Source organism: Streptomyces sp. NPDC058955 (genome assembly GCF_042741435.1).
Lineage (GTDB): Bacteria > Actinomycetota > Actinomycetes > Streptomycetales > Streptomycetaceae > Streptomyces.
The window spans coordinates 3465-48391 of record NZ_JBHYKM010000042.1 but is presented as its reverse complement, the minus strand read 5'-3'; the positions used below and the strand labels follow the sequence as shown (position 1 = coordinate 48391).

The 44927-nt window shown below is 74.3% G+C and carries 43 protein-coding genes; 28 read left to right on the top strand and 15 right to left on the bottom strand.

Annotated features, from left to right (window positions below; translation table 11 throughout):
- The 4 genes from ACFW1I_RS18355 to ACFW1I_RS18340 all read left to right on the top strand — a co-directional run.
- Positions 1-1235: allantoate amidohydrolase (locus ACFW1I_RS18355; RefSeq protein WP_384670886.1), on the top strand; the 1235-nt coding region annotated here is incomplete at its 5' end.
- The gene (locus ACFW1I_RS18350) at positions 1226-2566 is read left to right on the top strand and encodes a formimidoylglutamate deiminase (RefSeq protein ID WP_384670883.1); all 1341 of its coding nucleotides are present in this window, start codon (positions 1226-1228) and stop codon (positions 2564-2566) included. The genes ACFW1I_RS18355 and ACFW1I_RS18350, both read left to right, overlap by 10 nt.
- Before the next feature lie 52 nt (positions 2567-2618).
- On the top strand, positions 2619-3788 hold the full coding sequence (gene hutI, locus ACFW1I_RS18345) for an imidazolonepropionase (protein ID WP_384670880.1): 1170 nt from the start codon (positions 2619-2621) through the stop codon (positions 3786-3788).
- A gap of 100 nt (positions 3789-3888) precedes the next feature.
- Complete coding sequence (locus tag ACFW1I_RS18340; RefSeq protein WP_384670878.1) at positions 3889-4569, top strand: hypothetical protein; 681 nt, start codon at positions 3889-3891, stop codon at positions 4567-4569.
- Between the two features lie 3 nt (positions 4570-4572).
- Here ACFW1I_RS18340 and ACFW1I_RS18335 read toward each other — a convergent pair whose 3' ends face one another.
- Positions 4573-5208: a phosphotransferase gene (locus ACFW1I_RS18335; RefSeq protein WP_384670875.1), complete on the bottom strand. Its 636-nt coding sequence runs from the start codon at positions 5206-5208 to the stop codon at positions 4573-4575.
- A 110-nt stretch (positions 5209-5318) separates the two neighbouring features.
- On the opposite strand from ACFW1I_RS18335, the gene ACFW1I_RS18330 reads away from it, so the two are divergent.
- From ACFW1I_RS18330 to ACFW1I_RS18305, 6 genes are all read left to right on the top strand, one after another.
- Positions 5319-6410: a GNAT family N-acetyltransferase gene (locus ACFW1I_RS18330; protein ID WP_384670873.1), complete on the top strand. Its 1092-nt coding sequence runs from the start codon at positions 5319-5321 to the stop codon at positions 6408-6410.
- 128 nt (positions 6411-6538) lie between these two features.
- Positions 6539-7807 (top strand): glycosyltransferase, encoded by a 1269-nt coding sequence (locus ACFW1I_RS18325; protein WP_384670871.1) that lies wholly within the window; start codon positions 6539-6541, stop codon positions 7805-7807.
- Positions 7804-8613 (top strand): polysaccharide deacetylase family protein, encoded by an 810-nt coding sequence (locus ACFW1I_RS18320; RefSeq protein ID WP_384670868.1) that lies wholly within the window; start codon positions 7804-7806, stop codon positions 8611-8613. Before ACFW1I_RS18325 ends, ACFW1I_RS18320 begins: the two co-directional genes overlap by 4 nt.
- 114 nt (positions 8614-8727) lie before the next feature.
- Entirely contained in the window at positions 8728-10674 is a 1947-nt protein-coding gene (locus ACFW1I_RS18315) for a hypothetical protein (RefSeq protein WP_384670866.1), read from the top strand.
- The gene (locus ACFW1I_RS18310; RefSeq protein ID WP_384670863.1) at positions 10671-11093 is read left to right on the top strand and encodes a hypothetical protein; all 423 of its coding nucleotides are present in this window, start codon (positions 10671-10673) and stop codon (positions 11091-11093) included. The genes ACFW1I_RS18315 and ACFW1I_RS18310 overlap by 4 nt, the downstream gene beginning before the upstream one ends.
- The gene (locus ACFW1I_RS18305) at positions 11090-12151 is read left to right on the top strand and encodes a glycoside hydrolase family 26 protein (protein ID WP_384670861.1); all 1062 of its coding nucleotides are present in this window, start codon (positions 11090-11092) and stop codon (positions 12149-12151) included. The genes ACFW1I_RS18310 and ACFW1I_RS18305 overlap by 4 nt, the downstream gene beginning before the upstream one ends.
- Before the next feature lie 6 nt (positions 12152-12157).
- Here ACFW1I_RS18305 and ACFW1I_RS18300 read toward each other — a convergent pair whose 3' ends face one another.
- The 3 genes from ACFW1I_RS18300 to ACFW1I_RS18290 form a co-directional block, all read right to left on the bottom strand.
- On the bottom strand, positions 12158-14251 hold the full coding sequence (locus ACFW1I_RS18300) for a lipopolysaccharide biosynthesis protein (protein WP_384670859.1): 2094 nt from the start codon (positions 14249-14251) through the stop codon (positions 12158-12160).
- Entirely contained in the window at positions 14248-15447 is a 1200-nt protein-coding gene (locus ACFW1I_RS18295; RefSeq protein WP_384670857.1) for a DegT/DnrJ/EryC1/StrS family aminotransferase, read from the bottom strand. Before ACFW1I_RS18295 ends, ACFW1I_RS18300 begins: the two co-directional genes overlap by 4 nt.
- Before the next feature lie 190 nt (positions 15448-15637).
- A complete protein-coding gene (locus ACFW1I_RS18290) occupies positions 15638-16531 on the bottom strand; it encodes an RNA polymerase sigma factor SigF (RefSeq protein ID WP_384670854.1) in 894 nt (297 codons plus the stop codon).
- Between the two features lie 208 nt (positions 16532-16739).
- Here ACFW1I_RS18290 and ACFW1I_RS18285 point away from each other — a divergent pair, with 208 nt between their 5' ends.
- From ACFW1I_RS18285 to ACFW1I_RS18260, 6 genes are all read left to right on the top strand, one after another.
- Positions 16740-17108 (top strand): STAS domain-containing protein, encoded by a 369-nt coding sequence (locus ACFW1I_RS18285; protein ID WP_384670851.1) that lies wholly within the window; start codon positions 16740-16742, stop codon positions 17106-17108.
- Positions 17109-17188: 80 nt separating this feature from the next.
- Positions 17189-17608 (top strand): ATP-binding protein, encoded by a 420-nt coding sequence (locus ACFW1I_RS18280; protein ID WP_384670849.1) that lies wholly within the window; start codon positions 17189-17191, stop codon positions 17606-17608.
- A gap of 136 nt (positions 17609-17744) precedes the next feature.
- Entirely contained in the window at positions 17745-18464 is a 720-nt protein-coding gene (locus tag ACFW1I_RS18275; protein ID WP_384670846.1) for a peptidase, read from the top strand.
- On the top strand, positions 18461-19261 hold the full coding sequence (locus ACFW1I_RS18270; RefSeq protein ID WP_384670844.1) for a hypothetical protein: 801 nt from the start codon (positions 18461-18463) through the stop codon (positions 19259-19261). Before ACFW1I_RS18275 ends, ACFW1I_RS18270 begins: the two co-directional genes overlap by 4 nt.
- Positions 19258-20268: a hypothetical protein gene (locus ACFW1I_RS18265; protein ID WP_384670841.1), complete on the top strand. Its 1011-nt coding sequence runs from the start codon at positions 19258-19260 to the stop codon at positions 20266-20268. The genes ACFW1I_RS18270 and ACFW1I_RS18265 overlap by 4 nt, the downstream gene beginning before the upstream one ends.
- Entirely contained in the window at positions 20265-21656 is a 1392-nt protein-coding gene (locus ACFW1I_RS18260) for a hypothetical protein (RefSeq protein ID WP_384670838.1), read from the top strand. Before ACFW1I_RS18265 ends, ACFW1I_RS18260 begins: the two co-directional genes overlap by 4 nt.
- A gap of 76 nt (positions 21657-21732) precedes the next feature.
- Here ACFW1I_RS18260 and ACFW1I_RS18255 read toward each other — a convergent pair whose 3' ends face one another.
- Entirely contained in the window at positions 21733-23238 is a 1506-nt protein-coding gene (locus tag ACFW1I_RS18255) for a peptide MFS transporter (protein ID WP_384670836.1), read from the bottom strand.
- 430 nt (positions 23239-23668) lie between these two features.
- On the opposite strand from ACFW1I_RS18255, the gene ACFW1I_RS18250 reads away from it, so the two are divergent.
- Both ACFW1I_RS18250 and ACFW1I_RS18245 read left to right on the top strand, forming a co-directional pair.
- Positions 23669-24346, top strand: coding sequence for a response regulator transcription factor (locus tag ACFW1I_RS18250; RefSeq protein ID WP_030754842.1), 678 nt, complete (start codon positions 23669-23671; stop codon positions 24344-24346).
- Positions 24347-24490: 144 nt separating this feature from the next.
- Positions 24491-25762, top strand: a complete 1272-nt coding sequence (locus ACFW1I_RS18245; RefSeq protein ID WP_384670833.1) for an ATP-binding protein — start codon at positions 24491-24493, stop codon at positions 25760-25762.
- Positions 25763-25774: 12 nt separating this feature from the next.
- Here the strand turns inward: ACFW1I_RS18245 and ACFW1I_RS18240 are convergent, their stop codons facing one another.
- Positions 25775-26302: a GtrA family protein gene (locus ACFW1I_RS18240; RefSeq protein WP_384670831.1), complete on the bottom strand. Its 528-nt coding sequence runs from the start codon at positions 26300-26302 to the stop codon at positions 25775-25777.
- Positions 26303-26486: 184 nt separating this feature from the next.
- Between ACFW1I_RS18240 and ACFW1I_RS18235 the strand changes: the two genes are divergently transcribed.
- Genes ACFW1I_RS18235 through ACFW1I_RS18225 form a run of 3 tightly spaced genes read left to right on the top strand, consistent with a single transcriptional unit; the run spans position 26487 to position 29348 of the window.
- Positions 26487-27626, top strand: coding sequence for a 5-(carboxyamino)imidazole ribonucleotide synthase (locus tag ACFW1I_RS18235; protein WP_384670829.1), 1140 nt, complete (start codon positions 26487-26489; stop codon positions 27624-27626).
- Positions 27627-27657: 31 nt separating this feature from the next.
- Positions 27658-28155, top strand: coding sequence for a 5-(carboxyamino)imidazole ribonucleotide mutase (purE, locus tag ACFW1I_RS18230; RefSeq protein WP_384670916.1), 498 nt, complete (start codon positions 27658-27660; stop codon positions 28153-28155).
- Positions 28152-29348: a dipeptidase gene (locus ACFW1I_RS18225; protein WP_384670826.1), complete on the top strand. Its 1197-nt coding sequence runs from the start codon at positions 28152-28154 to the stop codon at positions 29346-29348. The genes purE and ACFW1I_RS18225 overlap by 4 nt, the downstream gene beginning before the upstream one ends.
- An 81-nt stretch (positions 29349-29429) precedes the next feature.
- On the opposite strand, the gene ACFW1I_RS18220 is transcribed toward ACFW1I_RS18225, so the two are convergent.
- Genes ACFW1I_RS18220 through ACFW1I_RS18200 form a run of 5 tightly spaced genes read right to left on the bottom strand, consistent with a single transcriptional unit; the run spans position 29430 to position 34013 of the window.
- Positions 29430-30386: a hypothetical protein gene (locus ACFW1I_RS18220; protein ID WP_384670824.1), complete on the bottom strand. Its 957-nt coding sequence runs from the start codon at positions 30384-30386 to the stop codon at positions 29430-29432.
- Positions 30383-31489, bottom strand: a complete 1107-nt coding sequence (locus ACFW1I_RS18215; protein WP_384670821.1) for a protein phosphatase 2C domain-containing protein — start codon at positions 31487-31489, stop codon at positions 30383-30385. Before ACFW1I_RS18215 ends, ACFW1I_RS18220 begins: the two co-directional genes overlap by 4 nt.
- Before the next feature lie 10 nt (positions 31490-31499).
- Complete coding sequence (locus ACFW1I_RS18210; RefSeq protein WP_384670818.1) at positions 31500-32165, bottom strand: VWA domain-containing protein; 666 nt, start codon at positions 32163-32165, stop codon at positions 31500-31502.
- A 22-nt stretch (positions 32166-32187) separates the two neighbouring features.
- Complete coding sequence (locus tag ACFW1I_RS18205) at positions 32188-32667, bottom strand: hypothetical protein (protein ID WP_384670816.1); 480 nt, start codon at positions 32665-32667, stop codon at positions 32188-32190.
- Positions 32664-34013, bottom strand: coding sequence for a methyl-accepting chemotaxis protein (locus ACFW1I_RS18200; RefSeq protein ID WP_384670813.1), 1350 nt, complete (start codon positions 34011-34013; stop codon positions 32664-32666). The genes ACFW1I_RS18205 and ACFW1I_RS18200 overlap by 4 nt, the downstream gene beginning before the upstream one ends.
- 164 nt (positions 34014-34177) lie before the next feature.
- Here ACFW1I_RS18200 and ACFW1I_RS18195 point away from each other — a divergent pair, with 164 nt between their 5' ends.
- Together ACFW1I_RS18195 and ACFW1I_RS18190 are read left to right on the top strand one after the other, a co-directional pair.
- Entirely contained in the window at positions 34178-34843 is a 666-nt protein-coding gene (locus ACFW1I_RS18195) for a tellurium resistance protein (RefSeq protein ID WP_384670812.1), read from the top strand.
- A 151-nt stretch (positions 34844-34994) separates the two neighbouring features.
- A complete protein-coding gene (locus ACFW1I_RS18190; protein ID WP_384670809.1) occupies positions 34995-35915 on the top strand; it encodes a membrane dipeptidase in 921 nt (306 codons plus the stop codon).
- A gap of 69 nt (positions 35916-35984) precedes the next feature.
- Here the strand turns inward: ACFW1I_RS18190 and ACFW1I_RS18185 are convergent, their stop codons facing one another.
- On the bottom strand, positions 35985-37319 hold the full coding sequence (locus ACFW1I_RS18185; protein WP_384670807.1) for a UDP-glucose dehydrogenase family protein: 1335 nt from the start codon (positions 37317-37319) through the stop codon (positions 35985-35987).
- A 126-nt stretch (positions 37320-37445) separates the two neighbouring features.
- Between ACFW1I_RS18185 and ACFW1I_RS18180 the strand changes: the two genes are divergently transcribed.
- From ACFW1I_RS18180 to ACFW1I_RS18170, 3 genes are read left to right on the top strand one after another with little or no spacing between them, the layout of a single operon-like run.
- Positions 37446-38597, top strand: coding sequence for an acyl-CoA dehydrogenase (locus ACFW1I_RS18180; protein WP_384670804.1), 1152 nt, complete (start codon positions 37446-37448; stop codon positions 38595-38597).
- Between the two features lie 28 nt (positions 38598-38625).
- Positions 38626-39411 (top strand): electron transfer flavoprotein subunit beta/FixA family protein, encoded by a 786-nt coding sequence (locus tag ACFW1I_RS18175; protein WP_384670802.1) that lies wholly within the window; start codon positions 38626-38628, stop codon positions 39409-39411.
- A gap of 33 nt (positions 39412-39444) precedes the next feature.
- Complete coding sequence (locus ACFW1I_RS18170; RefSeq protein WP_384670799.1) at positions 39445-40401, top strand: electron transfer flavoprotein subunit alpha/FixB family protein; 957 nt, start codon at positions 39445-39447, stop codon at positions 40399-40401.
- Between the two features lie 62 nt (positions 40402-40463).
- Here the strand turns inward: ACFW1I_RS18170 and ACFW1I_RS18165 are convergent, their stop codons facing one another.
- From ACFW1I_RS18165 to ACFW1I_RS18155, 3 genes are all read right to left on the bottom strand, one after another.
- On the bottom strand, positions 40464-40847 hold the full coding sequence (locus ACFW1I_RS18165; RefSeq protein ID WP_384670796.1) for a Zn-ribbon domain-containing OB-fold protein: 384 nt from the start codon (positions 40845-40847) through the stop codon (positions 40464-40466).
- Positions 40848-40961: 114 nt separating this feature from the next.
- Positions 40962-41690 carry a TetR family transcriptional regulator gene (locus tag ACFW1I_RS18160; RefSeq protein WP_384670793.1) on the bottom strand — a complete coding sequence of 243 codons (729 nt, stop codon included), beginning with the start codon at positions 41688-41690 and terminating at the stop codon, positions 40962-40964.
- 86 nt (positions 41691-41776) lie between these two features.
- Complete coding sequence (locus tag ACFW1I_RS18155; protein ID WP_384670790.1) at positions 41777-42538, bottom strand: SDR family NAD(P)-dependent oxidoreductase; 762 nt, start codon at positions 42536-42538, stop codon at positions 41777-41779.
- A 310-nt stretch (positions 42539-42848) separates the two neighbouring features.
- Between ACFW1I_RS18155 and ACFW1I_RS18150 the strand changes: the two genes are divergently transcribed.
- Both ACFW1I_RS18150 and ACFW1I_RS18145 read left to right on the top strand, forming a co-directional pair.
- A complete protein-coding gene (locus ACFW1I_RS18150) occupies positions 42849-43406 on the top strand; it encodes a heme-binding protein (RefSeq protein ID WP_384670787.1) in 558 nt (185 codons plus the stop codon).
- A gap of 211 nt (positions 43407-43617) precedes the next feature.
- Positions 43618-44927 (top strand): serine/threonine-protein kinase (locus ACFW1I_RS18145; RefSeq protein WP_384670784.1); only part of this gene is annotated, 1310 nt, incomplete at its 3' end.

Below are 44927 nucleotides of genomic sequence, written 5' to 3'. Positions count from 1 at the left end.
GCTGGCGCGGGCGCGCGCGCGGGTCCGCGCCCCTCCCGCGGGGGGGGGGGGGGGGGCGGGGCCCCCCCCGCCGCCCGCCCGCCTCCGGTGGCTACCGCCGCTACGCCTGGACCGGCGCCGACGCCGACTGCCGGCTCTGGTTCCGGATGCAGGCCGAGGCCCGGCGCCTGGACGTCGAGACCGACCGCAACGGCAACCAGTGGGCCTGGCTCGGCGACCCGACGGCCGGCGACGCCGTCGTCACCGGCTCCCACCTGGACTCCGTCCCCGACGGTGGCGCCTTCGACGGCCCGCTCGGCGTCGTCTCCGCCTTCGCCGCCCTCGACGAACTCCGCGCCCGCGGCGTCTCGTTCAGGCGGCCCCTCGCCATCGTCAACTTCGGCGACGAGGAGGGCGCCCGCTTCGGCCTCGCCTGCGTCGGCTCCCGCCTCACCGCCGGCCGGCTGACGAAGGAGCAGGCGTACGAGCTCCGCGACGCCGACGGCATCACCCTGCCGCAGGCCATGGAGGCGGCCGGCCACGACCCCGAGGGGATCGGGCCGGACCCCGAGCGGCTCGCCCGCATCGGCGCCTTCGTCGAGCTGCACGTCGAGCAGGGCCGCGCCCTGGACCTGTCCGGCGACGCCGTCGGCATCGCCTCCGCCATCTGGCCGCACGGCCGCTGGCGGTACGACTTCGCCGGCGAGGCCAACCACGCGGGCACCACCCGGCTGGTGGACCGCCGCGACCCGATGCTGACGTACGCCGAGACCGTCCTCGCGGCCCGCCGCGAGGCCGAACTCGCGGGCGCCGTCGCCACCTTCGGCAAGATCGCGGTCGAGCCGAACGGCGTCAACGCCATCCCGTCGATGGTCCGCGGCTGGCTCGACGCCCGCGCCGCCGACCAGGGCTCCCTGGACGCCGTCACCGCCGGCGTCGAGGCCGCCGCCCGCGCGTACGCCGACCGGCACGGCATCGACCTCGCCGTCGTCCAGGAGTCGTACACCCCGGTCGTGGACTTCTCGCACACCCTGCGCGACGAGCTGAGCCGCGTCCTCGGCGAGAAGACCCCCGTCCTCGGCACCGGCGCCGGACACGACGCGGGCATCCTGTCCGAGTCGATCCCGACCGCCATGCTGTTCGTACGGAACCCCACCGGCGTCTCGCACTCCCCGGCCGAGTTCGCGGCCGAGGACGACTGCGTCGCCGGGGTCCGCGCACTCGCCGACGTACTGGAGGAGCTGGCGTGCCGCTGACGACGTACTGGCTGGAGCACGCCTGGCTCGGCACCTACGCCGAGCCGGGCGTCGCCCTGGACGTGTCCGGCGACGGCCGGATCGCCGCCGTCCGGACCGGGGTGGACACCCCGCCGCCCGGCGCGGTCGTCCTGCGCGGCTTCACGATCCCGGGCCTCGCCAACGCCCACAGCCACGCCTTCCACCGGGCCCTGCGCGGCACCGTCCAGGTCGGCTCCGGCACCTTCTGGACCTGGCGCGAGGTCATGTACGGCGTCGCCCAGCGGCTCACCCCGGACTCGTACTTCGCGCTCGCCCGGGCCGTGTACGCCGAGATGGCACTGGCCGGCATCACCGCCGTCGGCGAGTTCCACTACCTCCACCACGCCCCCGGCGGCACCCCCTACGACGACCCCAACGCCATGGGCGAGGCGCTGATCGCGGCGGCGCGGGAGGCGGGCATCCGCATCACCCTCCTCGACACCGCCTACCTCTCCTCCGGCTTCGGCGCCGCCCCCGAGCACCACCAGCTCCGCTTCTCCGACGGCACGGCCGAGAAGTGGGCCGAGCGGGTCAGCGCGCTGAAGGACCGGGACGGCGTACGCGTCGGGGCGGCGATCCACTCCGTCCGGGCCGTCCCCGCCGACCAGCTCTCCACCGTCGCCCGCTGGGCCGAGGAGCGGCGGGCCCCGCTCCACGTCCACCTCTCCGAGCAGACCGCCGAGAACGAGGCCTGCCACGCCGCCCACGGCGTCACCCCGACCCGGCTCCTCGCCGACCACGGCGTCCTGGGCCCGCGCACCACCGGCGTCCACAACACCCACATGACCGACGCCGACATCGCGCTCGTCGGCGCCACCTCCACCGGCACCTGCATGTGCCCCACCACCGAACGCGACCTCGCCGACGGCATCGGCCCCGCCGTCGCCCTCCAGAAGGCCGGCTCCCCGCTCTCCCTCGGCAGCGACAGCCACGCGGTCGTCGACCTCCTGGAGGAGGCGCGCGCCATGGAGCTGAACGAGCGGCTGCGCACCCACGTCCGGGGCCACTGGACCGCCGCCGCGCTGCTCCGCGCCGCCTCCGCCGACGGCCACGCGGCCCTCGGCTGGGACGACGCCGGCGCCCTGGAGGCCGGCGCCCTCGCCGACTTCACGACGATCGCCCTCGACTCGGTCCGCACCGCCGGCCCGGTCCCGCGCCTGGCCCCCGAGACGGCCGTCTTCGCGGCGACCGCGGCGGACGTCCGGCACGTGGTCGTCGGCGGCAGGACCGTCGTCCGGGACGGCGTCCACGTCTCCGTACCGGACACGGCCGGCGCCCTGGCCGACGCGATCGCCGCCCTGAGGAGCTGACCGCCCGGTCACCGGCCCGCACCCGAACCCCAGCCCCCACCGGAGCGCACCCATGACGACCACCGTCCTCACGAACATCCGCAGCCTGGTCACCAACGACCCGGCCCTCGGCGACGGCCCCCTCGGCCTCGTCGAGGACGCCGCCCTCGTCCTGGACGGCGAGACGGTCGCCTGGGCGGGCCCGGCGGCTCAGGCCCCGGCCGCCGACCACCGCGTCGACGCCGGAGGCCGGGCCGTCCTCCCCGGCTTCGTCGACTCCCACTCCCACCTCGTCTTCGCCGGCGACCGCACCGCCGAGTTCAACGCCCGCATGTCCGGCCGGCCCTACCAGGCCGGCGGCATCCGCACCACGGTCGCCGCCACCCGCGCCGCCACCGACGCCGAACTGTCCGCGAACGTGGCCCGGTTCATGCGCGAGGCGCTCCGCCAGGGCACCACCACCTTCGAGACCAAGTCGGGCTACGGCCTGACCGTCGAGGACGAGGCCCGCGCCCTGCGCATCGCGGCCGAGCACACCGACGAGGTCACCTACCTCGGCGCGCACATCGTCTCCCCGGACCTCGCCGACGACCCGGCGGCCTACGTCGACCTGGTCACCGGCCCGATGCTGGACGCCTGCGCCCCGCACGCCCGCTGGGTGGACGTCTTCTGCGAGAAGGGCGCCTTCGACGGCGACCAGGCCCGCGCGATCCTCACCGCCGGCCGGGCGAAGGGCCTCCTTCCGAGGATCCACGCCAACCAGCTCTCGTACGGCCCCGGCGTGCAGCTCGCGGTGGAGCTGGACGCGGCGAGTGCCGACCACTGCACCCACCTCACGGACGCCGACGTCGAGGCGCTGGCCTCGGGGAACACGGTCGCGACGCTCCTGCCGGGCGCGGAGTTCTCCACCCGCGCCGCGTGGCCGGACGCGCGCCGGCTCCTCGACGCGGGCGTGACGGTGGCCCTCTCCACGGACTGCAACCCGGGCTCCTCCTTCACCTCCTCCGTGCCCTTCTGCGTCGCCCTCGCCGTCCGCGACATGGGCATGACCCCCGACGAGGCCGTCTGGTCCGCGACGGCGGGCGGCGCGGCGGCCCTCCGCCGCACCGACGTCGGCCGCCTGTCGCCCGGCGCCCGCGCGGACCTCGCGGTCCTGGACGCCCCCTCCCACGTCCACCTCGCCTACCGGCCGGGTGTGCCGCTGGTCGCGGAGGTGTGGCGCAGGGGCGTGCGCGTCGTCTGACCCCGTGCCAGAACCACACAGGTGCACTGCGTTTGAGCACGGGAGACGATGAGTACGGCTACTCATGTGGGCGGTCCGGCGCCGCCCGCATGATTCCTGCATGCGAACTCCTCAGCGCCTCTCGAAGACCGTCACCGCCGCCGTCCTCGGCGCCACCCTCGCCCTGGCCGTCGGCGGCACCGGTGCCGCGAGCGCCGCGACGCCCGCCCCCGGAGCCCCGGTCGCGAAGGCCGCCGCGAAGGCCGCCCTGACGCCCGCCACCAGGCCTTCGGCCGCGAAGCTCCTGCCGTGGCGGAGCGCGAGTGCGTCGGAAGCCCGGTTCCAGAAGTGGGCCGGGAACATCCTCGACTCCTGCCTGCCGGCCCGGACGATGAGCACGAGCGGTGTGAGCGCCACGAGCGACGGGATCAACCGGATCGGCGACTCCTTCCCCGAGACGCCCCTCGGCCTGATCGGGGAGTGCGTCGGGGGGACCCACCAGCGGTACATCACCCGCGCCTTCACGACCGGCCCGGCCGACTACGCGGAGCTGCGCGCCCGCCTGATCGCCCTCGGCTACCCGGCGGCGCGCATCTACCAGATGCGGGACCACACCGGCCAGCCCGTGGCCCGGATCGACCTGCGCCTCCCGCGCCCCGACGGCCGTCTGGCCTCCGCAGCCGTCGACGTGACCGCCTACCGGACCTTGGTGACCGCCGAACCGTTCGGGGTCCCCGCGTCGCCGGAGGTGCACGTGACCCTCGTGGAGCGCGAGCCGGAGATCTACTGGCCCACGTCCTGACCGTCACCCGGTCAGCGACCGCACCAGCTCCTCCGCCGCGCCGAGCGCGCCGACCTCCGCCGCCGAAAGGTGCGGGTCGGCGGCCCGGCGCGCCCGCGCGTCCGCCAGGAGCAGCGGGCCGGGCAGGGCCGCGAGCAGGGCGGCGAGGCCCGCCCGGGCGCCGGGGGCGTACGGGGCGGCGGAGACGGCGACCTCGGCGAGGATCAGCGCCGACATCGCGCGGTCGAGCCCCGGCTCCGCGTCCTCCTCCGCCGTGCGCCAGTCGATGACGACCGGCCCCCGGCCCTCGGCCAGCACCACGTTCCCCGGGTGCAGGTCCAGGTGGACCACCCGGCCCGGCAGCGCGTGCAGCCGGTCCAGCAGGCCGGCGAGCAGCGCCCCGGCCGCCGCGGGCTCGTACGCCCCCGTCAGCAGCGCGTCCAGCAGCGAAGGGCCCCGCAGCCGCTCCAGCACCAGATCGGGCCCGGCCGCCTCCCGGACCGCCGGGACCGGATAGCCGGCGGCGGCCAGGCGGGTCATCAGCCGTGCCTCGCGGGCGGTGCCGCCGCCGTCCCGGTAGCGGCGCAGCACCCAGCGCCCGTCGTCGCCGACCGCGTACACGTCGGCCGAACGCCCCTGCCCCACAAGCCTCTTGTTCACCAAAGTCCCCCTCCGTGATCCAAAGGGCGAGTATGCCTGCCGGGGAGGGGTTCGGGCCGGTACCGTCCTGTCCTGGCAGTACTCAGGGGGATGACCGGGGGGTCGGCTAGGTGAGTGCTTGGCGTGTGCGGAGCGTGCGGCCGGGGGAGCTGGGCGAGCGCGAGATCGAGGCGTGGCGGGAGCTGAGGGCCAAGTCGGGCGCCCCCGCCAACCCGTTCATGGAACCGGAGTTCACCCTCGCCGTCGGCGCCGTACGGCCCCGCGCGCGGGTCGCGGTGTGGTGGGAGGACGGCGAACCCGTCGGCTTCTTCCCGTACGAGAAGGGCCCGTTGGGGCGCGGGACGGCCATCGGGTTCGGCGTCTCCGACAGTCAGGGCGGCGTCTTCCGCCCCGGACTCCGGCCCGGCGCCCGGGCGTTGCTCCGGGCCTGCGGGCTCGTCGTCTGGGAGTACGACAACCTGGAGACCGGCCAGCCCGTCTTCGAGGGTGCCGCCGACGAGTCCTTCGCCTCGCCGGTCGTCGACGTCGGCGAGGGGTACGCGGCGTACGAGGCGCTGCTGCGCGTCCAGTCGCCGAAGTTCCTGAAGACCACGCTCGCCAAGGAGCGGAAGCTGGGCCGGCAGGCCGACGGCGAGGTCCGGTTCGTCTTCGACGAGCGCGACCCGGCCGCCCTGCGCACCCTGATGGCCTGGAAGTCCGCCCAGTACCGCAGGACCGGCCGGGGCGACCGCTTCGCCCAGGAGTGGATCAGCACCCTGGTCCGCCGCCTCCACGAACAGCGCACGCCCGGCTGCTCCGGCGTCCTGTCCGTGCTGTACGCCGGCGACCGCCCGATCGCCGCCCACTTCGGCCTGCGGTCGGCGACCGTCCTCTCCTGCTGGTTCCCCGCCTACGACCCCGAGTACGCCAAGTACTCCCCCGGCCTCGTCCTGCACCTCCGGATGGCCGAGGGCGCGGCGGCGGCCGGCATCGGGATGCTCGACCTGGGGCGGGGCGCGGCCGAGTACAAGGACTCCCTGAAGACCGGGGACATCACCGTGTACGAGGGGGCCGTCACCCGGCCCGACCCGCGCACCGCCCTGCACTGGCTGCGCCGCGAGCCCGTCCGCGCGGCCCACGCCTACGTCCGCGACCGCCCGGCCCTGGCCGCCCGGGCCCGCGAGGCCCTGAACACCGTCGCCCGCCTGCGCGGAGACCGCTAGCGCGTGGTGGCTGTGGGCAGGCGTCCCGCACGGCGTCCCGCACGGCGTCCCGCACGGCGGGCCGGGTGGGCGCGACCGCCCGCCGGCCCGCACCCGGACTCGAACCGCACGTCCCTGGGGGACCCCCGTTGAACCAGAAGACCGCAATATCGGTGGCCGAGTTGGACCTCGGCGGGCCCGAGCCGAGGCTCCGTCCCGCGCCCGGCGCGGAGAATCCCGTCCCCGGCGACGTCTACGCCCTCGTCCGCGTGGACGGCCGCCCCGCGGCCACGGTCCTGGGCCGCTACGAGGAGGGCGAGGACCCGGCCGAGGTCCTGGCCGCGCTCGCGGCGAAGCGGCTGCTGGAGAGCGCCACTCTCCATTCCGACGCCGAACGGTCGGCCGCGGCGACGGAACAGAGACCCGCACTCTCCACAGCGCCCGCCTCCGTCGTCGTCGCCACCCGCGAGCGCCCCGCCTCCCTCGCCCGCGCGCTCGACTCGCTGCTCGCCCAGGACCACCCCGACCACGAGCTGATCGTCGTCGACAACGCGCCCCGCACCTCCGCCACCCGCGACCTGGTCACGGAGCGGTACGCGGACCGCGTGCGGTACGTGCGCGAGGACCGGCCCGGGCTCGCCACCGCGCACAACGCCGGGGTCGCCGCCGCCCGCGGCGAGGTCCTGGCCTTCACCGACGACGACGTGATCGCCGACCCGCGCTGGCTGAGCGCGCTCGCCGCGCCCTTCGCCGCCGACCCGGGCCTCGGCTGTGTCACCGGCCTCATCCTGCCCGCCCTGCTCACCACCCCCGCCCAGATCCTGCTGGAGTCCCACGGCGGCTTCGCCAAGGGCTTCGCGCCCCGCCTGTACGACCCGGCCAGGCCGCCCGCCGACGAGCCGCTGTTCCCGTTCACGGCGGGCAGCTTCGGCTCCGGCGCCAACATGGCCTTCCGGGCCTCCGCGCTCCGCCGCGCGGGCGGCTTCGACCCGGCCACCGGCACCGGGACCCCGGCCAGGGGCGGCGACGACCTGTACGCCTTCGTCGCCGTCCTCGCCGCCGGGCACCGGCTGCGCTACACGCCCGAGGCCCTCGTCTGGCACCACCACCGCGAGACCTGGCAGGACCTGAGGAACCAGGCGTACGGCTACGGCGCCGGCCTCACCGCGTACCTCACCGCCACCCTGGTCCGCCGCCCCGCCCTGCTGCCCGCCCTCCTCGCCCGGGTGCCGCGCGGCCTCGCGCACGCCCGGACCATGACCGCCGAGCGCGGCGGCGGCAGCGGCGGGGTCCCCGGCGAGCACGGCACCCACCACCACCCCTGGCCCGCCTCCCTCTCCCGCCTGGAGCGGCGCGGCATGCTCTACGGGCCGCTGGGCTACCTCAAGGCGCGGCTCTCCCGGGGAGGCGCCCGATGAGCGGCGCGCCCCTCGCCACCCGCATCCCCGTCCTCCTCTACCACCCGGTGATGGACGACCCGCCGGCCTGGATCGCCGCATTCACCGTCACCCCGCGCCGGTTCGCCGCGCACCTCGACGCGATCACCGCCAGCGGCCGCACCCCGCTGACCGTCGGCGCGCTCGTCGGGCACCTCGCCGCCGGTACCCCGCTGCCGCCGCGGCCCGTCGTCCTCACCTTCGACGACGGCTTCGCCGACCTCGCCGGCCCGACTGCCGAGGCGCTCGCCCGCCGGGCGCTGCCCGCCACCGCCTACCTCACCACCGGCGCCCTCGCCCCGGGCCGCCCCTGCCTGCTGCCGCCCGCGCCGATGATGACCCTGGCGCAGGCCCCCCGCCTGGAGGAGTACGGGATGGAGGTCGGCGGCCACACCGTCAGCCACCCCCAGCTCGACACCCTCCGGCCGGCCGCGCTCCGGAGCGAACTGCGCGACTCCAAGGCGGAGCTGGAGGACGTCCTCGGCCACGAGGTGCGCCACCTCGCCTATCCGCACGGCTACAACAGCCCCGCCGTCCGCCGGGCCGCGCGGGCCGCCGGATACGCCTCGGCCGTCGCCGTCCGGCACGCGCTCAGCTCCGAGACCGACGAGCTCTTCCGGATCGCCCGGCTCATCGTCCGCCGGGACCACACCGCCGCCGACGTCGAGGCGTGGATGGAGGGCACCGGCGCCCGGTCCGCCCCCTATCCCGACTCGCTCCCCACCGTCGGCTGGCGGGTCTACCGCAGGGCGCGGGCGCTGGTGAAGGGGCCGGAGTTCGCGGGCTGAACGAACCCGACAAGATCGACAAAGCCCGTACACGAGACGGGAGTTGTGTACCAGGACAGAACCGCAGTACGTTCCCTTGCTTCGTCCGAGGGGACAGTGGGGGGAGAACGCGACGTGCGACAGCACCACCAGCAGCCGGCACCGGTCGGCGAGGGGGCCGTGCCGCCCCGGCCCGCCGCCCCCGACCGGGAGACCGGGCCCGGGCCCACGGCCGCCGGGGCCGCCGGGGCCCCCGAGCCGCGCCCCCGCCGCACCCCCGCCTCCGCCCTGACCTGGCTGACCCCGGCCCTCCTGGTCGCCGGCCTCGGCCTGTGGGGGGTGTCGCTTCCCCTGGTCGACTTCCGCTCCATGGACGACTTCGGACTCCTGGACCGGCTGCCCGTCCCCTTCTACGCCTCCCTCGTCGTCCTCACCGCCGGGTTCCTGGTGGCGCTGCGCCGCGCCGGGACCTCGCCGGGCTGGCCGCTCGTCTACTGCGTCGGCCTCCTCGTCGCCCTCAAGGCGGCGCCCGCCGTCCTCTACGACTCGGTGCGCTACCCGTGGGCGTCCAAGCACGACGCCGTCGTCAACACGATCCTCGGCGCCGGCGAACTCCGCCCGGGCGCCGCCCTGTCCGGGAACATGTCGGCCTACGACCAGTGGCCCGGCTTCTTCACCCTCAACGCGGCCCTCGTCCGTGCCTTCGGCGTCGAGTCCACCGCCGTCTACCTCAACTGGGCGCCCATCGTCCTCGGCCTGATCCTGCTCCCGGTGCTGGTGCTGCTCTACCGCACCTTCACCGAGGACTGGCGGCTCGTCTGGACCGCCGTCTGGATCTTCCAGCTCGCCAACTGGGTCGGCCAGGACTACCTCGCCCCGCAGGGCCTCGCCTACGTCCTCCACCTGACCGTGCTCGCCGTCGTCCTGCGCCACTTCGTCCGGCCCGGCAGCGCCGGACGGCTGCGCGACCGGACGGCGCTCGACCCGGCCGCGGCCACCGTGCCGCCGGCCACCGCCACCCGGCAGCGGGCCGTCGGCGTGCTGATCCTGTCCCCGCTGATCCTGGCGGTGAACGCGGTCCACCAGCTCACCCCGGTGATGCTCTGCGTGGTCCTGGCCGCCCTCTGCCTCACCCGCCGCTACCGCAACCTCGGCCTGCTCGCCACCACCGGCCTGATCATGCTCGCCTGGGACCTCACCATGGGCCGCCCGCTCTTCCTGGAGACCCTGGGCACCCTGAAGGAGTCGATCGGCCGGCTCACCCAGAACTCCCGCGCCGGATACGCCGGACAACTCACCGGACCCGGGCCGGAACTCGCCGGCAAGGCCGGCATCGCCATGGCCCTCGCCGTCGTCCTCTGCGCCGGGATCGCCGTCCTCGCCCGCCGCCGGCTCACCCGCGGCGCGCTCCCGCTGCTGCTCGCCTCGGCCGCCCCCGTACCGCTCTTCGCCGTCAACGACTACGGCGGCGAGATGCTCTTCCGCGTCTACCTCTTCGGGCTGCCCGGGGCCGCGTTCTTCGCCGCCGCCGCGCTCGTGCCCGCCGCCGGAGGCGCCCGCCGCAGCCGCGGCGCCCTGGTCCGCCGCCGGGCCGCCGCCGTCGCCCTGCCGGCCGTCCTGCTCGCCCTCACCGCCGGGTTCCTGCCCGCGTACTACGGCAAGGACGCCATGTACTACACCCCGCCCGCCGAGTCCGCGCTCGTCACCCGCGCCATCGACCGGCTGCCCGAGGGCGGGCTGCTCCTCGCCACCTCCGGCTCCTTCCCGCAGGCGCTGCACCGCTACGACGAGGTCGAGCACTGGTTCTTCGCCGAGCAGGAACTCCCCGAGAACGAGCGGATGCTCGCCGACCCGGCCCGCTACCTCGCCGACCGCATCCCGCCCGGCACCACCGCCCACGTCGTCCTCACCCGCACCCAGGACATCTACACCGCCGGCGAGGGGCTGCTGCCGCCCGGCGGCTTCACCGAACTCCGCGACCGCCTCAAGGAGTCCCCGCTGTTCAGGACCGTCGAGGAGCACCCGTACGGGATCGTCCTCGCCTACACCCCGTCGACCACCACCGCAGGCGGTGCCTCATGACCACGCCCTCGCACCGGGCCCGGGCCGCCGTCGCCGCCTCCGGCTGGCTCGCCCTCGCGGCGACCCTGCTCCCCGACGGCTCCGTGCTCCGCTGGCCGCCCGTCCTCCTCTTCGTCTGCCTCGGCCCCGGCCTGGCCCTGCTCCACCCGCAGCCGCGCGGACTGCGGCCCGGCGCCCGCCTGGAGGCGTTCGCGCTCGCCGCCCCGCTCAGCCTCGCCCTCGCCGCGCTCACCGCCACCGTCCTCTTCCTGATCGGAGGTTTCTCCGTGCCCGCCTTCCTCGTCCCGCTCGCCGTCCTCACCACGGTCGCCGCCCTCCTCCCGGGCCTGCCGCTGCCCGCCGCCACCAGAGGCGCCGTCGAACCCGACGGCGCCGAATCCTTCCTGTCCCGTGAACGAGGGCCCGGTGGGGGCCGGTGACCGGCCGGCACGCCCGGGGCACGGCCACCGGACGGCTCGCGGTCGCCCTCGCCGCCGTCGGCGCGCTGACCGCCGGGATAGGGGTGTGGGCCACCGTCGCCGAGGGCGGCGACCGCTGCGCCGCCGACTCCCGGCTCGTCTCCCCCTGCGGGGCCTGGTGGGGCGCGTACCTCCCCTACGACCAGGACGGCTCGCTCACCCGGCCGGTGCACGCCTTCGAGCGCAAGATCGGCCGCAGGCTCGACCTCGTGTACACGTACCACGACATGTCGGGCAACGCGCTCGACGGCACCCTCCTCACCGACGACGAACGCGAACTCGGCCGCGACCGGCTGCTGATGCTCGCGTGGGAGTCCACGGTCTGGAAGGAACCCCACCACGCCGGCTGGACCGAGACCCAGCTCGGCTGGAAGAACATCGCCTCCGGGCAGTACGACGCCGAGATCGTCGACCCGCAGATCCGCCGCGTCAAGGCGTACGGCAAACGGGTCTTCCTCTCCTTCGACCAGGAGGTCGACGCCCGGATCAAGGAGGGCGCCGGCACCCCCGAGGAGTACGTCGCCGCCTACCGGCACCTGCACGACCGCTTCCGGCTGCTGGGCGCCGACAACGTCGTCTGGGTGTGGACCGTCTCCGGCTACCTCGGCATGGCCGAGGAGATGAAGCGGCTCTACCCCGGCGACCGGTACGTCGACTGGATCGGCATGGACCAGTACAACTACTACCGCTGCCACGGCACCGACACCTGGCGCGACTTCGACGCCAGCCAGCGCCCCACCTACGACTGGCTCCGGGAGAACGTCTCCGACCGCAAGCCGATCATGCTCGCCGAGTTCGCCACCGCCCCCGACCCGGAGCGCCCCGACCGCCAGCGCGACTGGTACGCGCGGATCCCCGAGGTCGCCCCCACCCTCCCCGAGGCCAAGGCGTACGTGCACTGGAACCGGCCCGTGCCCGGCCCCGGCTGCGACCTCACCGTCAACGCGGGCCCGGGACTCCAGGGTTACCGGACCGCGGGCCAGGACCCGTACTTCCGGCAGCCCCTGCCGAGACGGTGACACCCCTCACGAGCGCAGGCCCCGGATCGCGTACGCCGCCATCGTGACCCCGGCCAGACCCAGCAGGAGCGGCAGCGGGGCGGCGGCGACGGACTGCTGCCCCGCCCAGCCCGCCCACACCAGCACCCACACCACCCCGGCCGTGATCCGCCCGCCGGCGCCCAGCACCCGCAGCAGCGCCCCCGCCAGCAGCAGGCACAGGGCCTGCGCCACCACCGGCGCCGCCCACCCGGCCGCGCCCGGCCCCAGCAGCTCGGCGCCCGGGCCGGCGGCCACCGGCGGCAGCAGGCCGAGCAGCGGCGGCGCGGTGTGCAGGGCGAGGAAGGTGGCCGCGAGCACGGCGCCCGCGAAGCCGGGACGGAAGGCGCGCGGGCCGACCGCCGCGCCCTGGAGCGCGACCAGCGCCACGGCCGCCGCCAGCGTCGGCACCGGCAGCGCGGACAGCAGCCCGGTGCCGGAGACGCGGGCCACGTCCAGCGGCTCGGCGACCGCCAGCGGCAGCCAGAACGCGACGACCGCCGCCCCCAGCAGCGCCCACCGGACGAGCCCCCACCGGTCCCGCACCGGAGCCGGCGGTGGCGCCTGGCGCGCGGCGGCGGGCCCGGGCGCGCGCGGCCGGGGCACGTACACCGGGATGCCGAACGCGGGCGTCACCGTGTCGTGCGCGGCCGTGGTGCGCAGATAGGCGCTCTGCCGCGCCCAGTTGGTGCCGTAGTCGTCGTCGGCGGCGGGGCCGCCGGCCGGCGCGGGCGGCTCCGGCTCCCGCTCCGTCGCCCGTCCCCTGAGGACCGCCCGCAGCCCCGGCACGCACGCCAGGGCCATCACGGTCATCCCGCCGAGCACCGCCATCCCGGCCCCGCTGATCCCGTACGGGCCGAGCAGGACGGCGGCGCTGCCCAGCACCAGGACGCACATGCCGCCCTGGACGGCGGCGAGCATCCCGGTGCGGCCCTGGACGCGGAGCACCCCGATGTACAGCTCCACCGCGACCCGGGGGAGCGCCCCGGCGGCAAGGAGCCGCAGCACGGTGGAGCCGTTGTCGGTGTAGCCCTGGCCGAAGGGGGCGAGGATCAGCGGGGCGAAGAGGACGAGGACGAGGACGACGGGGACGAGCAGCAGCACCATCCGGCGCAGCGCGCCCCGGACGCCCTCGGCGAGGGACTCGGGGCTGTGGGAGGCGTGCGCGGTGAGCGAGGAGGCCATGTTGATGGCCATGAACTCCATGGTGCCGCCGACGGTGTACGCCGTGTAGAAGAAGGCGTTGTGGGCGGCGTCGAAGCGGACGGCGACCATCACGGGCAGCAGGCTGATCATGAGCAGGCTGAAGAAGGCGCCGACGGCGTCCCCGGCGACGAAGCGGCCGATCTCGCGGTACGTGGGCGGCTCGCGGTCCTTGTCGGCGCGGGCCTGCTGCGGGATGAGCCGGCGGAAGACCAGCCAGGCCAGCGGGACCGTGGAGAGCGCGATCGCCGCCGCCCAGGAGACGAAGACGCCGAGGACGGGCAGCGCGGCGGCGAGGACGACGAGCAGGACCAGCTTGCCGACGGAGAAGACGGCGTTGCCGACCGGCACCCAGAACGCCTTGCGCAGCCCGGTGAGGACCCCGTCCTGGAGGGTGAGCAGCGCCCAGCCGACGGAGGACAGGGTGAAGAAGATCCCGGCGGAGACGGTGCCGAGCGGGGCGTACGTGGGTCCCCACCAGTCCAGGGTGAGCAGGAAGATCCCGGAGGCGGCGGCCACCACCACCGTGCTGAGGAGGTAGAGGCGGGCGACGAGCGGGCCGGTGGCGCGGCCGGCCCGGGGGACGTAGCGGACGATCGCGCCGGAGAGGGTGGTGGCGGTGAGGGAGGCGAGCATCCGCTGGGCGGCGATGGCGGCGGAGCCCTGGCCGACCGCGTCCTCCGTGTAGTAGCGGGCGGCGACCAGCCAGAAGCCGAGACCGAGGGCGGCGGAGACGCCGGTGGAGAGCATGAGGGCGTAGGCGTTGCGGAAGAGCGAGTCCTCGCCGGAGTCCTCGCCGCCCTTGGCCTCGCAGGCCCCGGCGCCGGACGCCCCGGGGGCGTCCGGGTCGGCGCCCCGCGCCCGTACGGTCTCGGTCACCGGGCGCCGCCGAGGGCGGGTGAGGGCACGGCGGGCCGGGCTCCGGAGGCGCGCAGCGCGGCGAGCGCCTCGTCGGCGCGGCGGGGGTCCACGGGCAGGGCGTGCCGGGCGAACCAGGCGGCGGCGGCCGGGGCGGGGGAGGGGTCGGTGAAGGTCTCCCCGGCGTAGCTGTCGAGCGGCGGGTCGTAGAGGTAGCCGACGGTGATCCGGCGGCGGGCGAGCGCGGCGACGGCGGCGTCCCGGTCCTCGACCAGGAGCGGCACCCGGAAGAGCGGGGGGACGGCGCCGTCGGCGGGCAGGCCCTGGGCGGAGTACTCGCTGGCGAGGAGGCGGGCGGTGCCGGCCCGGTGGGCGTCGAGGACGGTGTCGAGGGCGGCGAGCCTGCGGCGGGTGCGGTGCAGGCGGCCGGCGCCGGGGTGGAGCCGGTAGTCGTGCATGTCGACCCGGACCCAGGAGTCGAAGGGGTCGAGGGCGGGCGCGGCGTCGAGGGCGCGGGCCAGTTCGGCGGGGCGCAACGGCATCCGGATCCCGGGCCGTTCGTGCAGGCCGAGGGTGCGCAGGGCGGCGTGCGCGGGGCGGGTGAGGCGCAGGCCGCGGGCGGTGGACTCGGCGTACGGGCGGGCCAGGTAGGCGAGTTCCCTGCCGAGCCGGGCCGGCCGGAGCAGGGCGTCGCGGGCGGCGGCGAGTCCGTCGCGGAGCGCGGGGTCGGCGACGGTGAGGAAGCCGCCGGTCTTGGCGCCGGTGTGCTTGGAGAGGCTGAAGACGGAGGCGTCGCCCCAGGCGCCGGCCGGGCGGCCGCCGACGGTGGAGCCGATGGCGTGGGCGGCGTCCTCCAGGAGCGGGATGCCGAGCCGGTCGCAGCGGGCGCGCAGGTCGGGTGCCGGGTCGGGGTTGCCGTACAGGTTGGTGGTGAGGACGGCGGAGAGCCCGGACCAGACGGAGTCGGGGACGGCCGCCTGGTCGAGGGAGCCGTCGCGCGGGTCGAGCGGTGCCTGGACGGGCCGGAGTCCGGCGGCGAGCACCACGAAGAAGATGACGTCGTCGTTGACGGGCGACATGAGCACCCGGCCGCCCGGCGCGCACCAGTGGCGCAGCGCGAGGTAGAGGCCGAGGCGGCACGACGGCACGTAGAGGCACTCCCGGCCCCCCAGCCGTGCGCGCATGCGGTCTTCCAGTTCCGCGTACGCAGAAACCATGACAGATTCCCCCCTGAATCCCCGGGCTCAATGTCGCCCATTCCGGACGGGTCGTCAACAACGCCCCGTCCGCGTCCCGCTGTGGTCGCGCGGAAGGGCCCGTCCGGGTCGGTCGACCGTGAACGGGCCCTTTCCGTCGCCATCTTGGCGGTTCGCGGGGGTCTTCGGAGGTGATTCCGCCGGAGAGGTGTCATTCCTCCAGGGTGAGTCCGCGGCGCAGCCGGGCGAGGGTGCGGGCGAGCAGCCGGGAGACGTGCATCTGGGAGATGCCGAGCTCGGCGCCGATCTCCGACTGGGTGAGTCCGGTGACGAACCGGAGGGAGAGGATGCGCCGTTCGCGTTCGGGGAGCGAGGCGATCATCGGCTTGAGGGAGGCGATGTACTCGATGCCGGTGAGGCCGTGGTCCTCGTAGCCGAGCCGGTCGGCGAGGGCGGTCTCGTTCTGTCCGTGGTCCTCGTCCTCGGTCTGGGCGTCGAGCGAGGCGGCCGTGTAGGCGTTGCTGGCGGCCATGCCCTCGACGACCTCGTCCTCGGTGAGGCGGAGTTCGGCGGCGAGTTCGGCGACGGTGGGTGCCCGGTCGAGGCGCTGGGAGAGGGCGTCGCCGGCCCGCGCCAGGTCGAGGCGGAGTTCCTGGAGCCGGCGGGGGACGTGCACGGACCAGGAGGTGTCGCGGAAGAAGCGTTTGATCTCGCCGATGATGGTGGGCATCGCGAAGGTGGGGAATTCGACGCCGCGGGCGAGTTCGAAGCGGTCGATGGCCTTGATGAGGCCGATCGTGCCGACCTGGACGATGTCCTCCATGGGTTCGCTGCGGGTGCCGAAGCGGGCGGCGGCGAAGCGGACCAGGGCCAGGTTGAGTTCGACGAGGGTGTTGCGGACGTACGCGTACTCGTGGGTGCCCTCCTCCAGCTCGGCGAGCCGGGCGAAGAGGTCCTTCGAGAGGGCGCGGGCGTCGGCGGGGGCGACCCGGTCGAGCGGGCCGTCGAGCGCCGGGTGCGGCGCGGGTGTGGGGTGGTGGGGGTGGGGAAGGGCTGGTGTCGACGGCGCGGTGGGGGTGCGCGGGGCGTCGAGCCGGGGTGACATGCGTCTCCTCCTGGGTGGGTGTCCGGGTGCGGTGTGCGGCGCCTCCAAAGCCGGCTGGATCGGGTGTTCCTTACTAGCCCTACCTGCTCGGCGGCGATCGTTGCAAGTGGCAAATGTTCCTTTCGGGATGGTTTGCGGGGGGCTCGTGTGCGCAGGAAGGCGCCCCGCTAGTAGGGTTTCTCGGAGTCGATCGAGGAGGGCCCCGGCCATGGACCGCCAGCACATCGGCAGCGCGCGGCTGCGGGTCGAGGCCAGGGCCGTGGACGGCGGCGCCGAACTCGTCGTACCGGTGGGTGAGCTCGATCACCACACCGCCGAGCTGCTGCGCGTCCCGCTCGACGCGGCCCTCGACGCCGGCCGGGTCCGGCTCGTCGTCGACTGCGCGGGGCTCGCCTTCTGCGACTCGACCGGGCTCAACGTGCTCCTCGGGGCACGGCTGCGGGCCGAGGCGGCCGGCGGCGGGGTCCATCTGGTGGCCATGCGGCCCGCGGTGGCCCGGGTCTTCCGGATCACCGGCGCGGAGGCGGTCTTCACCGTGCACGACACCCTCGCCACCGCCCTGCCCGGCTCCGGCTGACCCCGGGCGGACCCCTCGCACCACCCCTCTTGCTCGTCCCCTGCCCCTGTTGTCTCGTCGACCGGTGAGGTGAAGCGCTGATGGACCAGGCTTCCGACGTCCGTACGCTCGCGCTCGGCGAGACCAGCGGCACCGTCCCGCTCGCCCGCGACTTCACCCGGACCGCCCTGACCGAGTGGGGCTGGCTGCCCGCCGCCACCGCCGACCGCCGGGCCGCCGCCGACGACGTCCTGCTCGTCGTCTCCGAACTCGTCACCAACGCCTGTCTGCACGCCGAGGGCCCCGAACGGCTCCGGGTGGTCCGCCTCACCCGTACGGTCCGCCTGGAGGTCACCGACCGGGGCGCCGGACAGCCCGCGCCGCGCACCCCGCACCGGGCCGGACGCCCCGGCGGGCACGGCATGTTCATCGTGCAGCGGCTCTGCCTGGACTGGGGCATCCAGCGCGTCCCGGGCGCCCCCGGCAAGACGGTCTGGGCCGAACTGGCCTCTCCCGCCTGACGGTTCCTGGCCGCCGGGCCGGCCGTCCGGCCGTCGCAGGACTTTCACCGTCACTCTTCTTCCCTCCGTACGGCCCCAGGCGTACCTTGACGCCCAATCTGATGGCACGTCAGGAAAATGCGGTGAGGGGTCGCGGGTGGACAGGAAGCCGAACCGGAGGAGGGCGGCCGCCGTGCTCACGGCCGCCGTCGCGGTCTGGACGCCGGCCGGCCTGGCCGCCGCGCCCGCCGCCCACGCCGAGGTCGTCGACGTGACGTACGCCTGCGACACCAAGATCGGCGACCGCACCGCCGTCTCGCCCGTGGACATCACGGCCGAGAAGAAGGGCGACGCCTACGCGATCACCATGACCTTCGACAAGGGCGTCTCCGACAGCCCCGTCGAACTCCCCAAGGGCGTCATGACCCCCCGCGCCGACCTCGTCCTCGGCGGCGACGACCAGGGCACCGTCAAGGTCACGGGCGTCCCCAACGCCGCCGCGATCCCCGCCTTCACCCCCATCAGGATCGGCACCCTCACCGGCACCTACACACCCAGGGCCAACGGCACCGTCACCTTCACCGCCGGACTGCTCACCGTCCGCGCCCTCGGCATGGACGCCGCCGTCTGCAAGGCCGACAACGAGCCCGGACCGTCCCTCACCCTCACCGTCACCGGCCTCCCCGAGAAGACCGACGGGACGGAGAGCGACACCCGGGCCGACGACGAGGCCGACGGGCTGCCCGGCGGCGAACTGCCCAGGACCGGCGGCCTCTCCACCACCACCGCCCTCGCCACCCTCGGCGGCACCGTCCTCCTCGGCGGCGTCGGCGCCCTCCTCTGGCTCACCCGCCGCCCCCGCCCGGCCCGCCCATGACCAGGACCCGGTACGCGCTCCTCGCCGCCGGCGCCGTCCTCGGCACCCTCGCCGCCGCGCCCCCCGCCACCCCCGCCTGGACCGCCGCCCCCGCCGCCGGCCGGCCGTACGCCTACCTCGAAGGACCCGCCGGCAGCGTCCTGGAGGACACCCTCTCCGTCACCAACCCCGGCCCCCGCCCGCTCACCGTCACCCTCACCGGCGACGGCCCCGCCGCCGTCGCCTTCGCCGCCCGCACCGTCACCGTGCCCGCCCGCACCCGCGCCGACGTGCCCTTCGCCGTCACCGTCGCCGCCGCCACCCCGCCCGGCGAACACCGCGGCACCGTACGGGCCTCGGCCGGCGGCCGGCGGACCGCCGTCGACCTGCGGCTGAAGGTCAGCGGCCCGCGGCTCGCCGCCCTCACCGTCGAGGACGCCCGCGTCGACCGGTCCACCGGCACCCTCCACTACACCCTCGTCAACCGCGGCAGCACCGTCCTCGACCGGCCCCGCCTCGCCGTCCGCGCCGACGGCCTCCTCGGCACCGTCCTCGACCGCCCCGAACGCGCCCTGCCGCTCACCCTCCGCCCCGGCGAACGCGCCGCCCGCACCGAACCCTGGCCCGACCCGCCCGCCCTCGACTCCGTCACCGTCCGGCTCACCGCCACCGCCCCCGGAGCCACCCCCGCCACCGCCGCCGCCACCACCGTCTTCGCCTCCGGACCCGCCCTCGCCGGCACCGCGGCCCTGCTGCTCGCGGCCGCGGGCGGAGCCGCGCACACGGTCCGCCGCCGTACGAAGGGAGCCACCGCATGAGACCGGCCGCCCGCGCCCGTACGGCCCTGGCCGCGCTGCTCGCCGCCCTCGCCCTCGCCCTGCTCCCGGCCGTCCCCGCGCCCGCCGCGCCCGCCGCCGGAGACCCGGCCGTCGCCGTCTCGCGGAACGAGGCGCCCAAGGGCGGCGAGATCACCGTCAGCGGCACCGGCTGGAAGGCCGGCGCGCTGCTGATGGTGCTGCTCTGCGGCCAGGGCACCCCCGAGAAGGGCGTCATCGGCGGCACCAACTCCTGCGCCAACACCGACGGCCGGGCCGCCACCGTCGACGGGCGCGGCGCCTTCAGCGTCAAACTGCCGGTCGCCGCCCCGCCCCGGCCCTGCCCCTGCGTCGTCCACGTCTCCGGCGTCACCGGCACCCAGGACGTCGTCGACGCCGCCTTCACCGTCGCCGGGCACCCCACCGCACCGCTCCCCGACGCCGCCGGCGACGGACGCCTCGCCGTCCTCACCGCCGCCCGCCTCGACGGCTCCGGCGGGGTGCTGACCTGGTTCGGCGCGCCGCCCTCCCGCACCCTCGTCCTCACCGTCGGCAACCTCGGCACCGCGCCCGTCCGCGACCCCGTCTTCCTCGTCGGCACCGCCCGCGGCGTCCTCGCCCCCAGCGACGAGGAGCACCAGTGGCGCGGCACCATCAAGCCCGGGCAGAAGGCCCAGATCGAGCTGGACGTCGAGCTCGCCGCCGGCGCCCACGGCGACTACCGGGTCTCCGTCTCCTACGGCGGGAAGCTCCTGGCCGAACAGCCCTGGACGGTGGGCCGCCCCTGGGGCGTGGTCCTCTTCTGGGTCCTGCTCGCCCTGGTCGTGCCCGCCGCCCTCTTCCGGATCGGCATGGTCCTCGTCGACCGGGCCGGCGGCCGGAACCGCCACTCCGTCCCCGTCCCCGTACCGGCGGACGCGGACGGCCCCGGGACGACCGCGGTCCTGCCGTGGTTCCTCCCCGACTCCGCACCGTCCGAGAACAGTCCGACGACGAAGGGACATTCGTGAGCACGCAACGGAGGACGATCGCGGCCGGAATCGCGCTGATCCTCGGCGGCGCGGGGATCCTGCTGTCCGCCGGCCCCGCCCAGGCCGCCCAGATCTCGTTCAAGACGGAGTGCATCCCGCCGTCGATCTCCGGCCTCCCGCCGGTCCAGGGCACCACCACCGTGCTGGTCACCGCGCCGGCCACCGCCAAGGTCGGCGACACCGTCGAGGTCGTCTGGAAGACCGTGAAGCCGGCCTCCAAGAACCCCGACATGCTCGATCTGGACGCGAACACCGTCAAGCCGACCGGCACCATGAAGGTCGGCGGGGCGCAGAGCGGCACGGTCGCCATGGAGGGCCCCCGGCAGAACCCGCCGATCCCCAAGAACTCGCCCATGGTCCTGCCCGAGATGAAGGGCACCCTGAAGCTGACGAAGGCGGGCGACGTCACCCTGACGCCCGACGCGTACACGATCAACGTGTCGAAGCCGATGTCCACGGACACCAAGTGCACGCCGAAGGAGCAGGTCCCCGTCGGCGCCACGATCAAGGTGACCGACGGCGGAGGCGGCTCGGACAGCGGGGGCGGCTCGGACAGCGGCGGCGCCGCGAGCGGAGGCTCCGACAGCGGTGGCTCGGACAGCGGTGGCACCGGCGGCGGCCAGACCGACTTCCCGGGCAAGGAGGTCGCGGTGGCCTTCGCCTGTACGTCCCCCGGCCCCGCCTCGATCAACTCCAAGGTCACCATCAACGCCAGGAAGAACGGCGGCGCGTACGACCTCACGGTCAAGACCGCCAAGGGCGTCATGAACAGCCCGGCCCCGCTGCCCGCGAACGCCCTCACGCCCACCATGGACATCACGATCGGCGGGGACGACAGCGGCACGGTCAAGGTCACCGGCGCGCCCAACCCCACGGCGCTCAAGATGAACGACCCGGTGAGCCTCACCGACATGAAGGGCACCTACAAGCCCGGCGCCACCGGCAAGGCCACCCTCGCCCCGGGCAAGCTCACCATCAGCGTCGTCCTCGCCGCCGGCGCCGACCCCATCAAGATCCCCTGCACGGTCAAGGGCACGGCCGCGGCCTCCCTCACCCTGGACACCGCCAAGCAGTCCGGCGGCACGTCCGGATCCGGGGACAACGGCGGCGGGGACGACGGCGGCAGCGGCAACGGCTCGGGCAGCGGCTCCGGCTCGGGCAGCGGCTCCGGCTCCGGCAGCGGCTCGGGGTCCGGCTCCGGCAGTGGCTCGGGCTCCGGCTCCGGCGGCGGGAACCTCGCCGAGACCGGCGCCGAGCAGGACGGCGCCCTGCGCGCCCTCGGCCTGGTCGCCGGCACCGTGATCCTCCTCGGCGGCGCGGTCTTCACCTTCACCCCGTGGCGGCGCCTCGCCCGCCGCACCCGCTGACCGGACGGCGGAGAGCGGGAAGGCCCCGGGACACCGTGCGGTGTCCCGGGGCCTTCCCGTCGTGCGGAGCGGCGCGTCAGTGCACGTCGCCCATGAGGGACTGGACCTTCTTGCGGTACATGTACACCGCGAGGCCCGCGACCACGGCCAGCGACGCCTCCATGGCGATCACCCCCGTGCCGTTCAGGTCCACACCGGCCAGCGAGAGCAGACCCGTGGTGCAGTCACCGGCGGTGACGGCGAGGAACCAGACGCCCATCATCTGGGAGGCGTACTTCTGCGGCGCCATCTTCGTGGTGACCGACAGGCCGACCGGGGAGAGGCACAGCTCACCGATGGTCTGGATCATGTAGATCGAGACGAGCCACATCGGGGAGACCTTGGTGCCGTCGCCCGCCATGTTCATCGGGACGATGAAGACGAAGAAGGAGGCACCGACCAGGACCAGGCCCATCGCGAACTTCACGATGGTGTTCGGCTCCTGGTTCTTGCGGGCCAGCCACAGCCACAGCCAGGCGAAGACCGGGGCCAGCGCCATGACGAAGAGCGGGTTCAGGGACTGGTACCAGGTGGCCGGGAAGCCGAAGCCGAAGACGGTGTCGGCGGTCTTGCCGTCGGCGAACAGCGACAGGGTCGAACCACCCTGGTCGTAGATCATCCAGAAGACGGCGGCGGCGACGAAGAACCAGATGTACCCGGTCATCTTCGACTGCTCGGTGGTCGACAGGTCCTTGTCGCGCTTGATGCGGACGAGGACGGCGACCGGGATGATCAGACCGGCGAGGGTGATCGGGACGATCGCCCAGTTCAGGGTGTACATGCCCATCGCGATGACGACGCCGTAGAAGGCGGCGGCGACGACGAGGACGGCGCAGACCTTGACCAGGACGCTCTTGCGCTCGGCGGCGGAGAGCGGGTTCGGGACGATGTTGCTCTTCGGGCTCAGGTTCTTCGTGCCGATGAGGAACTGGAGCAGACCCAGACCCATGCCGGCCGCGGCGAGCGCGAAGCCGAGGTGCCAGTTGACCTTCTCGCCGACGGTGCCGACGACGAACGGGGCGACGAAGGCACCGAGGTTGATGCCGATGTAGAAGAGGGTGAAGCCACCGTCACGGCGCGGGTCGTCCGGGCCGTCGTAGAGGTGGCCGACCATCGTCGAGATGTTGGCCTTGAGCAGACCGGAGCCGGCGGCGACGAGCGCCAGACCGACGAAGAACATGGCCTGGCCCGGGAGGGCCAGCGACAGGTGACCCGCCATGATCACGAAGCCGGCGATGGCGACGGTCTTGCGCGCGCCCCAGACGCGGTCGCCGAACCAGCCGCCGGGCATGGCCATCAGGTAGACCATCGACACGTACACGGAGTAGATCGCCGTGGCCGTGGCGGCCGTCATGGCCAGTCCGCCACCCTGGCTGCCGGTCGCGGCGTCGGCGCCGCCGGAGACCAGGTACAGGACGAGAAGCGCCCGCATGCCGTAGTAGGAGAAACGCTCCCACATCTCGGTCATGAAGAGGGTGGCGAGGCCGCGGGGGTGCCCGAAGAAGGTCTTCTCCGAGCCCGCGGAAACGGTCGTTGCCGCCATGTCGATCCTTGCTCTGTCGGGACGCGCCGCTTCGTGAGCGGGACGCGCCCGGTGGGGGGTGGCCGGCACCGGCCGGGACGTTTGCGCCCCGCCCGGGATCCACGCCCCGCCGCGCGGTCTTCGCGCCGCGGGACCCGGCCCACAGGTCGTTCACCGTCTCAAGGCTGACAAGGCCAACCCTGCGCAGAAAAGAGGACCCTGGCTGACGAAGCAGGCCAAAGGTCCCCGATTACCGCTACTGACGTCTCGCCACCATACGACACGACAGTGCCGGATATGGAAGGACTTGAGAGATGGATCACAGGTGACGAAGGAACCAACGGACCCCATTCCAAGGTGATGGCAAGGTTACGTGCCCTGCTTCGGAGGCGGTCGCGGGCGCCTCGTGATCCCGCCCCGGCCCGGCACCCGTGCGGACTACCATCACCCCATGACCCGTGTACTGCTCGCCGAGGACGACGCATCCATCTCGGAACCGCTGGCCCGCGCCCTGCGGAGAGAGGGGTACGAGGTCGAGGTCCGCGAGGACGGGCCGACCGCGCTCGACACCGGACTCCAGGGCGGCGTCGACCTCGTCGTGCTCGACCTGGGCCTGCCCGGCATGGACGGTCTGGAGGTCGCCCGGCGGCTGCGCGCCGACGGCCACACGGTCCCGATCCTGGTCCTCACCGCCCGCGCGGACGAGGTCGACACGGTCGTCGGGCTCGACGCGGGCGCCGACGACTACGTCACCAAGCCGTTCCGCCTCGCCGAGCTGCTCGCCCGGGTCCGGGCCCTCCTGCGGCGCGGCGCCACCGAGCCCGCCCCCGCGCCCGCCACCCACGGCGTCCGCATCGACGTCGAGTCGCACCGCGCCTGGATGGGCGACGAGGAGCTCCAGCTCACCGCGAAGGAGTTCGACCTCCTCCGCGTCCTGGTCCGCGACGCGGGCCGGGTCGTCACCCGGGACCAGCTGATGCGCGAGGTCTGGGACACCACCTGGTGGTCCTCGACGAAGACCCTCGACATGCACATCTCCTGGCTCCGCAAGAAGCTCGGCGACGACGCGGCCAACCCCCGCTACATCGCCACGGTGAGAGGCGTCGGCTTCCGCTTCGAGAAGAGCTGACGGCTTCGCGGGCCCGCGCGCCCCCGCCGGGGAGGCTCAGGTCGTGTCGCCGCCGCCGGGCCGTCGGGGTCGCTCGCGCAGTTCCCCGCGCCCCTTTCCGGTGCGCCACCCCCTGGTCATTGTCGAGCCGCTCCGGGAGAGCACGTGCGCCGCCGCCTCATCACCTCCACCCTCGCCGTCGTCCTCGTCGTGATCGCCGTCTTCGGCGTCTCCCTCGTGCTCGTCGAGACGAGGACCATCACCAGCAGCGCCCAGGAGAGCGTCGACGCCGAGGCCCTCCGCATCGTCTCGATCGTCGACAGCCGCCTGATCGGCGGCGAGCCGGTCAATCCCGACATCCTCGCGGAGCAGAGCGGCGCCAAGCGGTACGCCCTGGTCACCATCCCCGGCCGGCCCGCCATCGAGATCGGCACCCGCCCCACCGGCAGCGTCATCCGCGGCTACGCGGAGGGCGAGCGCGGCGAGACGGTGGTCGTCGAGGAGTCCCGCTCCGCCGTCACCTCCGAGGTCGGCAGCACGGCCCTGATCATCGGCGCCGTCGCCGGACTCGCCGTGATCGCCGCGATCCTGCTCGCCGTACGCCAGGCGAACCGGCTCGCGTCCCCGCTCACCGACCTCGCCGAGACCGCCGAACGGCTCGGCTCCGGCGACCCCCGGCCCCGGCACAAGCGGTACGGGGTCCCCGAACTGGACCGGGTCGCGGACGTGCTCGACGCCTCCGCCGAGCGGATCGCCCGGATGCTCACCGCCGAGCGCCGGCTCGCCGCCGACGCCTCCCACCAGCTCCGCACCCCGCTGACCGCGCTCTCCATGCGGCTGGAGGAGGTCGCCCTCGCCGACGACCTGGACACGGTCAAGGAGGAGGCGACGATCGCGCTCACCCAGGTCGAGCGGCTCACCGACGTCGTCGAACGGCTGCTCACCAACTCCCGCGACCCCCGCTCCGGCTCCGCCGTCGCCTTCGACCTCGACGAGGTCGTCAAGCAGCAGATCGAGGAGTGGCGCCCCGCCTACCGCAGCGCCGGCCGCGCCATCGTCCGCTCCGGCAAGCAGGGCATGCGGGCCATCGGCACCCCGGGCGCGGTCGCCCAGGTCCTCGCCGCGCTCATCGAGAACTCGCTCATGCACGGCGGTGGCACCGTCGCCCTGCGGACCCGGGTCATCGGCAACCAGTCGGTGATCGAGGTCACCGACGAGGGCCCCGGCGTCCCCGCCGACCTCGGCGCGCGGATCTTCGAGCGGGCGGTCAGCGGCCGCAGCTCCACCGGCATCGGCCTGGCCGTCGCCCGGGACCTCGCCGAGGCCGACGGCGGCCGCCTGGAACTGCTGCAGCAGCACCCGCCGGTCTTCGCGCTCTTCCTCAGCCGGGAGGCCCGCAGCGTCACCGAGGACGCCGAGGAGCGCCCCGTACGGTAAGCGCCCGACCTGTCAGACGCGGTCGGGCTGGCGGCGGCGGGCCTGCCGCGGCGGCACCGGCTCGGCGCTCTCCAGGAAGGACTCCGCCGTCTGCACGGCCTCCTTCGCCGGCAGCGCCCGGAACACCCACGTGCGGTACGACCAGAAGCGGAACAGGGTCGCCACGCCGATGCCGAAGAACTTGAAGAAGTTGCTGGCCAGCGGCGAGTTCCAGCCGAGGCCGTAGGTCGCCGCGTAGAGGATCCCGTTCTCGATGACCAGCCCGACCAGGCTGAACAGCAGGAAGAGGGTCATCTCCTTGGTGCGGCCCGACTTGTCGCGGTCGCGGTACGTGAAGTAACGGAACCCCACGTAGTTGAAGGCGATGGCGACGACGGTGGCGACCAGGCTGGCCCGCACCACCGGAAGCTCCGTGGTGTGCCGGACCAGGTTGAAGACGGCCAGGTTGACCAGGACACCGAGTCCGCCGACGACGCCGAACTTGGCGACCTCGCGGCCGAGCAGGGCGAGTCGCATGCGCAGCGCGCCGGGTTCGCTCATGGTGGGGTCGGTCCGTCCGTCGGGTGACGCCCGGGTGACGTCAACCCACTCATGCTAACCAGCCTCCCCTGTCACCCGCCCGGGTAGCCGGGAAACCTGTGGAAAACCAAGCGGTGCCCCGTCACGCCTTGTGTCAATCCACAGCCGGAAACGTGTTCACGGATGGTGCGGATACCCTAAGAGGGTGACGTTCCCGGTAGTAGGCATGGTCGGCGGCGGTCAGCTCGCCCGTATGACCCACGAGGCGGGCATCCCCCTCGGCATCAAGTTCAAGCTCCTCAGTGACACCCCGCAGGACTCGGCGGCGCAGGTGGCCGGCGAGGTCGTCATCGGCGACTACCGGGACCTGGAGACGCTCCGCGCCTTCGCGCGCGGCTGCGATGTGATCACCTTCGATCACGAGCACGTCCCCACCGAGCACCTGCGGGCCCTGGAGGCCGACGGCATCCCCGTCCGCCCCGGTCCCGACGCGCTCGTGCACGCGCAGGACAAGGGGGTGATGCGGGCCAGGCTCGACGAGATCGGCGCGCCCAGCCCCCGCCACCGCATCGTGGCCGACCCCGCGGACGCGGTCGCGTTCGCCGAGGAGGTCGGCGGCTTCCCGGTCATCCTCAAGACCGTGCGCGGCGGCTACGACGGCAAGGGCGTCTGGTTCGTGCGCACCGCCGAGGAGGCCCGCGACCCGTTCCTCGCCGGCGTGCCCGTGCTCGCCGAGGAGAAGGTCGACTTCGTCCGCGAGCTCGCGGCGAACATCGTCCGCTCCCCGCACGGCCAGGCCGTCGCCTACCCGGTGGTCGAGTCCCGCCAGGTCGACGGCGTCTGCGACACCGTGATCGCGCCCGCCCCCGACCTCGACGAGGAGCTGGCGCTCCAGGCCCAGGAACTGGCCCTGCGGATCGCCAAGGAGCTCGGCGTCGTCGGCCACCTCGCCGTGGAGCTCTTCCAGACCCCCGACGGCCGGATCCTCGTCAACGAGCTGGCGATGCGCCCGCACAACTCCGGTCACTGGACCCAGGACGGGGCGATCACCAGCCAGTTCGCCAACCACGTCCGGGCCGTCCTCGACCTGCCGCTCGGCGACCCCCGCCCGCGCGCCCCGTGGACCGTGATGTGCAACGTCCTCGGCGGCGACTACCCCGACATGTACCAGGGCTACCTGCACTGCATGGCCCGGGACCCGCAGCTCAAGATCCACATGTACGGCAAGGACGTGAAGCCCGGGCGTAAGGTCGGCCACGTCAACACCTACGGCGACGACCTGGACGAGGTGCTGGAGCGCGCCCGCCACGCCGCCGACTACCTGCGAGGGACGATCGTTGAGTAACCAGGCGAGCAACCCGCTCATCGGCATCGTGATGGGGTCCGACTCCGACTGGCCCGTCATGGAGGCCGCCGCCCAGGCGCTCGACGAGTTCGAGATCCCGTACGAGGTCGACGTCGTCTCCGCCCACCGGATGCCGCGCGAGATGATCGCGTACGGCGAGGAGGCCGCCGGCCGCGGCCTCAAGGCGATCATCGCCGGCGCCGGCGGCGCCGCCCACCTGCCGGGCATGCTCGCCTCGGTCACCCCGCTCCCGGTCATCGGCGTCCCCGTGCCGCTGAAGTACCTCGACGGCATGGACTCGCTGCTCTCCATCGTCCAGATGCCCGCCGGCATCCCGGTCGCCACCGTCTCCGTCGCCGGCGCGCGCAACGCGGGCCTGCTCGCCGTCCGCGTGCTCGCCGCCGCCGACCCCGAGCTCCAGGCCCGGATGGGCGAGTTCCTCCAGGACCTCAACGGCCAGGCCACCGAGAAGGGCAAGCGGCTGCGCGCCAAGGTCGCCGGCGCCGACTCCTTCGGGTTCGGCCAGTGAGCGCGGCCGAGCGGCTCGCCGAAGCCCGCGCCCTCCTCGCGGAGGCCCCCGTCGTCGACGGGCACAACGACCTCCCGTGGGCGCTGCGCGAACAGTGCGGCTACGACCTCGACAAGCTCGACATCGCGGGCGACCGCTCGGCCTCCCTCCACACCGACCTCGCCCGGCTCCGCGCCGGCGGGGTCGGCGCCCAGTTCTGGTCCGTCTACGTCCCCGGCCGCCTCGCCGGCGACCACGCGGTCAGCGCCACCCTGGAGCAGATCGACGCCGTCGACCGGCTCGTCGAGCGGTACGCCGCCGACCTGGCCGCGGCCCGGACCGCCGACGACATCGCCAAGGCCCGCGCCGAGGGCAGGATCGCCTCCCTCAAGGGCGCCGAGGGCGGCCACTCGATCAACAACTCCCTCGCCACCCTGCGCGCCCTGCACACCCTCGGCGTGCGGTACATGACCCTCACGCACAACGAGAACAACGACTGGGCCGACTCCGCCACGGACGAGCCCCGGCACGGCGGCCTCACCGCCTTCGGCCGCGCCGTCGTCCGCGAGATGAACCGCTGCGGCATGCTCGTCGACCTCTCGCACGTGGCCGCCACCACCATGCGGGACGCCCTCGACGAGAGCACCGCGCCGGTGATCTTCTCCCACTCCTCCTCCCGCGCGGTCTGCGACCACCCGAGGAACGTCCCGGACGACGTCCTGGAGCGGCTGCCCGCCAACGGCGGCGTGGCGATGGCGACCTTCGTCCCGAAGTTCATCCTCCCCGAGGCCGTCGAGTGGACCCTGCGCGCCGACGCGAACCTGCGCGCGCACGGGCTGCACCACCTCGACACCACGCCGCGGGCGATGGAGCTGCACGCCGCCTTCGAGGCGGAGCACCCGCGCCCGATCGCCACCGCCGCCACGGTCGCCGACCACCTCGACCACATGCGCGAGGCCGCCGGCATCGACCACATCGGCATCGGCGGCGACTACGACGGCACCGCCTTCACCCCGGCCGGCCTCGACGACGTCGCCGGCTACCCGAACCTGATCGCGGAGCTCCTCCACCGCGGCTGGTCCCGCGCCGACCTCACCAAGCTGACCTGGTCGAACGCCCTCCGCGTCCTGGCCGACGCCGAGTCCGTCGCCCACGACCTGTCGGCCCGCACCCCCGCCTCGCACGCCACGATCGCCCAGCTCGACGGCGCCTGACCGCCCGCACGCCCGGGCCCGTCGGCGAGCCCGGGCCCGTCGGCGAGCCCGGGCCCGCCGGCGCGATCGGAGCCGTACGCCTCAGGGCTTCCTGAACCGTATGGTCCCCCGGTCGCGCCCGGGCCCGGCGTCGAACACCGACCGGTCCACCACCGGCCGCGGGCGCGGCGGACCGGCCTGGAGGCGGACGGTCTCCCGCCCGGCCAGGGCGGTACGCCACTCCCCGAGGCCCGGCCGGGAGCCGTACGCCCCGCCGGCCCGCCCCCACAGGCGCAGCACGGCGTCGAGGCGCCGGTTGTCGAGCACCCCCGGCAGCACCTCCAGCGGCCGCTCCGGCGTCACGTACGGGTCCCGGGCGAGGACCCGGCCGAGCATCAGCGCCGCCTTGTACCGGTCGCTGTCCACGCTCACCGTCCCGGGCGGCGCCTTCGGGTCCTGCCAGTCCGGGGTGTCGGCCTGCGCGAGGACCGGCGGGTGGCCGGTGATCCGGGCGCCGTCGCAGTCGATGAGGTGGACCGAGGGCTCCGGGTCGAGCGACCACAGCACGTTCGCCTGCGAGAGGTCGCCGACGACAAGGCCCATCGTGTGCAGCCGGTCGACGAGCTCCGCCAGGGCCACGCCGAGCGCGAGCCGCTCCTCCGGGGTGGGCTGCCGGACGGTCCGGGTGGCCGCCTTCGGCTCCCGCAGCAGGAACTGGAGCTCGGTGAGCCGGGTCTCGCCCTTCGCGGTCCGCCAGGTCATCGAGGCGGGCGCCCGGCGCATCAGGAACCCGACGACCCGCCCGCCGTCCGTCACCCGGCACAGCGGCCAGGCCGCCTCCCGGTCGAGCCGCCGCCGTTCCTCGGGCGCCAGCCCCAGCCGCAGCGCCACCAGGGCGGCGAGTGCCGAACCGTCCGCCTTCTGGGGCTCCAGGTACCGCTTGAAGAGCAGGTCCCCGGGCCCGCCGACCTCGTGCACCTCGCCCTGGCCGCCGGCCGTGAGCTTTCCCGCCAGCGGCAGCCGGGCCTGCTCGACGTCGGCGCCGTCGTCCGCCGTCACGGCCGCCCCTCCCACACGACGGCCGCGCTGCGATCGTCGTCGTACGACTTCACCCGGTACTGGAACTGCCAGAGGAAATCGGCCGGTTCGGGCACGGCGCCGCCGCCCCAGGCACCCGCGAGGAAGGCGCGCATCTCCGGCGCCCCGGCCAACGGCGAGGAGAAGCCGTCGGTGCAGACCAGCAGGACGTCCCCGGGCCGCGAGTCGAGCAGCCGGGTCGCGGCGGTCCGGGCCAGGGGCAGCGCGGCGGTCCGGGTGTCGATCATCCGGTCGCCGTCCGCCTTCTCCCCGTCCTCGCCGGGCGCGAGGTCCCACACCCCGTCGCGGAGCAGGGCGGTGCCGCCGTCCCCGACGGTGAGGAGGCCGCGGGTCCGGACGTCCGGGTCGAGCGGGACGAGCAGCACCCGCAGCGTGGTGGAGTACGCGACGGGGGCCAGGCCCCGCTGCCCGGCGCGCTGCGCGAGGTGGTCGGCGACGCGCTCGACGACCTGCCCGGCCAACTCGGCGAAGACGTCCCCGCGCCCGGCGGCCAGCGCCTCGTACAGCTCCGCGGCATGGGCGCCGAGGAGGCTCAGGGCGCGCTGGCACGCCTGCTGCGCGCCGATGTGCGAGAGGGGCTGCGAGCCGACCCCGTCGGCCACGGCCAGGGCCAGCAGCTCTCCGGCGTCCTTCTCGCCCAGGTGGGCCGTCATGACGCTGTCCTGCCGGGTCTCGCCCAGGTACCGGTGGGAGTCGCCGCGCACCGAGGCGGCCCGCAGGGTCAGCGGCCCGTGGGCCGCGCCGTCCAGGACGATGTCGGGGACGAGGGCGGCGGCGACGGTCTCGTCCGCCATCCGGGGCCGCCCCTGCGGCACCGCCGGATAACTCGGCGGCCGCCGCCCCGCGTACGGCGGCGCCCCGAGCAGCGGCACCGCGGGCGCGGGCGGTACGGAGGGGGCGGGCACCCCGGGCGCACCGGTTCCGGCGGTCACGGCGTTCGCCTCCGGCGTCCCGTCCGGTGTTCCGTCCAGAGTCCCGTCCTGCGCGGGGGCCGCGGCCCGTATCGGCTTCTCCAGCCGCACGACGGACCGTGGTTCCGGCTCTCTCACGTGCTCGTGGTCCATCTCGCCGTCCTCAGAGCTTGTCGAGCGACACGGTCGCGAAGCCGGGCACGTTCTCCTCGACGACGAGCGAGAAGTCGGAGTTGCCGTCGGAGGCGATGGTGGTGGCGGACCTGACGATGGAACGGGTCAGGCTGGAGGCGAACTCGCGCAGGGCCGCGGCGGGGGAGACGTTCTGGTCCTTCTGGATGAAGGCACGGAAGTTCGCCACCTGCGCGATGGTCGACTCCTCGGCGTCCCCGACCCCGAACGCGATGATCTTCGGATGGAAGCGGGAGGACGTCAGGTCCTTGTGCGCCTGCGGCCAGTCGTCGTCGGTCGGGATGCCGTCCGACATGAAGAAGGCGACCGGCCGGTACACCTCGTGCCCCTCCGCCTTCAGCGCGGCGACGTCCGTCTCGATGCAGCGCAACAGCGTGCGGAAGGCGTTGCCGAAGGAGGTGAGGCCGCCCGCCGAGAGCGCCGGGACCTCGTCGATGTCGCTCAGGTCGGCCAGCGGCTGGAGCACCTGCGCGTCGGTGGAGAAGCCGATCAGGCTGAAGCGGGTCTTGTCGGCCACCGTGGGGTTGGTGCTGATCTCGGCGTGAAGCTCCACCAGCGCGGTGTTCAGCGCGTCGACGCTGTCGCCCGCCATCGAGCCCGACTCGTCGCACAGCAGGTAGAACGGAAGAATCTGCATGGGTCGCTTCCCTCGGTACGGGTCAGTACGTGTAGAAGTAGATCTCGATGTCGGCGCGCCCTCCCGAGGCGTCGCCCTTCCAGAAGTCCCGCGTGGTCGTGCCCTTGAACATGTCCGGACGGGCCTTCGCCAGCTGGGAGTTGACCTCGCTCGCGTAGCTGCCGCCGGCGCCCGGTTCGGAGTGCCGGCCGAAGGTGAGGACGAACGCCGCCTGGCGGCCCGCGTATGTGGCGGTGACCTCCCGCAGCCGCTTCCGCATCGTCGCCCGGTCGCCCGCCGCCGCCGCGATCGACACCTTCACCGGGGTGCGGACCACGGCCCGCGGCCCCTTGGGCTTCGGCGGCTTCGTCGCACCTGGCTTCGGGCTCGCCGAGGTGCCGGGGCGGGCCTCGGCGGCCAGCGGGTCGCCCCGGTCGCCCATCGCGACGAGGGCGAGGACGAGGAGCATGTCCGCGAAGAGCCAGCCGGCCAGGTGCAGCGCGTTGAAGCGCGGGGCCCTCACCGCGACCCGGCCCCGTCCGCGCCCTCACGCCCCGGCGGAAGCGCCGGCGGCGACCCCACGACGGCGTTCCGCGCGGGCGGTACCTTCGCACCGGACCCGCCGGCCTCACCGCCCGAACCGGACCCACCGCCCGGATCGCCGTCCCGGCCGGAGTCCCGCCCGGCACCCCAGCGCCCACGACCGCCCGCGTCCCGCGCCAGCGCCGCCGCCAAGGTGTCGGCGGCCCGGCCGAGCCGCTCCGCCACCCCCGTCAGCGCGTCCGCCTGGTCGGCGATGCGGCCGAGCAGGAGCTGGGCGTCGGCGCGGTCCTGCGCGGCGGTCTCGACGACGGTGGTGAGCCGGCCGAGGACGTGCCCGGAGAGGTCGCCGGCGACCTCCAGACCGGTGGTGAAGGAGCGCTGTGCCGCCGCGAGCGTCATGACGGAGTCCTCGACCCGCGTCCCCGCCTTCTCCAGGACGTCCCGCACCTCGCCGTTGGTGCCCCGCACGTCCTCCAGGGCCTGGCGCACCATGACCCCGCTGCCGCTCACCGCCGTCTCGATGCGGGTCGCGGCCGTCTCCAGCGGCTTCACCGCGCCGTCCACCCCGGCGAGCCGCTCCTGCGCCCGGTCCAGGGAGTCGCCGACGGCGGTGGCCGCCTGGGCCAGCAGGCCCTGCGTCTTGCTGGCCCGCTCGCCGAGCCGGTTCAGCGTGCCGGCCGACTTCGTCAACTCCTCCGCGAACCGGACGGGGGAGGAGAGCCGGTGCCGGTTGAGGCACAGCTGCGCCCGGGTCAGCACCGGCACCATCCGCCGCAGCAGCGCCTCCGCCCGCTGCGCCGCCGCCTTCTCCCGCCGCTCCGCGCTGGCCCGGCGCCCGCCGTGCAGCACCGCGAGGACGAGCAGCAGGAGGATCGCGGCGGTCGCGGTGGCGGCGACGTGACCGAAGGTGAAGAAGCCGGTGAGCCGGCCCTCGAAGCCGGACTGCCACAGCTGGAGGAAGGGCCGGGTGGCGGCCTTCGGGTCGGAGCCGGTCAGCGCCCCGTACGCGCTCGACGCCTGTGTGAGCCCGTACCAGGTCAGCGCGAGCGGGACGAAGACGAGCCCGCCGAGCGCCGTCTCCAGCCAGCCCCAGGCGGCGTGTTCGCGTACCGGCGGGCCGGGGTCCACGCTCTCCGGGCGGGCGTACGAGGCCAGCAGGTCGAGGTCCGTCCACGGGTCGAGCGCGTCGGAACCGGTCTCGGTGGACCGCAGCGCGTCGGCGAGATCCGCCAATTCGCGGGAGCGCGAGGAGAGTTGCGCCTCGCGGCTCAACTCCTCGATCTCCAGGGCCACCTGTCGGCGTTCCGTCGTCGATGCGACGGCCATGTCCACCCCCACGGACGTGACGAGAGAGGGGGTTCCGTCCCCGGTGTGCCGTGCGCTCCCCAGCGCCTCCCGCACACCCGCCGTCCCCCGGTAGGGAGCAGATCGTAGCCCACTCGCCGATACTGTGCCTGTCGGTGGATCCATTGAGTCCGGGGGGAATTGACATGGCATCAGACCGTCAGCGCGGGGTCATCAGGCTCCGGCCCAAGGCGCCGGGCGAGGCCGTCCCGCCGGCCCGCCCGCAGCCCGGGGGGCGCCCCGGGCGCGAGGCCCTGCTGACCAAGGCGACCCCGCTCGGGCTCGTCTCCGGCCGGGGCGTCCTCCAGGCCAACCTCAACTGGTCGGCCGCGACCGGCGCCGACCTGGACCTCGGCTGCCTGGTCGAGCTCACCGACGGGTCGAAGTACGTCGTCCAGGCGCTCGGCAACCTCTTCGGCGCGCTCGACGCGCCCCCGTACACCCTCCTCGACCAGGACGACAGGACCGGCGCCTCCTCGGACGGCGAGACGCTGCGGACCAACCTGGAGCACCGGGCGAGGATCCGCCGGATGCTCGTCTTCACCTACGTGTACGAGGGCGCCGTCGACTTCCGCAGCCTCGGCGCGACCGTGACGGTCACCGCCCCCTCCGGCACCCTGCGCATCCTCCTCGACGACGCCCCCGCCGGTGCGACTGCCTGCGCCATCGCCCTCGTCACCGCCTCCGCCGGCGGCATGGACGTCCGCCGCGAGGTCCGCTGGTTCACCGCCACGGAGGAGGAGGGCAGCCACCCGCTGATCGACCGGGCCTACGGCTTCGGCTTCGAGTGGGTCTGGGGGACCAAGGACTGAGCCCCGCCCCGGCGCGGCCCGGCGCCCGTCACCCGGACGGCGCAGCCCGGCGGGCCCCCGGCAGGGCCCCGGTGGCACGGTGGACCGTACTGCCCCGCCCCTTCGGCGGGGTAGTACTGCATCACCGAGTTTCGGAGTAGTGAGTAGTGCCATGGCAGATCTAGACGACCATCCCCCCTTCTCTGCCGCCTCCGGCGCCGTCGGCGCGCTGGAACCCCCGGAGTCGCCACCCCCGCTCGACGAGACCGCCCGGGCCCGGGCGATCCTCGCCGCCCAGCCCGTCCTGGAGGGCCACACCGAACTCCCCGCGCTCCTCGACCCCGAGGACCTGCCGCCCGCCCGGGCCCGGGAGGCCGGCGCGCAGTTCTGGTCGCTGCACGGGGATTCCGACGACGGCGCCATCGGCACCCTGCGCCGCATCGACACCATCCGCGCGCTCGTCGCCGCCTGCCCCGAGGACCTGCGGCTGGCCCACACCACCTCGGAGATGGTCCACGCCCGCAACTGCGGCCGGGTCGCCGCGCTCCTCGGACCGGTGGACTGGACGGCCCTCGGCGGCTCCGCCGCCACCCTGCGGGCCTACCACGCCCTCGGCGTCCGGGCCGTGAACCTCACCCGCTTCGACCGCTTCGCCCGCGAGGCGGTCCGCGAGATGAACCGCATCGGGCTCGCCGTGGACCTCAGCGGCGCCGACCAGGACACCGTCCGCAAGGTCCTCGCCGTCACCCGCGCCCCCGCCCTGGTCACCCGGGCCGAGCCGGACGCCCTCCCGGACGACGTGCTGCGGCTGCTCGGCGAGAACGGCGCCGTCTGCATGGTCGCCGTCGGGGACGACCCCGCCGCCACCGCCGACCTCCTCGACCGGGTGCGCGACGGGGCCGGGCCCGAGTCGACGGGCCTCTCCCGGCTGACGGGCCCGGCGGCCGGCTACGTGCCGCTCTTCGCGGAGCTGCTGCGGCGCGGCTGGCCGGCCCGGGACCTGGTCGGCCTGGCCCACGGCAACGCCACCCGGGCCCTGCGCGACACCGAGTTCCTGTCCCGTACGAACCGGATCAGGCCCGTCGCCGCCTGACCCGTACCCGTACACCCATGAGGAAGGGGCGCACCGGATCCGTCCGGTGCGCCCCTTCCCTCGCCGTCGCTAGGCCCGCGGGCGGCCCATCGCCCGGTACGTCCAGCCGGCCGCCCGCCACCGCTCGGCGTCCAGGGCGTTGCGCCCGTCGAGGACGACCGGCGAGGAGACGACCGCGGCCAGCTCGGCCGGGTCGAGCTCGCGGAACTCGCGCCATTCGGTCAGGTGCAGGACCACGTCCGCGCCCCGGACGGCCTCCCGGGCCGAGTCCGCGTAGCCGAGGGTCGGGAAGACCTTGCGGGCGTTCTCCATGCCCTTGGGGTCGTAGACGGTCACCTGGCCGCCCTGGAGGTGTATCTGGCCGGCCACGTTGAGCGCGGGGGAGTCGCGGACGTCGTCCGAGTCCGGCTTGAAGGTGGCGCCGAGGACGGCGACCCGGCGGCCCAGGAAGGAGTTCCCACCCAGCGCCTCGCGGGCCATCTCGACCATCTGGCCGCGCCGCCGCATGTTGATGGAGTCGATCTCGCGGAGGAAGGTCAGCGCCTGGTCGGCGCCGAGCTCGCCCGCGCGGGCCATGAAGGCCCGGATGTCCTTGGGCAGGCAGCCGCCGCCGAAGCCGATGCCGGCCCGCAGGAACTTGTTGCCGATCCGCTCGTCGTGGCCGATCGCCTCGGCGAGCTTGGCGACGTCGCCGCCGGCCGCCTCGCAGACCTCGGCCATCGCGTTGATGAAGGAGATCTTGGTGGCGAGGAAGGAGTTCGCGGCCGTCTTCACCAGCTCGGAGGTCGGGAAGTCGGTGACGACGAAGGGCGAGCCCTCGGCGACCGGGGCGGCGTACACCTCGCGGAGCGTCTTCTCGGCCCGGCCGTCGTCGTCGCCGGGCACGCCGACGACGATCCGGTCCGGGTGCAGGGTGTCCTGGACGGCGAAGCCCTCGCGCAGGAACTCGGGGTTCCAGGCCAGTCCGACGCCCGCCGGCAGCACCCCGGCCAGCCGCTCGGCCGAGCCGACCGGCACGGTCGACTTGCCGACGACCAGCGCGCCCTCGCGGACGACGCCGGCGAGGGAGGTGAAGGCGGCGTCGACGTAGCTCATGTCGCAGCCGTACTCGCCATGCTTCTGCGGGGTGTTCACGCAGACGAAGTGGACGTCGCCGAAGGCGCCCACCTCCTCCCAGGAGGTGGTGAAGCGCAGCCGGCCGGTGGAGCCCTCGATCCCGGCGACGTGCCGGGCGAGCAGTTCCTCCAGGCCGGGCTCGTACATCGGCACGCGGCCGGAGGCCAGCAGCTCGATCTTCTCCGGCACGACGTCGAGGCCGAGGACCTCGAAGCCCATCTCCGCCATGGCCGCGGCGTGGGTGGCGCCGAGGTATCCGGTGCCGATCACAGTGATCTTCAGGGCCATGCGGGACTCCAGGGACGTCGGGCGAAACTGCCTGCCCGAGCATAGTCGGGCGCTGACAAGGTCCCCGCTCACGGCCTACCCTTTGGGTTACTTAACGGTAGTTAGCAAGCCAGGGAGCTCAAGACCATGGGCAAGGACTTCGACCTGTACCGGACCTCCGAGGAGCACGAGATGCTCCGGGAGTCGGTGCGTGCGCTGGCGGACGCGAAGATCGCCCCGTTCGCGGCGGCGGTGGACGAGGAGGGGCGGTTCCCGCAGGAGGCCCTGGACGCGCTGGTCGCCAACGACCTGCACGCCGTGCACGTCCCGGAGACCTACGGCGGCGCGGGCGCGGACGCGCTCGCGACGGTGATCGTGATCGAGGAGGTCGCCCGCGCCTGCGGTTCGTCCTCGCTGATCCCGGCGGTGAACAAGCTCGGCTCGCTCCCGGTGATCCTGTCGGGCTCGGAGGAGCTGAAGCACAAGTACCTCGCCCCGCTCGCCGCCGGCCAGGCGATGTTCTCGTACTGCCTGTCGGAGCCGGACGCGGGCTCGGACGCGGCGGGCATGAAGACCCGCGCGGTCCGCGACGGCGACTCCTGGGTCCTCAACGGCGTGAAGCGGTGGATCACCAACGCCGGCGTCTCGGAGTACTACACCGTGATGGCCGTCACCGACCCGGAGAAGCGCTCCAGGGGCATCTCCGCCTTCGTGGTCGAGAAGGGCGACGAGGGCGTCTCCTTCGGCGCCCCGGAGAAGAAGCTCGGCATCAAGGGCTCCCCGACCCGCGAGGTCTACTTCGACAACGTCCGCATCCCCGCCGACCGCATGATCGGCGCCGAGGGCACCGGCTTCGCCACCGCGATGAAGACCCTCGACCACACCCGCATCACCATCGCCGCCCAGGCCCTCGGCATCGCCCAGGGCGCCCTCGACTACGCCAAGGGCTACGTCAAGGAGCGCAAGCAGTTCGGCAAGCCGATCGCCGACTTCCAGGGCGTGCAGTTCATGCTCGCCGACATGGCCATGAAGCTCGAAGCCGCCCGCCAGCTCACCTACGCCGCCGCGGCGAAGTCCGAGCGCGTCGACGGCGACCTCACCTTCTTCGGCGCCGCCGCCAAGTGCTTCGCCTCCGACGTCGCCATGGAGGTCACCACCGACGCCGTCCAGCTCCTCGGCGGCTACGGCTACACCCGCGACTACCCCGTCGAGCGCATGATGCGCGACGCCAAGATCACCCAGATCTACGAAGGCACCAACCAGGTCCAGCGCATCGTCATGGCCCGCAACCTCCCGTAACCACCAGCCCCTCGAAAGGAGACAGGCCGTGACCCTGAAGATCGCTGTCTGTGTGAAGTACGTCCCCGACGCGACCGGCGACCGCGGTTTCGCCGACGACCTGACGACCGACCGCGAGGCCGTCGACGGTCTGCTCTCGGAGCTGGACGAGTACGCCGTCGAGCAGGCCCTGCGGATCTCCGAGGAGTCCGACGACGCCGAGGTCACCGTCGTGACGGTCGGTCCGGACGACGCCAAGGACGCGCTGCGCAAGGCGCTGTCGATGGGCGCCGACAAGGCCGTCCACGTCAACGACGAGTCCATCCACGGCTCCGACGTCATCGCCACCTCCGCGATCCTCGCGAAGGCGCTGGAGAAGACCGGCTTCGACCTGGTCGTCTGCGGCATGGCCTCGACGGACGGCACCATGGGCGTGCTGCCGGCGCTGCTCGCCGAGCGGCTGGGCGTGCCGCAGGCGACGCTGCTCTCCGAGGTCGCGGTGGAGCGCGGCATGGTGACGGGCCGCCGTGACGGCGACGCCGCCAGCGAGCAGCTGGTGGCCCCGCTGCCGGCCGTCGTCTCGGTCACCGACCAGTCGGGCGAGGCCCGTTACCCCTCCTTCAAGGGGATCATGGCCGCCAAGAAGAAGCCGGTCGAGGAGCTGGACCTGGACGACCTCGGCATCGACGCCGACGAGGTCGGCCTCGCCGGGTCCTGGACCCTGGTCGACTCGGCGACCGCCCGCCCGGCGCGCACGCAGGGCACGATCATCACGGACGAGGGTGACGGCGGCAAGCAGCTCGCCGCGTTCCTCGCCGGCCAGAAGTTCATCTGATCCACCGTCACCCCACCTCAGGAGCAAGGAATCATGGCTGAGATCCTGGTTCTCGTGGACCACGCCGACGGTGCGGTCCGCAAGCCGGCCCTCGAACTGCTGACCCTGGCCCGCCGCGTCGGCGAGCCCACCGCGGTCGTCCTCGGCGCCGGCGAGGCCGCCGCCTCGATCGCCGCCACCGCCGCCGAGTACGGCGCGGCCACCGTGTACGTCGCGGACGGCGCCGAGTTCGCCGAGCAGCTCGTCGTCCCGAAGGTCGACGCGCTCACCCAGATCGCGAAGGAGAAGGAGGTGGCCGCCGTCCTGGTGACCTCCTCCGGCGAGGGCAAGGAGATCGCGGCCCGCGTCGCGCTCCGCCTCGGCTCCGGCCTGATCACCGACGCGGTGGAGCTGGAGGCCGGCGAGAACGGCCCGGTCGCCACCCAGTCCGTCTTCGCCGCCTCGTACCAGGTGAAGTCGACGGTCTCGCACGGCGTCCCGGTCATCACCGTCAAGCCGAACTCCGCCGCCCCGGAGGTCGCCCCGGCCGCCGGCACGGTCGAGAACGTCACCGTCGCCTTCACGGGCAACGCGGCCAAGGTCGTCTCCCGCACCGCGCGGGTCTCCACCGGCCGCCCGGAGCTGACCGAGTCCGCCATCGTGGTCTCCGGCGGCCGCGGCGTCGGCGCCGCCGAGGGCTTCGAGGTCGTCGAGAAGCTGGCCGACTCGCTCGGCGCGGCCGTCGGCGCCTCCCGCGCCGCCGTGGACGCCGGCTGGTACCCGCACTCCAACCAGGTCGGCCAGACCGGCAAGCAGGTCTCGCCGCAGCTGTACGTCGCCGCGGGCATCTCCGGCGCGATCCAGCACCGGGCCGGCATGCAGACGTCGAAGACGATCGTCGCGGTCAACAAGGACCCCGAGGCCCCGATCTTCGACCTGGTCGACTACGGCGTGGTCGGCGACCTCTTCGAGGTGCTGCCGCAGCTGACCGAGGAGATCGGCGCGCGCTGACGCCGTCGGACACGACGAAGGGGGTGGCACTCTGTGCCACCCCCTTTCGCGTGGGCCTCGGGTCAGATCCAGCCGTCCAGCGGGACCTCCTCGCAGAGCCGGACGACCGGCCGGCGCCCGGTGTCCGCGGCGCTCGCGAGCTTGACCCGGACGCCCGGGCGCACGGCGTGCGGCGGTCCGTCGACCCGGCAGCGGACCACGAAGCCCTCGGCCATGTGGACCGGCCAGAGGTCGGCCTCGGCGGCGGTGTGGGCCCGGCGGACGGTGATCACGCCCTGCCCCTCGCTGAGTTGGGGGGACAGGTCGGTCGACCCGCAGGTCGGGCAGAGCAGGCGCTGGAAGGTGGTGGTGTGGCACCAGGCGCAGCGCTGGAAGTAGAGATCGGTGCCTTCGGCCGATTCCTCGGTCCGGACGGCGCCGGGGGTCCTCAGTCCCGTGTGGAACACGATGCCTTCTCCTCGCACTCGGCGGCTCGACCGTGCATGGAGCCCCAAGATATGGCACTCAGTGCCAGCAAAGAAAGACCTGAGTTCCCTCAATTCGAGATACTGAGGTCCCTCTCAACTCCCGTCGAGGCTCGCCTCCACCTCGCGCACCACCCGCCACATCGGCGTGGACCGCTTGGTGATGACGACGACCACGTCGTCGGCGCCCTCCGCGGCGGCGTCGCCACCGGCCCCGGCCGGCGCGTCCGGGCTCCAGGTGGCGCGGACGAACTCCAGGGCGCGGTCCACCTCGTCCAGCTGGTCGCCCTCGCCGCCCGAGCGCAGCCAGTGCCGCAGGGCGTGGTTGTGGGCGGCGACGACGGCCGCCGCGGCCACGTTGGCGCGCAGGGTGCCGTCCTTGCGGTCGGCCCAGCGGGCCCTCAGGTAGTCGCCGAGGGTCTTCTCGTACCGCCAGACGACGGAGAGCTCGTAGGTGCGCAGTCCGGCGACCTCGCGGGTCAGCCGGTAGCGCTGGACGGAGAAGGTGGGGTTCTCGGCGTACATCCGCATGACCAGGCGGGCGGCGTCGCAGACCCGGACCATGGGGTCGTCGGTGTCGGCGCTGGCGGCGAGGAAGCGGGTCATGTCGTCGAGGCACTGCTCGTGGTCGGGGAAGACCACGTCCTCCTTCGACGGGAAGTAGCGGAAGAAGGAGCGCCGTCCGACGCCGGCGAGGGTGACGATGTCGTCGACGGTGGTCTGCTCGTAGCCCCGCTCCAGGAAGAGCTGGAAGGCCGCGGCGATGAGGGAGTCGCGCATCGCGGGCTTCGGAGGGGTCCGGGGGTTCGTCGCCGCTGCTGCCATGGCACGAACCTAACACCGGTGACGCCTCCGTGCGGCACTCGGTGCCGGATTTTTCCGGCACCGAGTGCTCTTCGCGGTGGGTGCGGTCAGCGGGCGGACATCCGCAGCGCGCCGTCCATCCGGATCGTCTCGCCGTTGAGGTAGTCGTGCTCGGCGATCATCGTGATCAGCCGGGCGTACTCCTCCGGCTGGGCGAGGCGCTGCGGGAAGGTGACGCTCGCGGCGAGCCCGGCCCGGATCTCCTCGCTGAAGCCCGCCATCATCGGGGTGTCGACGATGCCGGGGGCGACCGTGACGACCCGGATGCCGAACTGGGCGAGGTCGCGGGCGGCCGTGATGGTCATGCCGGCGACGCCCGCCTTGGAGGCGGCGTAGGCGATCTGCCCGACCTGGCCCTCGAAGGCGGCGATCGAGGCGGTGTTGACCACGAGGCCGCGCTGGCCGTGCGCGTCGGGCTCGTGCCGGGCGATGGACTCGGCGGCGAGCCGCATCACGTTGAACGTACCGACCAGGTTGACGTTCACGACGGTGCGGAACAGGTCGAGGTCGTGCGGGCCCTTGCGGCCCAGGACGCGGGCCGAGGGGGCGATGCCGGCGCAGTTGACCGCGAGCCGCAGCTCGGCCCCGTCGGCGTCGATCTCGGCGAGCGCGGCGCTGACCTGGTCCTCGTCGGTCACGTCGGCGGCGATCAGCCGTACGCCCTCCGGGAGGGCCCCGGCGGCGGCGACGGCCTTCTCCAGGTCGAGCCCGTAGACCGTGGCGCCGCGCGCGGCGAGCGCGGCGGCGGTGGCGGCGCCGAGCCCGGAAGCGGCGCCGGTGACGAGAGCGGCGGAGCCGGCGATGTCCATGGAACTCCTCGTTCGTGTCGTGCGGGTGACCCTGCCGGCGGGTTGGCCGCCGGGCCGGGGGCGCGTCCCCGCGGGGGGACCGCGCGGTCTGCGCGATCTGCGCCGCCACCATAGAACCCCAGGCCACGCCCCAGGAAGCGGAGGACCGGCCGGGACGGGCACGGGACCGGGGTCATCCGATCGGCGGACCCCCGGGTCCACCGATCCGGCCGCCGCCCGCAGCCGGTGCGCCGACGGGCGGGGGCGGGATCGGCGCCCAGGATGAAGCGTCCGTCGATCTTCGTCCCCGACCCCCTGGAGCGACCGCCCTATGAAGCACGTGAAGAAGGCCCACCGGACCCGTCTGACGACCGGTGGCGCGGTCGTCGCCCTCGGCCTCGCGGGGGTCGGCGCCTACTCCGCGAGCGCCGGCGACGACCCGGCCGCCGCCCCCGCGGCCGTCACCGAGGCCACGAGCGAGCACACCACCGCCACCACCCACCTGACGGTCGCCGCGGCGACGGAGGCGGCGAGGGCCGCGCTGGACGCCGCGGAGGCGGAGAACCAGCGGGTGACCGTCGCGGTGGTCGACCGGAACGGCAAGCCGCTCGTCACCCTGCGGGGCGACGGCGCGGGCCCGCAGTCCTCCGTGTCGGCGGAGCGGAAGGCGTACACGGCGGTGTCCTGGAACGCCCCGACCTCGGTCCTCGCCGGCCGCCTGGCCCAGGCCCCGCGGCTGAAGGACATCCCCGGCACCCTCTTCCTCGGCGGCGGCGCCCCGGTCACCGCGGCCGGCGCCCCGATCGCGGGCATCGGCGTGGCGGGCGCGCCCTCGGGCGACCTGGACGAGAAGTTCGCCCGCGCGGGCGTGGCGGCCCTGGAGAAGTGACCCCCGGACATGCCGAACCCCGATGCGCCTGAAACGGGGGAACACAGGCGAACCGGGGTGGCTGTCCCGAGCATACGCCTCAACTTGTTCAACACGAAATCACCATGGATATGTCAGGTCCGTGGTGATCGCGGGCCCCGGGCCCGGACTGGCCCGGCACCGCGCCGCTCTGGGAGGATCGCCCTCCCGACAGCGCGAACCCGGGGGAACCGTGCACGACTTGCAGCCGGAGGATCCGGCCTCGATCGGCCCGTACCGCCTGTCGGCGCGGCTCGGTGCGGGGGGCATGGGCCAGGTCTTCCTGGCGGTCTCCCGCAGCGGCCGGCGGCTCGCGGTGAAGGTGATCCGCCCCCAGATCGCCGCCGACCCGGGCTTCCGGGAGCGGTTCCGCCGCGAGGTGGCGGCGGCGCGGACGGTCGGCGGCTTCTGGACCGCGCCGATCGTGGACGCCGACCCCGACGGCCCGGTGCCGTGGGTGGCGAGCGACTACATCGACGCGCCCGATCTGGCGGAGCTCGTACGGGACCGGGGGCCGCTCCCCGAGGCGGCGGTGCGGTCCCTGGCAGCCGGCCTCGCCGAGGCCCTGGAGGCCGTCCACCGGGCCGGTCTGGTCCACCGGGACCTGAAGCCGTCGAACATCCTGGTCACCGGCGACGGACCGCGCGTCATCGACTTCGGCATCTCGAAGGCGGCGGAGGGGGCGACGGCCCTGACCGACACGGGCCTGGTCGTCGGCACCCCCGGCTTCATGAGCCCGGAGCAGGCGAAGGGGGAACCGGTGGCCCCGTCGAGCGACGTCTTCTCGCTGGGCGCGGTCCTGGCGTACGCCGCGACCGGCCGGGCCCCCTTCGGCGAGGGCCCCGTCCCCGCGCTCCTCTACCGGGTCGTCCACGACGAGCCGGACCTGGACGGGGTGCCGCCGGGGCTGCGGGCGGTGCTCCTCGCGTGCCTGGACAAGGCCCCTGGGCCCCGCCCGACACCCTCCCGGATCCTCGACCTGCTGGGCGCGGACGCCCCGGCCCCCGTCCCGGCCCCCGCGACCCGCACGGCCGCCCGCGCGGACGCGGTCCCGGAGCCGGCGAAGGCCCCGGAGAGCGGGCTCCCGGACACGGTGGAGGTCACCGCGGGTCTGCTGGACGCGCCGAGCCGGCGGACGGACAGGGGAGGCTGCCTCGTGTTCTTCGGCGTGCTCGCCGCCGCACCCGGCGCGCTCGTCCTCGCCTTCTTCGCGCCCTGGCCGGCCACGGCCGCCACCGCGGGGGCCGGCCTGCTCGCCTTCCTGCTCGGGGGCGTCCTCCTCAACGGGGTGCAGCCCGTCCGCCGGACCGTCCTGCTGACCGACGGCCACCTCCACTGCCGGTTCCAGAACCGGCACTGGTCCTTGTCGTGGCCGGACGTCACCCGCGTCACCGTCCGGGCCCCGCAGGAGAGCGCCCCCGGCGAACGCCGCAGGGACCACCCCCCCCCCCTCCGCCCCCCCCCGGGGCAGTCCCTCCCGGTCGGGATAGCCCGGGAGGAAGG

Coding starts and splice junctions, on each gene's coding strand:
- hutI (WP_384670880.1), top strand. CDS start 2,619: ATGACGACCACCGTCCTCACGAACATCCGCAGCCTGGTCACCAACGAC.
- ACFW1I_RS18340 (WP_384670878.1), top strand. CDS start 3,889: ATGCGAACTCCTCAGCGCCTCTCGAAGACCGTCACCGCCGCCGTCCTC.
- ACFW1I_RS18320 (WP_384670868.1), top strand. CDS start 7,804: ATGAGCGGCGCGCCCCTCGCCACCCGCATCCCCGTCCTCCTCTACCAC.
- ACFW1I_RS18310 (WP_384670863.1), top strand. CDS start 10,671: ATGACCACGCCCTCGCACCGGGCCCGGGCCGCCGTCGCCGCCTCCGGC.
- ACFW1I_RS18295 (WP_384670857.1), bottom strand. CDS start 15,447: ATGGTTTCTGCGTACGCGGAACTGGAAGACCGCATGCGCGCACGGCTG.
- ACFW1I_RS18290 (WP_384670854.1), bottom strand. CDS start 16,531: ATGTCACCCCGGCTCGACGCCCCGCGCACCCCCACCGCGCCGTCGACA.
- ACFW1I_RS18285 (WP_384670851.1), top strand. CDS start 16,740: ATGGACCGCCAGCACATCGGCAGCGCGCGGCTGCGGGTCGAGGCCAGG.
- ACFW1I_RS18280 (WP_384670849.1), top strand. CDS start 17,189: ATGGACCAGGCTTCCGACGTCCGTACGCTCGCGCTCGGCGAGACCAGC.
- ACFW1I_RS18270 (WP_384670844.1), top strand. CDS start 18,461: ATGACCAGGACCCGGTACGCGCTCCTCGCCGCCGGCGCCGTCCTCGGC.
- ACFW1I_RS18265 (WP_384670841.1), top strand. CDS start 19,258: ATGAGACCGGCCGCCCGCGCCCGTACGGCCCTGGCCGCGCTGCTCGCC.
- ACFW1I_RS18255 (WP_384670836.1), bottom strand. CDS start 23,238: ATGGCGGCAACGACCGTTTCCGCGGGCTCGGAGAAGACCTTCTTCGGG.
- ACFW1I_RS18250 (WP_030754842.1), top strand. CDS start 23,669: ATGACCCGTGTACTGCTCGCCGAGGACGACGCATCCATCTCGGAACCG.
- ACFW1I_RS18240 (WP_384670831.1), bottom strand. CDS start 26,302: ATGAGCGAACCCGGCGCGCTGCGCATGCGACTCGCCCTGCTCGGCCGC.
- purE (WP_384670916.1), top strand. CDS start 27,658: ATGGGGTCCGACTCCGACTGGCCCGTCATGGAGGCCGCCGCCCAGGCG.
- ACFW1I_RS18215 (WP_384670821.1), bottom strand. CDS start 31,489: ATGGACCACGAGCACGTGAGAGAGCCGGAACCACGGTCCGTCGTGCGG.
- ACFW1I_RS18210 (WP_384670818.1), bottom strand. CDS start 32,165: ATGCAGATTCTTCCGTTCTACCTGCTGTGCGACGAGTCGGGCTCGATG.
- ACFW1I_RS18200 (WP_384670813.1), bottom strand. CDS start 34,013: ATGGCCGTCGCATCGACGACGGAACGCCGACAGGTGGCCCTGGAGATC.
- ACFW1I_RS18195 (WP_384670812.1), top strand. CDS start 34,178: ATGGCATCAGACCGTCAGCGCGGGGTCATCAGGCTCCGGCCCAAGGCG.
- ACFW1I_RS18190 (WP_384670809.1), top strand. CDS start 34,995: ATGGCAGATCTAGACGACCATCCCCCCTTCTCTGCCGCCTCCGGCGCC.
- ACFW1I_RS18185 (WP_384670807.1), bottom strand. CDS start 37,319: ATGGCCCTGAAGATCACTGTGATCGGCACCGGATACCTCGGCGCCACC.
- ACFW1I_RS18180 (WP_384670804.1), top strand. CDS start 37,446: ATGGGCAAGGACTTCGACCTGTACCGGACCTCCGAGGAGCACGAGATG.
- ACFW1I_RS18170 (WP_384670799.1), top strand. CDS start 39,445: ATGGCTGAGATCCTGGTTCTCGTGGACCACGCCGACGGTGCGGTCCGC.
- ACFW1I_RS18160 (WP_384670793.1), bottom strand. CDS start 41,690: ATGGCAGCAGCGGCGACGAACCCCCGGACCCCTCCGAAGCCCGCGATG.
- ACFW1I_RS18155 (WP_384670790.1), bottom strand. CDS start 42,538: ATGGACATCGCCGGCTCCGCCGCTCTCGTCACCGGCGCCGCTTCCGGG.
- ACFW1I_RS18150 (WP_384670787.1), top strand. CDS start 42,849: ATGAAGCACGTGAAGAAGGCCCACCGGACCCGTCTGACGACCGGTGGC.